A 57,671-nucleotide genomic window follows, 5' to 3' on the forward strand; every position below is an offset into this window, starting at 1 on the left:
GCCAGCGCGGAAATAATCGAGATGCACTTCGCGGATCAGCTCCGGGTTTTCGACCAGCACCTTGGCGGACCACAGGCTATCGGCAAGATAACACCCGCGCGCTTCCAGCTCCGTCGCCATCGCGCCGTCCAGCACAATAAAAGGCTGTGCTTCAAGGAGGGCGATAAGCGGATTATTCTGCGACATGTTCAGGCTCCTGGGTTTTCGGGGTTTGAGTCAGGTAATAGGCACCATAACACAGAGCGACGAACGGCAGCCCGCAGTACAGGGCGATACGCTGAGTCGGGTCAAACGCCAGCCCAACGCACGCCACCACGCACAGCACAAAGCCCAGCACCGGAACCAGAGGATACCAGGGCGCGCGATACTGCAAATCTGCCAGCGGTTTTCCGGCCTGAAGGTGACGACGGCGGAACATAAAGTGCGACGCGCAGATGCTTATCCACACCGCCACCACCGCAAATCCGGAAATAGCGGAGAGCGCGACAAACACCGTGTCTGGCGCGATGACGCTGGAGAACAGCGCCAGTACGCCGCCGAGCATACTCACGGAGATCGCCATCAGCGGGACGCCATTTTTATTGACCTTCGCAAAGCAGCGCGGCAGCGTTTTCTCATTGGAAAGCGACCACAGCATGCGCCCGGATGCATACAAACCCGAGTTGGCCGCCGAGAGGATCGCCGTCAGGATCACGAAGTTAAAAATATCAGCCGCATAGGGAATGCCGACTTTTTCGAACACCAGCACGAACGGGCTTTTTTCGACGCCCGCCTGCTGCATCGGGATCAGCGCCGCCAGCACAAACACGGTGCCGATAAAGAAAATAATCAGACGGGCAATGGTGGTGCGGATCGCCACCGGAATCACCTTGTGCGGATTCTGCGTTTCACCCGCCGCGATGCCGATAAGCTCGGTCCCGGAGAAGGCAAAATTGACGGCCACCATCGTCATCAGGATCGGCAAACCGCCGTGCGGGAACCAACCTTCAGCGGTGATATTCGCCAGCCCCGGCGCGGGTGAGCCATCCTGCATCGGGATAAAACCAAAGATCGCCGCCCCGCCGAGGATGATAAAGGCGATGATGGTGATGACTTTCACCAGCGAGAACCAAAATTCCCCTTCCGCGAAGAAACGCGTGGAGATAACGTTTAGAGCAAAGATGACGGCGCAGAACACCACGCACCAGACCCATACCGGAACCTGCGGGAACCAGTACTGCATACAGAATCCGGCAGCGGTAAAGCTTGAGCCAAGCGCGACCGTCCAGGTGAGCCAGTACAACCACGCGACCGTATATCCGGTCGCCGGACCGAGATAGCGTGCGGCATAGACGTGAAACGCCCCGGTCTCCGGCATCGCCACGGAGAGTTCACCCAGGCACTGCATCACCAGCCACACCACCAGCGCACCGATGAGATACGCCAGCAGCGTCCCGGCGGCACCGGTGGTGGAAATGATATAACCGGTATTGAAAAACAACCCTGTCCCAATCACGCCACCCAGCGAAAGCATAATCAGGTGACGAGTTTTCATGGTGCGCTTTAGCTGCCCATTTTCTTGTTCTGTTTGCATATTACCTTCTAAACGTATGGACATCTAAACATCCAAAGAAGGTTCGTTATACCGTGATTGTTAACAAAAAGCTAGCCGTGAACCAGCCGCAGCCGGGCGCGGCGCGCGCTGAGACGAGGGTGATGTGTGAGAATGACGTAGAGAATCGGTCGCCAGGCCATAAGCACCTCCACAAGCAGATACCTACAGCATGGCGCGAGGTACTGACCTCTTCGGTCAGTCGAAAGTGGTATCTGCTTATGATGAACTCATGCGCGCGTTGCCGGGCCTGCGGATTGACCGGGTTTGGTAGGCCGGGTAAGGCGCAGCCGCCACCCGGCTTCTTTCACGGCAGCAATGTGATCCACCCAACAAAATTGGTAAATCTGCCAAAGGGTTCTATAGTCGACTCTGTTTCTTAGCCACCAGGACTCGCTAATGCGCTTTAACGGACTGACTAAAGGTTTCTTCATTCTTATTCTCGCCATTGTCTCAGTGGCTTTCTTTGACATCCTCGCGCCCTACTTCTCCGCCGTGCTATGGGCGTCAATCCTGGCCGTGATTTTCCATCCGGTGAAAAACAAACTGCGTGGCTGGGTCGGGGAACGCAACGGCGTCGCATCGCTGCTGACGCTGCTGATTATCTGCCTGATCGTGTTTACGCCTCTGATCGTGATCCTCTCTTCACTCGCCATCGAGCTGAACGTGGTTTACACCAAGCTCCAGCACACTAATCCGCAGTTCCCGGAAGTGGTCGCGAGCCTGTTTGCGCATTTACCGGACTGGGCGCGGAATTTCCTCGTCGAGCACAACTGGGATAACGCAGCCCAGATCCAGCAAAAACTGTCTGACGTCGCCCTGAAAGGTGGACAATACCTGGCGGGTAGCGCTTTCTTGATTGGCAAAGGGACGTTTGGTTTTGCGGTCAGCTTTGGCGTGATGATCTATCTGCTGTTTTTCCTGCTCAAAGACGGGCCGTATCTGGTGCGCCAGATCCTCGATTCGCTGCCGCTGTCGGACTTTGTTAAGCAGCACCTGTTCGCTAAATTTGCCGCCGTCTCGCGCGCCACGGTCAAAGGTACTGCGGTGGTCGCCGTCGTACAGGGACTGCTGGGCGGGATCGCCTTTTACATTGCGGGCATCGATGGCAGCGTTCTGTGGGGCGCACTGATGGCATTTCTGTCGCTCATCCCCGCCGTCGGCTCGGCCATTATCTGGGTGCCTGCCGCCATCTTCATGTTTGCCACGCAGCAGCTGTGGCAAGGGTTCTTTATCGTCGGCTTCTTCGTGATTATTGTTGGGCTGGTGGATAACATCCTGCGTCCGCTGCTGGTTGGGAAAGACACCAAAATGCCGGATTACCTGATTTTGATCTCCACGCTGGGCGGTATGGAAATTTATGGCATCAACGGATTTGTCATTGGGCCACTGGTCGCCGCGCTGTTCATCGCCTGCTGGAATTTGCTCTCCGGTCGCGATCACGCGGGGAACGTAGACGAAATCGACGAGGCTTTCATCGAAGAAGGGAAAAATCCTTCCGATTTGTGATTCTCTGACCACAAACCACAAACAGGCGGCCCTTGGCCGCCATTTTTTTGTCACGCAAAATCATGCGTTTCCTATAATTTCAAAAGTGCTATCCCACACATGGCTGAAAAGGATCCAACAGGTGCGAATTGCCACCATAACGAACTGGGCCTACGGTGCCACGGTGTGCCTGACTCTCGCGTCCGGCGTGGTCATGCTGTTGGCATCGAATGCCGATAATGCCGAGCGTCAGGCGGTTGAACAGCGCCAGGTTTTTGATCAACTGACCGAGGAAGTTGAAACCGATGCATGGTCACTTTCGGATTTGGCGCGTCTGTACGTCGTCAATAAAGACCCCGACGCGCTGAAGGAATATCGTCAAAAAGAACAGGTGATGCAGAGCATTGAACATCGTCTAAACAGGTTAAAGGATTCAGGTGCGACAGACGACGAACTGGCGCTGTTGCATGAGGGATTAAAGATTGTTGATGAGCTGCAGGACGAGCAGCAAACCGCATTAGCCAGCCTGGCGCGCGGCGAAACGGCACCAGCAATCGCACTGCTTTATGGCAAACCGTACGAACAGGAACTGGACCGCGCACAGGATCAGATAGACCATTTCCATCTGATGCTGGACAGACGCGCCAATAATGCGATTGAGCAAGCGACCAAGGCGTCGCGAACATTGCGCACGCTGTCGGAAGTAATGGTCGGGCTGACCGCCCTGCTGTTTTTGTTCGTGATGGGCTTTATTTTAAAACGCCGCGTGCTGCGCCCGGTAGTGCGTCTCAGCGATGTCGTGCATCGACTGGCATCGCAGGATTACGCCGTGGAAACACCCAACTTTAACCAGATCGATGAGATCGGCGATATGGCGCAGGCGATCCGCATTTTCCGCGAGAACGGCCTGGTGCGACAGCAGCTGGAGAAAGAGCGCGACGCCGACTGGGCGATCCGCGAGTTGCTGGCGCGCATGACCCAACGTCTGCAGGGCTGTGAGAATTTCGCCGATGTGATTAACGTCGCCCAGCTTTTTGCCCCCAATATTGCGCCGGGCATTGGCGGGCAGCTGTATATTCTCGATCGCGATCCGTGGCAGATGCGCTGCGTTGCTCAGTGGCTAACGCCAGATACAAAACAAGCCCCGTTTCATCCGGATGAATGCTGGGCGGTGCGTCGCGGTCAGAGCCATCCGCCGGTCAACGGTGAACCGGATATCGCCTGCTATCACCTGCCGGAATCTGCGGCGAATCAGTCGCTTTGCGTGCCGCTGATCGCACAGGGGGAAGCCATCGGTTTGCTCTCTTTCCAGAACATCACCCCGGAAACGGCGCCGTCTCGCGCCTATCTGGAACTGATGGCTGAAGCACTGGGTCTGGCGCTGGCTAACCAACGCCTGCGCGACGCCCTGCTGGAAAAAGCGTTGTACGACCCCTTAACCGGCCTGCGCAATCGCCATCATCTTGAAGACAAAATGCAAACCCTGATGAGCCAGGCGTTGCGCAATGATGAGCCGGTAAGCTGCCTGATGATCGATATCGACCACTTCAAGAGCATTAACGATCGATTTGGTCACGAAGCGGGCGATCAGGTGATTAAAAGCGTGGCGGCCATCGTTCAGCGTGCCGTTCACGACAACGGTATCGCTTTCCGCTACGGCGGCGAAGAGTTTCTGGCACTGCTGACGGACATCGATGAAGAAGGCGCTCACGCCTGCGCCACCGAGATTTATGAGGGTGTACGCGCCTTATCCCTGCGCTACGGGCTGGCGGAGATTGGCCCGGTCGATGTGTCGATCGGCATCGCCAGCTATCCGCAGCACGCCCAGAGCGATAACCTGCTGCGCGCGGCAGACGTGGCGCTATATCGCGCCAAAGAGCTGGGACGCTCGCGGATTGTGAGTTTCGGGATGCTGGAGGCGGGGTAACGACACGCCCGAATAAACATGATTCGGGCGTGAGAAGGGTATTCAGTCTTTTTGCAGCGGCACCAGAATCTCATCGAAAAGCGGCACGGCTTCTTTCAATTTGGCTAACACCTCCTTTAGCGGATCGAACAACGTGTGCTCGGGAGGAAACTTGCCATACTCTAGCCAGCACTCTGAGAGTTGCCCACCATCCAGATATAACGGGATAAAGAAATTACCTTTCCCATGATCTTCAAATCCCATTGCGGCTAACTTTTCAAGCACTGGACGTGTTTTTTCATTCACATAGTGCTTCAAATTGCGCACGCCGCCGTAAATACTGTTATCCAGGGCCAGACGAAAACCAAAAGCAGTTTTTTCGGTCGCATTATGCGTTAATACCGCCAGAAAATAGTCCTCAACCCGGCTGTCAGTCTGATAATTTTCAAACCAACATTTGCATTTGTCTTCAGATACATACCAGCTTGATGGCGAAATCCAGAGATAATCTTTATCTTCAATATTGGAATTCCCATGCCAGTCATTCGCCAGAACACACTGTTTTACGCATTGATCAAAAGCTTTTATGAAGGCAGGTTCAATCTGATTTTCAAAAACAACGGCCGCCTGGTTAAACATCTTCAGTTGCGAAAGAAGCAGCGCACCCGCCTGCCGTTCCTCATCATTGTAATAGGTCATTTTTTTCCTTATTTATAACTTACGCATGTGATCGATAAAACTGATTGCCGAACAGGCCGCCATCAGACGTGCGTTTGAAAGGGGCTTTGATGATGTGATTTCCTGATAGGTATCTGCAACGGCATTATCAAATGCCAGAGCAAGCTGTCGCCACGAAATCGCCGGGATATGTTCAGGTAAAACGTTGGGTCCAGCCGTTTGCGACGCCCCTCCATGAGTGGTTAAAAACACCACAGCCCAGGGACGAATACCGGCCCTGGCGACAGCTTCATCACAATAGCGTTGCATTTGATTTTCCTGTTCCCCGGCCCTTATTTTGACCTCGATTAACAAGAAAAACGTATCGCTATCCATTTCTATATCGACACGATTGCGACTATCGCCAGTAGGGTTTGTCTCAACCTGAACCCGGCAATAACGCTTGAATTCTGCGGGGAATTTACCTTCACTTCGTTTGTGAAGTATTTTCAATAACGCGTTAAGTGGGCCTGGACCAAAACCATGACTCCCCGCCGGGTCCAGTAGCCATGCCAGCAGCGTCGAGTTACGTACTTCATTGTGGCCTATCCCCCCAGCGTGCCACGGATCAAAGCGAAACGAATAATGACGTATAGCGAGAAGGGGTTTGTTCAGCGCGGTGAAAAAATGTTGCAAAGCATCAGGCTCTGGAAATAAGACGGGATTTGAGCGGTCATCTGAAATGTTCAGGCCCTTTGGCCATTGCTGGAAAAATAACGCTAATTTTTCCGCTAATCCAGATTGGGTTTGTTCCATTTAATATATCATCCGTAACAATGGGTATATATAGTTGTATCGGCAATATGTCTTCAAAACTTAATTAAATTTCGTTTTGCTCTCGCCATTGTTTTACCATTTCATCCGTTACCTCATTCTTATAACAGACTGGAGCATACCCTCCGGCCTTGCTCCATGCACTACGTCGGCCACATGAGCTACCATTTCTTGCTCGATTAAAAGGGCACGCGCAGACGCTGGGATAAGAGGCAATAGATTCTGCAATAACATTTTCTTTAACCTTCGCATCCGACACACCATTGTTTTTTGCCATCGCGCTGCTCGTCATAAAAACGCAGCACGCAGCCAAAATCGCCATCAAATATGGTCTAATTTTCATTTAAATTTCTCATTAAAAGGAAGAAAGCAAGTACACATTAGGACGAGAATAAATGAAAAGTTATGATGTAAAACAATAAAACATATTTGCTGATGAATCTCAGGCTCGTTGGCACAGCCAGACCGAATGACCGCCGCACTCTGGATCTTCAAACATCACATCGATGACCGCGAAACCAATTTCCGCCAGCCGTTGCCGGTACTCATCGGGTGACAGGCTGGCGTGATACAGCGGCTCGCCCTCAAATTCCCCCATCGCGATACCGTTGTCCGTCCCGCTGGTGAACATCAATACCCTGCCAGGATGGCTGTGACGCGCAAAAATCGGGAACATCTGGCGCTGATCGTCTTGTGTCAGGTGGAAAAAACTGTCCCAGGCGATCAGCCCGTCGAAGGTTTCTTCCAGCGCCATCTGGCGCATATCCAGATTCACCCAACGCTGTTCTGGAAACGCCTGAAGCGCCCTTTCCAGCATCGCAGACGCACCATCGACGCCCGTCAGCTGATAGCCGTGGCGGATAAAATGTTCCGCGATAGGTACTCCGTTACCGCAGCCGATATCCAGAATCGAGCCGTTTGATCCGATCAGCCGGGTAAATTTGTCCAGCCAGCCTTTTTCCATCAAATGACGGGCGCGCAGCCGCGCAAAGGCGCAGGCATGAGTCTCGTAGATATTCAGGATATTTTTCGCGGCGGCATCAGACATGTCTAGCCTCGTTTGGATGGGGTTTGTGCAACGTTTATACCTTACCCAACGGGCTGAAAACAAAAAAACCGGCGCAGGTGCGCCGGTTTGTGCGTGCGAATAGCGTGCTTATCAGGCGTTAGTCACCGGTTTCGACTCAGTTTTAGTCTGAGCGTTTTCTAGCATCCGACGCACCGGAACGATCAGCACCGCCAGAACAGCGGCACAAATCAGCAGTGCAATTGAGCAACGCGCGAAGAGATCCGGCAGCATATCCAGTTGGTCAGCTTTCACGTGACCACCGATCAGGCCCGCCGCCAGGTTACCCAGCGCGCTGGCGCAGAACCACAGCCCCATCATCTGGCCGCGCATTCTCTCTGGTGCCAGCAGGGTCATGGTCGCCAGACCGATCGGGCTAAGACACAGCTCACCCAGCGTCAGCATCAGAATACTGCCCACCAGCCACATCGGGGAAACGCCTGCTCCGCCGCTGCTCAGGACATTTTGCGCCGCCAGCATCATCAGGCCAAAGCCCGCCGCCGCGCACAGAATGCCGATAACAAACTTGGTCATGCTGCTCGGACGCAGGCCTTTTTGCGCCATCATCGGCCATGCCCAGCTAAACACCGGTGCCAGCAGAATGATGAACAGCGCATTGATTGACTGGAACCACACGGCTGGAATTTCAAAATCACCGATCATGCGGTTGGTGTAGTCGTTCGCAAACAGGTTAAACGAGGTCGGTTTTTGCTCAAACGCGGACCAGAAGAAAGCGGCAGACACCAGGAGGATAAAGCACACCAGCAGACGCGCGCGCTCTTTGCGATTCAGACCGGCAAAGACAAACAGGTAAATGAAGTACAGTGCCACCGAGATTGCAATTACGTAGACCAGCATACTGGCCACCGCGACGGGGTTGATAACAATGATGCCCTGCGCAATCAAGGTAATGACCACCGCCACACCGACGGCCAACGCCAGCAGCCAGCCGCCGACGCCATTTTTCTTCGCCACCGGGCTGTTCCAGGTGGAATCCAGACCGACTTCGCTGTCGTAGCGTTTCATCGACGGGACGGCAAACAGGCGGAAGATAACCAGCGCGACCAACATCCCGATACCACCGATGCCAAAGCCCCAGTGCCAGCCGTGAGTTTTAATCAGCCAGCCGGAGATCAGCGGCGCGATAAACGACCCCATGTTGATGCCCATGTAGAACAGGGAGAAGCCGCCGTCACGACGCGCATCGCCTTTCTTGTAGAGCGTGCCGACCATCACCGAGATACAGGTTTTGAACAAACCGGAACCGAGAACGATAAACATCAGGCCGATAAAGAACAGGTTGTTACCCATAAAGGCCGAGAGCGCGATCGACAGATGGCCGAGCGCAATCAGAATCGAGCCGTACCACACCGCGCGCTGCTGGCCGAGCCAGTTATCCGCCAGCCAGCCGCCCGGCAGTGCCGCCAGGTACATGCTGCCCGCAAAAATACCGACGATAGCCGATGCGTTCTCGCGTGCCAGCCCCATGCCGCCGTCATAAACGGTCGCAGCCATAAACAGAATCAGTAACGGACGAATACCGTAGAACGAGAAGCGCTCCCACATTTCCGTAAAGAACAGCGAGCCAAGAGGATAAGGATGACCGAAGAAAGTTCGACTTTCTTTTTGATTAACAGAGGATTGCATAATTCTCCCGAAGAGGTGTGTCGTGTTGCAAATCACCACCAGATTGTTTGCCAGCCCAAGATGTGCAAGGCCAGTCTTTTACATCCAGCGAAATATTATTTAACCATTTGATAACCGGACGGTGGTTTTGTCTAGTGCCCGGAGTAGGACTTTAAGATGAAAATTCGATAGATGTCTAGTTTTGTAGATTTTTTGTTTGATAAAAGTCGGTAATTATTGACATCAATGCCAAGACCACAGCCCCTTCTGAGAACGAAATAGCGACGCAAAAACGCCTCTGCTTTACTTCACTGTTGAATTATTTTTTTCAATATTATGAACATTCAAATAACTGCTTAATGGGTCTACGATTAGACCCACAAAAAACTTGAGTGAAAGACACTCAATATATAAGAATGCAAAATAAGAACCCACACAGAAGCAAGGAGAGCTTTAAGACAGCACCAGGGAAATTAATTCTCCTTAAACCAGGAAAATGACAATAGAGGAATCAAAGCGGGACGGTATCACGCCAATCTGCGGGACGGATTTCACCAAAAAACTCTGGGGGTAAAAGTTTGTATCTTTTATCAAAAATAATGAAAGCGCTGATCGTGATTGTTCTTGTGAGTTCTTTTATTTGGGCATTAATACCTGAATCAGAAGCTTCTCTTCATTATTCTCATCGTGGTCGCGCATGCACTTCAGGTGCGTTGTGTTTATTATAATGGGGGTGTTATTGCTGTACCCTCAATCTGGTTTATGATGATAAAAATAATTATTGATGAATGCGACAGTTTTTACCGACACGGCATGAATGCGTTGCTTGGTAAGGTATTTCTGGAACAATTTGATGAATGTATTTCAGTCACCAGCGAAATGGCACCACACAGCATCGCGATGGCGGATGTGATTGTCCTCGGGCTTTCGCCCGGAGAAATCAGTATCTGCCACCCTTTCTTACATGCACGTAAGAAAAACAGCCTGATCCTCGGGGTTTACGAAGGCAACCACAAACCGCAGTTTGATGATCTTCCACTGTGTTTTAAAAATATTATTTTTATCAATCGCACTGAACCTGTAAGCAGAATTAAAAAGAAAATATTCCACGGCTGGGAAAGCAGTCGCACGCAGTCAATCTTGCCTCATCACTGGAAGTGTCATGACTGCAAACATAAAACGCTTTCGCCACAGCAGATAAATGTCGCAACGCATTATTACCGGGGTGACAGAGCAGAGCAAATTGCCGGAATTATGCACATTAGTGTGAAAACTGTTTTTACGCATAAAAGAATGATCATGGGTAAGTTTGACGTTCATTCAGATTACGAGTTATTCACTTTACTAAAAGTCATGAAGGCGCTGAATCACAACACCCCTGACTTTCTCGAAGCAGAAAGAGAGTTGAAGCGGGCATAAACCACAAAGGATGTGTATGAAATTGTCGCCACCATTACTCTGGTCCTTCATTGGAATAAGCCTGATATGTGCTCCGATGTATATTCAAGCTGCTGGGCTTGTCTCTGCCGATAATATACTTCGAAGCGATCTGACATGGCTTAATAACCGTAATATTATCAATATCAATCTGTCCACCTGGCCGCTTAGCCAGGAAGAAATTGAGCATGCGCTTCACACCGCTAAAAGCCAGGATAATCCAGCAGCCCAACGGGTGATCATCAGGGTATTTTCTCGTCTGGGTGACATTAAAGCGCCTCTCAGACTTAACACCTGGACGCAATCAGCAAAGCCGACATTACCGACAGGTTTTAACGCTTCAGAAACCAGTGCCAACGGTGTCCGAGCGGCGCTAGAGTTCAGCGGAGAATCCTGGGATATCAATTTACAGGGACAACGCGAGCACGATCGGTATATCGATGATATGACACGTGGAAATCTGAACGGGGCCTTTGCCGGGATGAACGTTTTCAATCAGTGGATCGCCTTCGGGGAAATACCGCAATGGTGGGGGCCGGGCAATGACGGAAGCCTTATTCGCTCTGATGCAGCGCGTCCGGTCGTTGGGTTTATAATGCAGCGCGCTGAACAGTCTCCGTTTGAATCCCCGTGGCTCTCCTGGGCCGGACGCTGGCAATATCAGCTTTCCGCAGGGCAGTTACGTCAGTATCACAGTCCTGAAGAACCGAAGCTGATCGGCGGGCGACTCACCTTTACTCCCGTAGATTCTCTGGAAACTGGATTTTCCAGAATCATGATGTGGGGAGGCAAAGGTCGTCCAAATGATATGGCCTCGTTTCGCGATGCTTTCCTGGGGCGAGATAATACGGGAAGTCAGGCTCGCGACCCCGGCAATCAAATGGCGGGGGCGGATATTAACTGGAAGCTATTCACTCTCACCGGGCTTCCGCTCTCAGTGTATGGGCAGGTCATCGGAGACGATCAGGCCGGTGTTTTACCCTCACATAATACGTTCTTAGCCGGTCTGCAGGGGAATTATCTTTGGGGCAACCGGCAGGTAAACGGGTATCTCGAAGCTGCGGATACGCGTTCAGGAATGAAAAAAACCGGCAATATTTATTATCACTATTGTTACCACGAGGGCTATTACCAGCAAGGCGCTTCTCTGGGAGAGGCGATGGGCGGCGACGGGACGCGTTTTTCCGCAAAGGTTGAGCTGGTACTGGAAAATGAACAGCGTTTTAGCACCCGGCTAGTGTGGGCAAGAGTCAACCGAGAATCGCAGGCCATCAATAGCAGGTATCCTCACGCAGATACGTTAAAAGGCGCAGAGCTGGGCTGGTCTGCGCCGGTCTCGAAAAGGGTAACGCTCGCGCTGGGAGCCTGGTATGTGGACAGCAGCACTCAGCAAAATGATGTGGGAATAGCCGCGAAGCTGGATTTTTTCTGGGCTGATGGCGTTTAAATGCTCAGAACAAAATAATTCACTCATCTTAAGTCTTTTTTAATCTTTCCTTTGGTCGCACTTATCAAACTGGTGTTTTATGCCAGAAAAAGTGCGATCACCCCGATTTCGCTGCCTTCTACACAAGTGATAATAACTTTCATTATCATCCTTTAATAATTGTGCTGTAATCCGCCTCGTTATGCTTTCTGGTGCTAATGACTCACTTTTATGAAGGATTAACTTATGAAATTTGGCGTATCGTCTTTATGCTCCCTCGCGATGATGACTTCCTCGATGCTGCTTGCGCCGCAGGCAATGGCAGCCGACAACAACGAAGGCATCGTGGTGTATAACGCGCAGCATGAGAACCTGGTTCAGGCATGGGTGGATGGCTTCACCAAAGAAACCGGCATCAAAGTGACGCTGCGTAACGGCGGCGACAGCGAGTTGGGTAACCAGCTGGTGCAGGAAGGCAGCGCGTCCCCTGCCGACGTGTTCCTGACCGAAAACTCTCCGGCGATGGTGCTGGTTGATAACGCCAAATTATTTGCACCGCTGGATGCCGCGACGCTGGCTCAGGTGGCCCCTGCTTACCGTCCAGAGCATGGCCGCTGGACAGGCATTGCAGCCCGCAGCACCGTGTTCGTTTACAACCCGGCGAAACTGACCGAAGCACAGCTGCCGCACTCGCTGATGGATCTCGCAAAACCTGAGTGGAAAGGCCGTTGGGCGGCGTCTCCATCAGGGGCGGATTTCCAGGCTATCGTCAGTGCCGTCTTGGCCCTGAAAGGTGAAAAAGCGACGCTTGAGTGGCTGAAAGCGATGAAAACCAACTTTGTGGCTTACAAAGGCAACAGCACGGTGATGAAAGCCGTGAACGCCGGTCAGATTGATGGTGGCGTGATCTATCACTATTACCGCTTTGTCGACCAGGCGAAGACCGGCGAAAACAGCAAAAATACCCAGCTCCACTACTTTAAACATCAGGACCCAGGCGCATTCGTCAGCATCTCCGGCGGCGGTGTGCTGGCTTCCAGTAAGCACCCGCAGCAGGCTCAGGCCTTTATGAAGTGGGTCACTGGCAAAGCGGGCCAGGAATCTCTGCGCACCAACGACGCGTTTGATTATGCGGTGGGTGTGAACGCGGCATCCAACCCGAAACTGGTACCACTTAAAGCTCTGGATGCGCCAAAAGTTGAAGCGTCATCGCTTAACAGCAAAAAAGTTATCGACCTGATGACTCAGGCTGGCCTGCTTTAATCGTAACAAACGTGGTGAGTGCTGAATGTCCGTAGTGAATGTTACTGATAAATCCATCGCGGCGCGTCCGGTGTCACAGCACCGCCCCGCGCCCGTGATGGTGATAATGGCGGTGGTGTTTTCGCTGCTGTCGCTGATCCCGCCGGCCTTTATTGTGTACATCGGTTTTGATACCGGCTGGGATACCGTTAAAGCACTCATCTTTCGCCCGCGTGTTGCTGAGTTGCTCAGCAACACGCTGTTATTAGTCCTGGTGACCGTGCCACTGTGCGTGTTTGTGGGGGTGCTGCTCGCCTGGCTGACAGAACGAACCACCCTCGCGGGCCGCAGGATTTGGTCGATGCTGGCGGTTGCCCCACTCGCCATTCCGGCGTTCGTGCAAAGCTATGCCTGGGTGAGCGCCGTGCCCTCGATTCACGGTTTGAGCGCGGGCGTTTTCCTGTCTGTGCTTGCCTATTACCCTTTTATTTATCTGCCCGTCGCCGCCGTGCTGCGCCGTCTGGACCCGACGCTCGAAGATGTGGCGGCCTCGTTAGGCACGCCGCCGCTGCGCGTCTTTTTCCGTATTGTCCTGCCGCAGCTGCGCCTGCCAGTATGGGGCGGTGCATTGCTGGTCGCACTGCACCTTCTGGCGGAGTACGGCCTGTATGCCATGATTCGCTTCGACACCTTCACTACCGCCATTTACGATCAGTTCCAGTCGACGTTCAGCGGTCCGGCGGCCAATATGCTGGCGGGCGTGCTGGCGCTGTGCTGTCTGGCTATTTTGACGCTGGAAGGTGCGACGCGCGGTAAAGCACGCTACGCGCGAGTCGGGGCCGGAGCGCCCCGCGAACAAAAACGCGGGCAACTTCATTACGCCTCTCAGTGTCTCGGGCAAGTTTTCGCCTTCGCGGTGATCCTGCTGGCCTTTGTGGTGCCCCTCGCGGTGCTCTGTCGCTGGCTGTGGCTGGGCGGTATTGAGAACTGGAACCAGGCCAATCTGTGGCTATCGCTCCAGCAAACCCTGGTGCTCGCCGCCAGCGGTGCAATACTCACGCTGCTTGCCGGTGTGCCGATTGCGTGGCTCTCGGTGCGTCATCCTCGCCCGCTGTTCCGCATGCTGGAGGGCTGTAATTATTTCACCAGCTCGCTGCCCGGCATTGTGGTGGCGCTGGCGCTGGTCACCGTGACCATTCACTACGCGCGCCCCATCTACCAGACCGAAATCACGCTGTTCCTGGCGTACCTGTTGATGTTCGCTCCACGCGCACTGATCAACCTGCGCGCGGGCATCGCTCAGGCACCCGTAGAGCTTGAAAACGTGGCCAGAAGCTTAGGTAAAACGCCCGCCACCGCGTTGTGGAGCGTTACGCTGCGCCTTGCCGCACCCGGTGCCGCCGCAGGAGGCGCGTTGGTTTTCCTTGGCATCTGTAATGAGTTAACCGCCACGCTGCTGCTTTCACCGCTCGGCACCCGCACGCTGTCGACCGGGTTCTGGGCGTTGACCAGTGAAATTGATTATGTCGCCGCAGCGCCTTATGCCCTGCTGATGATCCTTATCTCACTGCCGCTCACCGGCATTCTCTACGTGCAGTCACAAAAACTCGCAGGGTTGTAAGATGATTGAGTTATCGAACATTTCGAAGAAATTCGGCCAGACCACCGTGCTGGACGACCTGAACCTGAAAGTCGAAGCCGGAAGCAGAACGGCGATTGTCGGGCCGTCCGGCTCCGGTAAAACCACCCTGCTGCGCATTCTTGCCGGATTTGAAACCCCGGATGCCGGGCAGATCACACTGAGCAATCAGGTGCTATTCGACCAGCACACCTTTGTCCCCGCCCATGAGCGAGGCATTGGTTTTGTGCCGCAAGAAGGTGCGCTGTTTCCGCACATGAAAGTCGGCGACAACATCGCTTACGGTCTGAAAGGCTCGAAAGAAGAAAATCGCCTGCGCGTGGCGGAATTGATGGAACTGGTGTCTCTCGATAATCGTCTTGCCTCACACTGGTCGCATGAAATTTCCGGCGGTCAGCAGCAGCGTGTGGCACTGGCCCGCGCGCTGGCGCAAAAACCGGCGTTGATGCTGCTGGATGAACCCTTCTCGGCGCTGGATACCGGCCTGCGTGCCGCCACGCGCAAAGCCACGGCGGATTTACTGGAACAGGCCGGTGTCGCCACGATTCTGGTGACGCACGATCAGCAGGAAGCGCTGTCGTTTGCCAGCCAGATTGCGGTCATCCGTAACGGGCGTTTTACCCAGGTCGGCACGCCAGTGGAGGTTTACTCCCGGCCTGTAGATGAAGAGACCGCGCTGTTTCTCGGTGACGCATTGATTTTCGCGGCGCAAGTGCAGGATGGCATGGCGCGGTGTTGCCTGGGCGATGTCTCCGTCGGCAATCCGCACCTCACGGGCAACAGACGCATTATGCTGCGCCCGGAACAACTGAGGATTATGGCTGACCATCCGCAGCCAACAGCGATAGTCAGCGAAGTGGATTTCACCGGCCATCTTTCGACGCTGACCTTAACGTCCCCGGACTGGCCAATGGCGTTGCAGGTCAAAACCTTGAGCCAGCAGCACTGGCAGAAAGGTGCGGCAGTCAAGGTAACGATCAACGGCCAGGCCTGCGTGTTAGCCGCCTGATACATTTGTTACAGCCGCCCGCTTTTCGGCATGCAGGGCGGCTGTTACTCTTGAATTCCGGAGCGTCGTGCTCGTCAGCAAAATGTCAGGCAACTCAAATGAAAACTATCACTCTCAGTGACATGCGTCAGCAGAGCGACGCGGCAGCCAGTGCCCCACGTTTACGCGCTCATCGTAATCTTCACCCTGAATTAAGCGACCTGGTACAACGCCTGGCCATTGCGATGGAACCGGGCACCTATGTCCGACCTCACCGCCATCCGCACACCTTTGAACTGCTGTTTGCGCTGAGTGGCCGTTTCCTGGTACTCAACTTTGATGACGAGGGCAATGTCACGCATCGCGTGGTGCTGGGCGAAGAGTGCAAGGTCGTTGAAATGGCGGCGGGCACCTGGCACTCGGTGCTGTCGTTAGATCACGGCGGCGTGATTTTTGAAGTCAAACACGGCGGCTATCAGCCGGTAGCGGAGGACGATTTTGCCCGCTGGTCCCCGGCAGAGGGGGAACCGGCCACCGCCGAACTGCTGCGCTGGTCAGCGGAGGCGCAAATCGGCGACACCGGTTTTAAAGCCTAATCATCGCGCTGCGCGAAGCTCCTGCCCCGCTTCGCGCGCCTTTCCCCATCGGAAGTCTTAGCCAGGTTCACAACTCTGCAACATCCTGATTCCGGCACTTCTGCCCGCATGCTAGGCTGCGATCATGTCCATCAGCCTCCTTCGTTGCAGGCCACATGAAACCCAGATTCCCTTTTCAGGTGAAGCTTTTTCTGTCGCTGGTGCTCTTTTCCTGCCTGCTGCTGGCGATTTTGGGCGGGATTTTGTATCACGTCATCGACAAACAGTTGCATCATGATTTAGGCCAGCGTGCACGGGTGCAGGCCAGTGAAATTGCCCTGATGCCGGGGCTGGCAGAGAAAGTCGAAGCCCGGGATATCGACGGCATTGCTCGCATAATCCAGCCGCTACGCGATCAAAGCGATGCCAGCTATTTCGTGATCGGCGATGTAAACGAGCAGCATCTGTATCACTCCGAATCGCCGGAGCGCCTGAACCTGCCGATGATTGGCGGTGATAACGCCGAGGTGCTGCGCGGCAAAACCATTATCTCGATGCGCCAGGGCGGCATTGGCGTATCGCTGCGCAGCAAAGCGCCCATTTTCGATGCGCGTCATCAGGTGATTGGCATTGTTTCCGTCGGCTATCTCACTTCTTACATCGCCAATATCAACGCGCGTCTGCTGTGGCAGGCGGCATTGTATGGCGTTGCCCTGCTGTTGCTTTTGTTTCTCTTTTCGTGGATTTTCACCCGCAACGTTAAAAAACAGATGTTCTGGCTGGAGCCAAAAGACATTGCCCTGCTGGTACGGCAACAAAAAGCGCTGCTGGAAGCGATGTATGAAGGCGTTTTTGCTGTGAACGGCGAGCGACAGCTGATTCTGATTAACCGGGCCGCGCGGGAGCTGCTCGATTTGACGCAGACGGAAGAGAAGCTGATTGGCAAACCGCTGGACCAGGTAGTGCATCTTCCTCCGGCCTTTTTCGCCGACAGCGGTGTGGCACAACATGACCAGATTACGGTACTCAATCAGAAGCAGATGATCGTTAACCGCGTGGCGATTACGCTGGACCCAGGCGAAGCCAACGGCTGGGTGTTTAGCTTCCGCGATAAAAATGACATCAACACCCTGAGTAGCCAGTTAAGCCAGGTCCGGCGCTACGCCGACAACCTGCGCATCATGCGCCACGAACAGCTGAACTGGACCGCCACGCTGGTCGGCCTGCTGCAAATGCAGCGCTATGACGATGCGATTCACTACATTCAGGCCCAGTCGGAGGGCGCGCAGAAGGTGCTGGATTTTGTCTCCTCGCGCTTTACCTCGCCGGCGCTGTGCGGGCTGCTGCTGGGGAAATATGTCAGCGCGCGGGAAAAAGGGATCGAGCTGCAGTTTGATCCCGTCTGCCAGCTGATGCGCATTCCTCCGGGGATCACCGAAACAGCGCTGATGTCGGTGCTAGGTAATCTGCTGGATAACGCCGTGGACGCCACGCTGAAAACGCCCCTGCCCCGCGCACCGGTTGAACTCTATATTTCCGACCGCAATCGAGATCTGCTGATTGAAGTCGCCGATCAGGGCAGCGGCGTGGACGATGCGCTGAAACCCCATCTTTTTGAACAGGGCGTGACCAGCAAACCGCAGACAAACGATGAACTGGCGGGGGCCGAGCACGGAATTGGCCTCTATCTGGTGGCTGGCTATGTGCAAGGGGCCGGTGGCAGCATTGAAGTGACGGATAACACGCCGCAGGGCACGCTGTTTTCGGTGTTCATTCCTTTTGAAACAGGAGGAGTCCATGACGCACAGCCAGCCGCTTGATGTGGTGATTGTGGAAGATGAGCCGCATCTTGCCGAACTGCATCGCGAGTATATCGAACAGAATTTCCACCTGCGCGTCGTCGGGATCGCGAGCACGCTTGAGCAGGCTCGCGCCCTGTTGCAACGCCACCAGCCGCGGTTGATCCTGCTCGATAATTATCTCCCGGACGGTCAGGGCGTGGATCTGATTGACAGCCCGTTACTGAAAAGCTTCGAATGTTCGGTGATCTTTATCACTGCCGCCAGCGATATGCAGACCTGCAGCCACGCCATGCGCAGCGGCGCGTTTGACTACCTCATCAAACCGGTCTTTTTCCAGCGCCTGCGGGCGTCGCTGGAACGTTTTATGCTGCTGGTCCACACCCTGCGTCAGCAAAAAGTGGTCGATCAGCACGCGCTGGACAAGCTGTTTAATCTCCCTGCCGCCGACACCTCCGCCGTGCCGTCGACCAAAGGCATCGAACCCAATACCCTTGAGCGGGTGAAACAGGTTTTCAGCGACGATCCCGACACCAACTGGTCCGTGGAACAGGTGGTGGAAAAAACCGGCATCAGCAAAACAACCTGCCGTCGTTATCTGGAATACTGCGTGGAAGCAAAGTTGATAAGCGCGGAACTGCAGTATGGCAGCATCGGGCATCCGCGAAGGTTGTACCGAAAAGTCCCGTAACAACCGCCCGGTGGCGCTGCGCTTACCGGGCCTACAGGGTCATCACGCTTTTGTCGGCCGGGAGGTTTTGGGATGGGCGGTTTAAAACACCCGCCCGGCGGCGCTTCGCTTGCACGGGCCTACAGGGTCATCACGCTTTTGTAGGCTGGGAGGTTTTGGAATGGGCGGTTTAAAACACCCGCCCGGCGGCGCTTCGCTTGCACGGGCCTACAGGGTCATCACGCTTTTGTAGGCCGGGAGGTTTTGGGATGGGCGGTTTAAAACAACCGCCCGGCGGCGCTTCGCTTGCACGGGCCTACAGGGTCATCACGCTTTTGTAGGCCGGGTAAGGCGCAGCCGCTACCCGGCAATTCGCGGGCACCGTTCAGCCATTCCTGCAATCGTTACATTCCCCTGCACTTTTCGCTGAAGCGCCACCGCATTTAATAACTTTGCCCGTAATCACATCGCCTGTATTTATATCCAGCAAGGTAGAATAGGCACGCGCGCAATAAACAAGGTTCGAACCAGGGAATAAAAAGAAAGGGTATTTAAGAAAGCGCAGCGCAAAGGTGCTGGAACACCTTCACGCCGCTAACCACAAACAACTGACTAAGGAGTTATTTATGGCTGAGCAGAAGTGTATGCCAGATCCTATCGTGGCCCAAACAGATCTTCCGGGATCAGCGGCGAATGATCGTTTTCCCGAGGTGACTCGCAAAACCAGCGCCCGCCGTCTGCACGGAAAAGCGCCCGATGCCGCCGCGATCCACCCCAGAGCAGACACCCCGGAAACCAGCGCCGCCTGCTGCGAGCTGCATTCGCGGATCCGCCAGAGCTATATTCCCCTTCAGGGCGAGTGGCTGAAGAGAGCCGGGTTTTTCGACGGAATGCCGGTCAAAATCCGCGTCATGCCGGACTGCATCGTCATCACCCCGCAAAACACCCACGAACTGTGGGGCTGCCTGGAAGGGCTGAGCATCATTGATATTAACCAGCGCAAAGTCGCCACCTGGCTCAAAACCTTCCCCTATCCCCTGAACGATACCGGCAATATCCCGGCGATCCGCCGTAAACCGGAGGATGGATTGATTCGCGGGGGAAGTTGACTGGATAGCTCCCGGCCTGAGGGCCGGGAGAATTTGGTATGGGGGAATGGCTGTTTTGAGCGAAAAGAAGAAGTTCCAAATTTCTCATAACAACTGTTGAGAACAACTCCAATTATCAAGCTTACTGGTACCTCTGCCAGGCGTACTTAGAGGTCTATGTCTAAACCACCCGCTATGCAGGTGGTTGATTTACCTAATTCGGCCTTGCTTGAATCGAAGACTCTATAGCTGCTCGGAATTCCGGAGCATCACTTCTTAATCGATAATCATCAAGTGTATTGAATATTTCTAGCAGTTCTTTACGATAATGCGGCGGTGCCGAATTACCTACGCCTCTAGTTGTGAAAATTAATAATGAGTCAGCGACGTCTTTTAATTTTTTATTCCTTTTCAATCTAATGTAACAAGATACAATTATAGCAAGAATATCTTTCCTAGATTTCAAAGTGAGTTTTGCATTAGGCAGAACCAACTCCAGCATAGCACCAAGTAATTTAGTAGCTTCTTTTGAAATATAATGAATATCGAAATTTTCTGTTTCTTTATTTTCTTGAAGGATGTCCTCTTCATCTATCCATTCGCATTGTTCTGCCCAATTTGTGGCGACGCTAAATAAATGACAGAGAAGGAAGTGAAAAGGTGTTTCCCATTCACCACTATATTCATTCGACTGCCTATTCATATTCTTTATAATTTTCTTTGCAAAATATGTATAGTAATGCAGCCATAAATGATCCTGAAGACCCTGATGAATACCTTCATGAACCATGATTTCAAACAGCGTGACCCCAGAGTAAATAGGACATTTATACTTCGAAACATCGGAATAGGAACCTAAAGATTTATTTAGTGTAGCAATGATTTTTTCATCTTCATCTAACCTCCAGTAGAGATAGTCACCGATGTCACGGTATATTGCTAAATCAGCCGCAAACTTGGCATTGGAAAAGAAAAAATGTAATATACGGTTGTTTTTCGGAATCAACAAACGATGTCCTCGACTAACGTTAAGATTATTTTTAAGCTCAACATATAGACGACTGTTAGGTGAACCGAGTAATGAACTGATAAAATTAGAAGTAAAGTCAGAACGAACTATTGGCTCGATCTTGATTAACTCAAGGCAGAGGGATGGGTGCGCAAGTGCAAAATGATTGGTAAGTTCAGGTGATGAGACAATATTTAACAATGCTTCATGTGCATATTCGGCAGCTGTCTCGCGATTAGAGATGCGGAGATTGTTAGCTATCTTATCAAAAAGTCGATTCTTCACCGGACTATCAATTATTGATATCAATTTTTCTAGTTGAGGTGCCAACAATTGTGCCAGATCATCGTATCGTTTAGTAAGGTGCAAATTTTCCACTAACTCTAGAAAGATTCCTGTTCTTCCAACTGAGAGTTTAGGTTTTTTTAAGCGAAATAAAATGTAAATAGCAACTGCGAGTTATATCAGGTATACGGCACTTGAACTATCTAATCCCCATTTCCAGGGGCCAAAACTAAAATATAAGTCTAGTGCTTTTAAAGCTGGTGCAAACACTAAATAATTACTTAGTAAGAATGCAAACCCAACAATTGCCCAATCCCTCCACGCCAGGCAGAACCTTAAACGTAGTCGAGCGTTTGGCGTAATAAGGGCCCATACGGCAGCAATAACGCCCAGTATGGTAAGTAGACTTGAAGTATCAATTTTGGTTGGCGGTGTCATAATTTCTCTTGTAATCATGGTTTGATGTACATCTGAATGGCTTCACATGATAAGGCTCTTTGTATGATAAATCAGAACATTATGCACGATTAACAATACCCTCAAAATGGCATATTTTAATCGAAAATGGCATTAAATGGACACTACTTGTCCACACAAGGTTTTTTCAGTCAGCTTTTCCCGACTAACGTTTGGGTGTCCTATTGAAATTACGCTCCTTACAAAAGCAACACTGCAGCTGTATGTTTGTCATAGGGATTGTGCTAATCAAATTACTGAAGCTTAAGGTCCGCTCCTGGCACAGTGCGGACCTTCATTAACTCATGCCAGAGCAGCCAGAATGGACGTTCAGGAAATTCTGTTCAGACTAACACGCCACAAAATGTTGCATGTGCCAAAATGTTATGTGAATTGCTGGCGTTTCGTCTGCTGCAACTGCGCGGCCAGTCGAAAAACTGCTGGCATAACCCGCCCTCGATGCGCCGGTGCGGTCGCAGAACTGCTGGCAAATCGCCGCCGTTACGTAATCCTCTCGCCACTTTGGACGTTCAAGTGTTTCTGTCCAGCACGACTGGTTTGGAGGGATCTAACTTGATAGAATCCTAGTGCAGTCATATCACCTTATAATAATTTATTAATTGGTTTATGGGAATATTAATCCCATACAAGGAATATAAATGACGGAAAGAATTGCAATAACAGATGAAGAATTAAATAGACCAGAAATGATTGAGTTGGTAACTTCCGTCCCTGCCAGCCTACTTGATATTAACTCTCCTGGTATATCTCCCGAAGTTAGAAAAAAAATACTTAAAGACAAATACAAACAGAGAGTAATTGCAGATGGTTTAGAGACCGGGCAAATAACATTAACAGAAAGGGGGTATGTATTCAGTTCATATCAAACACCAAGCTCTTTTGCTGGGCTTGTGTTCGAGGCTTACCTTGTAGAGCAATTTAACAGTAATGAAAAGGCTGGCCTGCGAGCATTTCAGTGGTGCACAGAAAGGTCAGAAGGGTGGTCAAAAAAACCTTTCCTGGATTGCAAGGCTGTCGGAACAGGACTGTTATCTACAAAAAGACAGCTGATTGGTCATTTTTCGCCGCATAGTAATGCCGATATTATATTCATTCGTAAAAACCCCAATGTAGATGTTATGGAGCCAGTATTAATTCATGAACAAAATAACGCAGCATCCATACAGGTTAAAAGCATAAAATTCAATTTCAAAGAGGAGGTAGTCGATAAAGTTCTGTCAGGGAAATACAGACGGGTCATAACTATGTTGAGCGATCATGATAAAAGACCGTCATGGAGCATTTGCCATAATATTTTACTAAAAATGTGGCGCTCCGAAAATATCACCCAAGCAGAATATGCTGATGCGATTAGTAGAATTCAGGGGCCTGAATATTTTGAGCTAAATCAGCAAGACTCAGATGACTACCATGAATATATTATGGAGTGGCACCGTGGGCAGGTAAAACCTACAGACCATATTACTGAAGCAGTCTCTCAGGAGATAATTGGTTATAAATACGAGAACGGCCTGCTGGTTCCTGTTTAAGCCACGACTGACTGGACGTTCATGTAATTCTGTCTATTAAACCAGTTTTCAGCGTTCTGGAACCAAAGTCGGCTATATTGCTACCAATCCGAACCGGTTCCAGCCCAAATCACGCCACATAGGTGATTCCCTGAGCCACCTGGACATAACCGTTATTCTGTCCAATTCGGGTGTGTTGCTCCACTGCTAATACACAATCGGTAATGCTCGGTAACTAAACGGCAGCTATGAGCGAGAAGCGGAAGTCAGTTGTATCAAACGTCTCCTATATTCCTAGGAACACCTCGTTTAATTTTACTATTAATTGATAAATAGTGATATTATATTTAATGGATGCAACCTAAGTACACTTCCCCAAAGGTTTTTAGTGCCAACTGACTAAATTCAGTTGTTAAGTTTTTCGACAATACCAACCCTTTGTTAATAGTTTTAAATGTGGCAAATTCAGGCATCTCATCCCCAAGAGGTTCATTTTCCCTGAGCATAGATTGTCGAAGAGTTGCAAAAAGCTCAAATCCAAGAGGGGCTTCTATTGGTGACTCATAGCCGTAGTCGTAGCCGTAAGTTAAGATTTTTGCTTTTCCAGTTATTGTTTCTCTATACCTAACACCACCAAAAGATGCTACTAGATCAGCAAGTTGTATCCCACAAACTTCATGAGATGAGCATGTTATAACTTTTACTTCATCAGAACATAGACTGAGAACTTCTGTAGAGTTTATGATACCTTCATCGAAAAAGATATTTCCTTTCCCATCTGGAAAGTTCTTAATCAATAAGCTTAATAAAAAAGACACATCCGCATAAGAACGATGGCGATATTCACTTGGCATAATAAATACGCCCCATCGACTATTTGAGTTCAAGTAGGAAATAAGATTACCCCTCAAATTTCTTAAAGACTCAGATTTATCCATTCTTGCGCATGAGTGATGTTCATCAACTGAATGCTCTGAAAGAATTTTGCATATATCAGACTGAGGATCTTGATTACAAACTACATAAGCCAAGATCATAAACCCAAACTCCTCGTGTACTGACTCATCAATATAAATGTTCAAAGCCTTAACCTTCCAATGATATATGGTTTTCATACTAGATTATAGGCATAGTTTATTGAATTACAAAGCCATTTTTAAGTTAAAAACTTTCCAAATATTTAAATTTATCATTTTGCGTGTGACATAATTTTAACATGCTGAATATTAATTAATCAATGCGCCCGCTTTTGGCATTAAGTAGAAGGTCCGCCGTGAGCGAAGAGCGGTCCTTTTACCACATCAAAAGTAGAGTAGCTATTCTAGGTTGATTTTTGTCAGCGTTAAGCTCTGAACGCCTGCTTATAGATAATCAGATAGGATCATCTTTAATTTTATTCACTCATACATTGATTAACAATTCTAAGGTTGTATTTACACAACCTCAGAATAATAACACCTATCCAACTAAAGGTTTTTTTATGAGTTGATAGCAATCTTTTTCCGTTGACATTTTATAAAAATTAATAGCTGGGTATTTCTTAGACATTTCTTGGGCAGCATTTTCAACCAGTGGATCTACATTATGCCCTAGACAGATCTCCTTAATGAATTTTTTGTCAAATTCTTTTACGCCATGTGATTTTGTAATGATCCTTCTTTCATTTTCGTAATGCCAACAACTGTCCTTATAAAAAAATACTTTTTGAAAAAGAGCATGTATATCCTCAAGAGCGTAGTTGAATACAGGAGCACTCCCCATATACCTTATATAATCAAAATCATGGAAGTCTTGAACGGTTTTAATGAACTCATCATCAAAGCCTATACAAAACCCTTTATGGGATGCAGAATAATGCGACCACATTAGGATACTGTCCGAAACGGGAGAAAGACAGATAACACCAAATTGTTCCATTGCGGAATTTCTAAGATTCTCCCCCATTTCTCTTGTTACAGCAGGAACCGTTAACAACCACTGATCATATGAGAACTTGACATTTCCAAGTTTATTATAGGAATTTTCAAGCTGCTTTTGGGTTCCGTAAACCTTGATGGAAACTTTAAATTCGGAGGGATCATTAAATTTCCCTGGTTCAGTGGAAGAAATAGTACCGTCTTCCACAAAGCGTTTTAGATTTTTTAAAACATTTTCCGCATCGTCATTGCCGATATATTTATAGAGCATGTGAAATCCTTTTGAATCGAGGCATATGTTCTGTTAAACATAATTAATAACCTTCTACAAATCTATGCTTGATTTAGTTGACACATTTTATGATGTTAGCTGTAATAATCGGCTCAATAATTCACAATAACTCGGCTTACTTTGGAGCCTTTGGAGCCTTTTGTGCCCATACACCTATGAACTGCGTCAGTCAAACCAATACAAGCAAAGACTTCAATTAACTAAGATAACTTCAACACATCATCAACTTCAATACTATGCTGGCTATTTATCATGACCCGACCAGAGCCGGATTGACCTACGGCCTAATAACTAGCAGTTCAAAACCTAAGCAACGTCTGCTAGTGGCACAAAGCCGACAAACACACGCTCCCCAAGGATAGAGAAGATAACTCCCCCTCTCCACTGAACCAGAACATCCGCCATTCCCCTTAAGGCATCCGCTGCACTGTGTAAAACACCCGCCCGGTGGCGCTAAGCTTACCGGGCCTACAGGGTCTTCACGCTTTTGTAGGCCGGGTAAGGCGCAGCCGCCACCCGGCAAAAAACCAATCACCCGTGGTTTCTATGGTGTTAATTGCTAAAAAAAGGCCAGCAATCACACTTCGGAAACAGAGCCTGTTGCCCCCTATTGTCTGAAAATCACCATCGGCTATGTTGAGTTTTGACTACTAAAATGTAACTGAAAGGTTAATTACAATGTCGAACACAACACTCCGTATTTCTCTGCTTACCGCTACTGTGCTTTTCTCCGTTTCTGCAATGTCTGCTCTGCCGCAAGGCTATCCGGCGGACTACCAAAAGGTCGTCGACGCCGCGACCAAAGAAGGCAAAGTGGTTATCTATTCCACCACTGACACCAAAGCTGCCGGGCCGCTGATTCAGGGCTTTGAAGCGGCGTATCCGGGCATCAAAGTTGAATACAACGACATGAACAGTACCGAACTGTACAACCGTTTTATCAGCGAACAGGCTGCTGGCGGCGGTAGCGGCGATGTGGTCTGGAGCTCTTCAATGGACACCGGTCTGAAGCTCGCCACCGACTATGCCCTGGAGTACAAATCCCCGGAACAAGGCCAGCTGCCAAAATGGGCGGTGTGGAGCGATAAAGCCTACGGCACCACTTACGAGCCGGTGGTGTTTATCTATAACAAGCGCATGATCCCGGCGAACGAAGTGCCGGATTCTCATGCCGCGTTAGCAAAACTGATCGCCAGCCAGGCCGATAAATTCAAAAGCAAAGTCACCACCTACGATATCAAGAAATCGGGCCTCGGCTTTATGCTCTCGGTGCAGGATTCCAAAGCCGATCCGAACTATTTTAAAACCCTGGCTGACGTCGCCAAAGGCGGTTTAGCCGTGCAATCTTCCACCGGCACGATGATGGAACGCGTCTCCTCCGGCGAAAACTTGATTGGCTTTAACATCCTCGGTTCTTACGCCGAAGCGCGTGCCAAAACGGACCCATCGCTCGGCATCTCCTATCCGAAGGATTACACCCTGGTGTTGTCTCGCGTGTCGTTCATCAGCCAGCAGGCGCAAAACAGCAACGCCGCGAAGCTGTGGCTGGACTACGTGCTGTCCGAAAAAGGCCAGAGCATTCTGGCGAACCAGGCCGACATCCCCTCCATCCGTAACGATATCGAAGGCAAAAACGACATCGACGGCATGACCAAAATGCTCGGCAACGCGCTGAAGCCGATTCCGGTGGATGAAAGCCTGCTGGAATACCTGCAGCCGAAAAAACGCCTCGATTACATCAAACAGTGGCGCGAAGCTGCCGGCAAATAACCTCAGGCCAGCCGCTCTGCGTCTGATTGCCCGGTGACGGCTCACGCCTTACCGGGCCTACAAAAAGTACGCCGGATAAGCGCAGCACATCCGGCAACCAATGCCGTTCCTCAGGGTCAACAGCCAGGGAAACCCTATGCAAGCCTTACAAAGAAAATGGCAAAGCCTGCCCCGCGGCGTGGTGGTGTTGATCACCGCGCTGGTGATTTACGTTCCTTTGTCGTTCATCGTGATACAAAGCTTCTTATCCGCACCGTTCTTTTCCCCTTCGAAAGAGTGGAGTCTGGAGTCATTTGGCTTTATTTTCACCGACCCTGATTTTTATAAGGCGCTGAAAAGTGGCTTTATCCTCGCCTTCGGCCTGGTGGCGATCGCCATTCCACTCGGGGGCGTACTGGCCTTTCTGATGGTGCGCACCGACCTGCCTGGCCGTCGCCTGATCGAACCGCTGATCCTCGTGCCGATCTTTGTTTCGCCGATGGTACTCGGCTTTGGCTACGTGGTGGCCGCGGGTCCGGTGGGGTTCTTCTCCCTGTGGGCGCAGTCGATTATCGGGTTCGTGCCGTGGAACATCTACGACATGTCGAGCATCGTGGTGATTGCCGGGCTGACGCACGTTCCACACGCCTATCTGTATATCTCCTCGGCGCTGCGCAGCGTCGGGTCTGATGTGGAAGAAGCCGCGCGTATCGCCGGTGCGTCGCCGTTGCAGGTAATGACCGCCGTCAGCCTGCCGATGGTGCGCCCTTCTATTCTTTACGCCGTCGTGCTGCTGTTTTTCCTCGGGCTGGAAGTGTTCGGCCTGATGCTGGTGCTCGGCGATCCGGAAGGCAACATGGTGCTGGCGACTTACCTGTACCAGCTAACCAATAAACTCGGCACGCCGTCTTACCATCTGATGGCCGCCGTCGCCGTGGTGCTGATCTGTATCACCATTCCGCTGGTGATGCTCCAGCGCCGTCTGATGCGCACCGCCAACCGTTTTGTCACCATGAAAGGCAAAGCCTCTCAGGCACGTGCGTTGCCGCTGGGCAAGTGGCGCTGGGTCGCCGGTGCCGTCGTCGCCTTCTGGCTGACGGTCACGATTGGCGTTCCGCTGCTGGGCGTGGTGCTGCGCGCATTTATCTCCAACTGGGGCGTGGGCGTGTCTGTCTGGGATGAGCTGTCGCTCAACACTTTCCGCACCATCTGGCAGCAGCCAAACCTGCTGCGCGCGATCGTCAACTCGATGGCGATTGGTGTGTTCGGCGGCGCGCTGGCGGTGGTTTGCTATCTGTTTATCGGCATCGCCATGCACCGTAAACCGGACAACACCACCCGCTTCCTCGATTACAGCGTGCTGGTGCCACGCGCGGTGCCGGGCCTGCTCGCCGGGCTGGCGTTCCTGTGGGTTTTCCTGTTCCTGCCAATGTGGCTGGATAACGCCCTGAAATCTGGCTGGCTTTCGGGTATGCCGTGGTCGCAGTGGCTGCGCGATAACCTGATTGTTTGGCTGCGATCGCTTCGCAGCACCATCTTCAGCGTCTGGCTGGCCTACACCGTGGTGTGGATGGCGTACGGCCTGCGGCTGATCTCTTCCACGCTGTTACAGGTGGCACCGGAACTGGAAGAAGCAGCGCGCAGCACCGGGGCCACGCGCGGGCAGATCACCCGCCACGTAACGATCCCACTTTCTCGTTACGGTTTGATTGGTTCCTGGTTGTTGATGTTCCTGATTTTCGAGCGTGAATATTCTACCGGCGTGTACCTGCTTTCGCCGGGCACGGAGACCATCGGGTCGATGCTGGTTTCCCTGTGGGCTGCAGGCGCGATCGATATCGTGGCCGCGCTCTCCTTTATCAACATCCTGCTGGTGGTCGTCGGCCTGGGGATTGCCCTTCGTTTTGGAGTCAAATTACATGATTGAGTTAACGGTCGAGAATCTGCATTTAACCTACGGCGACAATCCGGTGTTGAAGGGCGTGTCGATGAACCTGAAGCGCGGCGAAGTGGTGTCACTGCTGGGGCCCTCGGGCAGTGGCAAAACCACGCTGCTGCGCGCCGTCGCCGGGCTGGAAAAACCGACTCAGGGCGCAATCGTCATCGGCAACAACAAAGTGTACGACGGAACGCCGCGCAGCGAAGTCCCTGCCGAAGAGCGTAATCTCGGGCTGGTGTTTCAGTCCTACGCCCTGTGGCCGCATAAAACTGTGTTTGAAAACGTGGCCTATCCGCTGAAACTGCGCAAAGTGCCTGCCAAAGAGATCACCCAGCGGGTGCAGGATGTGCTGGATCAGCTCGGGCTGGGGCATCTGGGCAAGCGTCATCCGCATCAGCTTTCCGGTGGTCAGCAACAGCGCGTGGCGATTGGTCGTGCGCTGGTGTATAACCCGCCGGTTATCCTGCTGGATGAGCCGCTGTCGAACCTCGACGCCAAGCTGCGTGAAGAAGCCCGCGTGTTCCTGCGTGAATTGATCATCAAACTGGGGCTGTCGGCGCTGATGGTGACGCACGATCAGAATGAGGCGATGGCGATTTCTGACCGCATCCTGTTGCTCAATAACGGCAAAATTGAGCAACAGGGCACGCCGCAGGAAATGTATGGTTCGCCGAAGACGCTGTTCACCGCAGAATTTATGGGGAGCAACAACCGTCTGCACGGCAAAATCACCGAAGTCCGCGACGGCAAAGCGCGCATCGAAGGCAGCGGCTGGTCGCTGTGGGGCAAAGCCGCAGAAGGCGTGCAAAGCGGTCAGGAAGGCACGGCGGTGATCCGCGTCGAACGCGTGGCGTTAGTCGAAGGACCAGGGGAAAACCAGTTCGAACTGCCGCTACTGACCAGCATGTATCTCGGCGATCGCTGGGAATACCTGTTCAGGACAATCGGCGATGATTTCGTGATCCGAGCTTATGGCACTGAGGTGCGTGACCCGCAGCATTGCCACCTGGCATTACCGGAAAATCACGTCTGGATTTTCCCGAAAGGGTGATGGCGAAAGGGAGCGATTATGTCGCTCCCTTTTTACAGAAATTTGATTTTGGGTTGTAGTGGTCATCGGGTTTGTTTCAGATAAACCATGTCACGTAACTGTATGCCGCCCTCAAAGATAGGATGATCATAATTATCGATAAAGAAATCCTTCACCTTATGGGAGTCAACAAACCCACAGCGCTTATAGAAATCAAGGGTAAAAGGCACATCACCCGTGCCGACATACAGAGTGTTAAAAGACGTTAGGTAGGTTTTTTTGAGGAATGCGATCATGGCCTTACCATATCCCTTTCTTTGGGATGCAGGATCGGTGGCGATATTTTTCAGTTCACACTCGTGGCTATTTAACGCCACAACAACCGCAATGCATTTCACGCCATTATCATCCAGCTTGAACATTCGCCCTGCGTCGAGATAGCGATCAATCATATCCTCTTGCTCATCACCCAGAAGAAGGAGTTCAAGGAAGTCTTTTTTGTTATGCAACACTTCTGTGATGATCATGGTGGTTCCCTTGTCAGCTTTATCCTCGAAGGAATTATTGCATTATCCAGTGGGGTTAAAGAGATTTTCGTTCTGGAAATGGGAGGTAGGGGCTGGATGAAGCGGGTTCTAAGGGCTTTGAGTTGGTTTTGATAGACTTGGGAAGAGTTTGAAATGGTGCCGATAAGAGGAGTCGAACCTCCGACCTTCGCATTACGAATGCGCTGCTCTACCAACTGAGCTATATCGGCCCTGAAAGGCCGGTTACGAGCGTAACCACGGGGCAAAATGTTAAAACTAACAGGGTGATGCGTCAATGGCCTTGCGAATCAAATGCCTATTTTTGCATCACCCTCGTTTATTTACGCACGAATCGTATCATCGCCGAAGCCGATCCACTTGTAGGTGGTCAGCGCTTCCAGCCCCATCGGGCCACGGGCGTGTAACTTTTGCGTGCTGACAGCGACTTCTGCACCCAGTCCGAACTGGCCGCCGTCGGTGAAGCGCGTTGAAGCGTTCACATACACTGCGGAAGAATCCACTTCATTGATGAAGCGATCGGCGTTGCGTAGAGTGCGGGTCAGGATCGCATCGGAATGCTGCGTGCCGTGGGCGCGAATGTGGGCAATCGCAGCGTCCAGATCAGCGACCACTTTCACATTCAGATCCAGCGACAGATACTCATCGTCATACTGCTGCGCTTTTACCGCTTCCACTTTCGCAGGGCCATCTTTCAGGAGTGCCAAAGCCTTGTCATCCGCATGCAGCGTCACGCCGCTCTCGGCCATCTGTTTGCTCAGAGCGGGTAAGAAAGTCTCGGCAATGCCCTGATGCACCAGCAGCGTTTCAACGGTGTTACAGGTGCTTGGACGCTGAGTTTTGGCGTTGACGATAATCTTCAGCGCAGGTGCGATTTCAGCGCTGTCATCCACAACGATATGACACACGCCAATCCCGCCGGTGATCACCGGAATGGTCGATTGCTCGCGGCACAGCTTGTGCAGACCCGCGCCACCGCGTGGGATCAGCATGTCGATGTATTTATCCATACGCAGCATTTCGTTGACCAGCGCACGATCCGGGCTTTCGATAGCCTGAACCGCACCCGCTGGCAGGCCGCACTCTTCCAGCGCCTGCTGAATGACTTTCACCGTCGCCGCGTTGGTACGCCACGTCTCTTTACCACCGCGCAATATGGCTGCGTTCCCGGTTTTCAGGCACAGAGAGGCAACGTCAACGGTCACGTTCGGGCGCGCTTCATAAATCACGCCGATAACACCAAGCGGGACCCGGCGACGTTCGATACGCAGGCCGCTGTCGAGCAGACCGCCGTCGATCACCTGTCCGACCGGATCGGCAAGATTGCAGACCTGACGCACATCGTCGGCGATGCTTTTCAGGCGCGCAGGGTTCAGCGCCAGGCGATCGAGCATCGCCTCGCTCAAACCATTTTGACGCGCGTCAGCTAAATCCTGTTCGTTAGCGAGCAAGATTTGCTGTGATTGCGCTTCCAGATAGTCAGCGATTTTTTCCAGAACGCGGTTTTTTTCACGACTGGAAAGGAGCGCCAGTTTGTAAGAGGCGGCTTTGGCAGCAGCACCCATTTGTTCCAGCATGATTGGCTCCTTAGCGAATGATCATATCGTCACGATGCACAGCAACCGGGCCATATTCATAGCCCAGAATAGCGTCGATTTGCTGTGAGTGATGCCCGGCAATGCGTCTAAGCGCGTCGCTGTTGTAGCGGCTGACGCCGTGGGCAATATCGCGACCTTCAAGATTACAGATACGAATCACTTCACCACGGGAGAAGTTACCTGTCACGCTTTTAATTCCTTTCGGAAGTAATGAACTTCCTCTTTCCAGAATCGCCGACGTCGCACCTTCATCAACGGTGATTTCACCCGCTGGCGGAGCGCCGAAAATCCAGCGTTTACGGTTTTCTAGCGGAGAGGCTTCAGCATGGAAACGCGTGCCGACGGAAATGCCTTCCATGACATCACCAATCACACCGGGACGGCTGCCAGCAGCAATAATGGTATCGATACCCGCACGACACGCCACATCAGCAGCCTGCAGTTTGGTGCCCATACCACCGGTTCCCAGCCCGGAAACGCTGTCTCCAGCAATCGCGCGCAGGGCGTCGTCAATGCCGTAGACATCTTTAATCAGCTGCGCCTGCGGGTTATTGCGCGGGTCGGCGGTAAACAGCCCTTGCTGATCGGTGAGCAGCAGCAGTTTATCCGCACCAGCCAGAATCGCGGCCAGCGCGGAGAGATTATCGTTGTCGCCAACTTTGATTTCAGCCGTCGCCACCGCATCGTTCTCGTTAATGACCGGAACGATGTTGTTATCCAGCAGCGCACGCAGAGTGTCGCGCGCATTCAGGAAGCGTTCCCTGTCTTCCATGTCCGCGCGGGTCAGCAGCATCTGGCCCACGTGAATACCGTAGATAGAGAACAGCTGTTCCCACAGTTGAATCAGTCGACTTTGCCCTACCGCCGCCAGCAGCTGTTTAGAAGCGATGGTCGCGGGGAGTTCGGGATAGCCCAGATGTTCGCGCCCGGCAGCAATGGCGCCAGACGTGACAATCACAATACGGTGACCTGCGGCATGAAGTTGTGCGCACTGGCGGACAAGTTCAACAATGTGGGCGCGATTAAGGCGGCGCGATCCGCCTGTTAAAACACTGGTACCGAGTTTTACCACCAGCGTCTGGCTGTCACTCATGATTCTCTGCCATTCAACAATAAGGGAAAATGATGTCAATCAGACGTTTTAACAGGACTCAGCGCCGTTGCCAACTGCTGGCGCATAAAGCACGCCACTTTGTTGCGCGGGATCAGGAAGCGTAGCGGCAGATTTTTACAGATTTATGACTGAAAAAATAAAACATACTTTTTTAGACATATTCTTACTTTGTCATAAAACGTTCACCCGCAGACGATAAAACCCTTCCTGTTTTTCACGGGGTAATAAGTCGAGTCTTATTGCTCAGCGAATATTAGCGCGTTTTATAAAACATCAGGATTGAAAATGAAAAAGAGCACTCTGGCATTAGTGGTAATGAGCGTTGTGGCCTCCGCATCTGTACATGCAGCAGAAGTTTATAATAAAGACGGAAATAAACTCGACGTGTACGGCAAAGTAAAAGCAATGCACTACCTGAGTGATGACGATACCAAAGATGGCGACCAGACTTATGTTCGTTTCGGCTTCAAAGGCGAAACGCAAATTAACGATCAGTTGACCGGTTTTGGTCGCTGGGAAGCTGAATTCTCCGGTAACAAAGCTGAGAGCGATTCCACGCAGAAAACCCGTCTGGCCTTTGCCGGCCTGAAACTAAAAAATATTGGCTCCTTCGACTACGGTCGTAACCTCGGTGCGCTGTATGACGTGGAAGCGTGGACCGATATGTTCCCGGAATTTGGCGGCGACTCTTCCGCTCAGACCGATAACTTCATGACCAAACGCTCAAGCGGCCTCGCCACTTACCGCAACACTGACTTCTTCGGCGCGGTTGATGGCCTGGACATGACGTTGCAGTATCAGGGTAAAAACGAAGGTCGTGATGCCAAGAAACAGAACGGTGACGGCTTCGGTACATCTTTGACCTATGATTTCGGTGGCAGCGATTTCGCCGTCAGTGGCGCATACACCAACTCTGATCGTACCAACGCGCAGAACCTGCTGGCTCGCGGTGAAGGTGATAAAGCTGAAGCCTGGGCAACCGGCCTGAAATACGACGCTAATGATGTATACCTGGCGGCGATGTATTCTGAAACGCGCAATATGACACCAATTTCGGGTGGCTTTGCGAATAAAGCACAGAACTTCGAAGTGGTCGCGCAATATCAGTTCGATTTCGGTTTACGTCCATCCCTGGGTTATGTCCAGTCTAAAGGTAAGGATATTGAAGGGATTGGCGATGAAGACCTGGTGAAATATATTGACGTGGGCGCAACCTACTATTTCAACAAAAACATGTCTGCGTTTGTTGATTATAAAATCAACCAGATTGATGACGACAATAAACTGGGTGTGAGCAGCGACGATATCGTTGCCGTGGGTATGACCTACCAGTTCTAATAGCGATGTATTAAAAAAACCCGGCACGAAAATGACCGGGTTTTTTATTGTCTGCTGCTTTGGCGGGAAAAGCGTTATGCGGAGAGCTTAACCTGCTGGTTGGTGAAATCATCGGCAGGCTCAAGCTTTAAATTCAAGGTCGCCAGCAGTTCACGCGCCCTGTCGTGAAAACCGCGCAGCGTGAGCTCGAGGCGATCGATAACTTCCTGATCTTTGATAGTCGTCGCTTCCCAGTGCCCGTCTTTGTTAAACAGGCCAAAGTGATAGCTATAGGTAAAACGCTTCTCTTCAGCGTCCATTTCCATCCACCAGCCCCAGAACTCCCGTTTTTCGGGTGCAGGCTTCACGTTGACGCAAACAGCCAGGCAGTCGAAAAAAAAGCGATTCTCTTCACACTGCTCTTCTCGAATATACGGGCCAAGAGCCATGAACTTCTTAATCAGTCTACTTTTCGGGTGTCCACTCGGTAACGTCATTGCGATCTCCTTTTGTGAAGCCACTGTTTTACCAAACCATCAAAATTTAGCAATCTCTTAACACAATCTCTGGGTGATCCAGCGTGTAATCTCGTTGAGTGCTTTGTCAAAATTCTGATACACCGGGCTAAAGGGTATCTCAAGCAGTTTGCCATCCACAGATGACGATGTGATTAAACGTGACTCTTCTTCCGGGCTAAACGGATCGTTTTTCCAGAATCCGGAAAGCATTGGTGTCGGACAACGACGTCCTAGCAGGCCCTGGGTTTTTAACGAATAGCGATTCAACTCCACACGCAGCGCTTCGTCTGATGCATCATGCATGCCAAGACGGCTCGCCAGGACGTCGAGATACATCTCTGGCACGCTTGCTTGTCGGGTTGGGTCACTTAATAACGCGTGGACAACCGGCCCGAGACACGCCACCGCTTTCAGGCGCGACGATTCAAGATAAGCCAGGCGTACCGCGACATTCGCGCCAAAGCGGAAGCCAAAGGCAGCGACTTTGGTGTGATCAACCCAGGGAATATTCTCCAGCGCTTTTAACGCATGCTGGTGCAATAAGCTGGAATCCTGCGTCAGTTTCCACTTTGAGGAAAAACCAATAGACGGCATATCCAGCGTCAGCATCGCGACCCCTTTTGGTGCGAAGTAGCGCTCAAACAGGCTGAAATAATCAATTTGCAGGGAATCCAGGCCGCCGCACATCATCACCGTCGGGAACGGGCCTTCGCCTGGCGGCATGTGCAGAAATCCCGTGACCGGCGCCCCGCCGGGAATGGTGAACTCAATTTCGCGCACATTGCACGGCAAACGCTGAGCGGCTTCTTCGTAAGCGCGGTTCGCCAGCGCCTGCGCCTGTTCTGCCAGGTCGTCGCCTTTCAAATGCGGGTAAGCAGCGATGCTGTATAGATTAGCTGCATGAAGCCAGTGCTTCCCGCTGAGGGTTTGATCTTGCTCCTGAGAGGCTTTTTGCTGCCAGAGCATCGCCTGGGAGGCCCACTCGTAAATCCAGTTGCCGCCGCGATAACCGACCACCGTGTCGTACAGATCGCTGTCGGTACGATCGGCCTCACTCATGACGATACGCGCCTGCACGTCGAGGATTTCGCGGGCGTCAATGCCGCGCCAGATCCACATCAGACGGTTAATCATGCGATACCAGTGCGGTACGTTTTTGCCGTCCAGGGCGGACTGCACAGAAGGCTGAGTGCCAGGGTTGAAGCGACGAACAAGGGTCGACGTTTCCGGGTGTTTGAAACGAGGTTTGAACAGGGTTTCGCTAAGATTCGCCTGGGTCATTGCGCGCTGCCTCCATGATTACGTCACATTAAACCCATTGTAACGCGCTGGAGGCTAAAAAAAACAACGCCCGGCATCACCGGGCGTTAAAAATAATTTCGGACTGTAATTATCGGCTGGAGATTGGCGGGATAAATGCCACGCCCATATCCCACGGCTGTTCAATCCAGGTATCCTGCAGGATGTCGATCACGTAGTCGTTCACCAGTGGACGGCCAGCCGGTTTAGCGAAGATAGTCACGAAATGCGCTTTTGGGTACATTTCGCGGATCGCAACAGCAGTGCCGCCGGTATCGACCAGATCGTCAATCACGATAAAGCCTTCGCCGTCGCCTTCAGCGCGTTTCAGCACGGTCAGCTCACGCTGGTTATCGTGGTCATAGCTGGAGATGCAGACGGTATCGACATGGCGAATACCCAGTTCACGCGCCAGCAGTGCGCCCGGAACCAGACCGCCACGGCTCACGGCAATAATGCCTTTCCACTGTTCAGAAGGCATCAGGCGTGCAGCCAGTTTACGTGCATGAATCTGCAACATGTCCCAGGTGACGACGTATTTTTCGCTCATGTGAAGTGTCCCAGCCTGTTTATATACGGCTTAAAAAGTGTTCGAGGGGGAAATAGGTTGCGCGAGATTATAGAGATCTGACGCACTAAAAACCAGTGTTTAGCGGCGCGGGGCGGAGTTTTTACTTGCTTTATGCTAGCAGCAGACGGAGAAAGTGGTATTCTCAACCTCATCTCGCAAGCCCGACTTGTGCTGACTATCACTCTGCTAACCCTGTGACCTGCAAGCTTGTTTGCAGCGCCACGACAAGGAGACTTATCGTGTCTGAACTGTCTCAATTATCGCCACAGCCACTGTGGGATATTTTTGCCAAAATCTGTTCCATTCCTCACCCTTCCTATCACGAAGAACAGCTTGCCGAACATATTATGGGCTGGGCGAAGGAAAAAGGCCTGCACGCGGAGCGTGACCAGGTAGGCAATATTCTGATTCGTAAAGCGGCCACCGCCGGTATGGAAAACCGCAAACCGGTTGTGCTTCAGGCGCACCTGGACATGGTGCCGCAGAAAAATAACGACACCGAACACGACTTCACTAAAGATCCTATTCAGCCCTACATTGATGGCGAGTGGATCAAAGCACGCGGCACCACGCTGGGTGCAGATAACGGTATTGGTATGGCGTCTGCGCTGGCGGTGCTGGCTGACGACAGCGTTGAGCATGGTCCACTGGAAGTGTTGCTGACCATGACCGAAGAAGCCGGTATGGACGGTGCGTTTGGTCTGCAGGCTAACTGGCTGCAGGCGGATATCCTGATCAACACCGACTCTGAGGAAGAGGGTGAGATCTACATGGGTTGCGCCGGTGGTATTGATTTCATCTCTACCCTGCCGCTGACCCGTGAAGCAATTCCTGCTGGCTTCCAGACCTTCAAGCTGACGCTGAAAGGTCTGAAAGGCGGTCACTCCGGTGGTGATATTCATTTAGGTCTGGGCAACGCCAACAAACTGCTGGCACGCTTCCTGGCGGGACACGCCGCTGAGCTGGATCTGCGCCTGGTTGATTTCAACGGCGGTACGCTGCGCAACGCGATCCCGCGTGAAGCCTTCGCGACCGTAGCTGTTGCGGCGAATAAAGCCGACGAGCTGAAAAACCTGGCGAATGTCTACCTGGATATCCTGAAAAACGAACTGTCGGCGAAAGAGAAAAATCTGACCGTGGTTCTGGAATCCGTCTCCACTGATAAAGCCGCGCTGACCGCGCAGTCTCGTGACAGCTTTGTGCAGTTGCTGAACGCCACGCCAAACGGCGTGATCCGCAACTCTGACGTGGCGAAAGGCGTGGTAGAAACCTCCCTGAACGTCGGCGTCGTGACCATGACTGATGACAGCGCAGAAATCATCTGCCTGATTCGCTCGCTTATCGACAGCGGTAAAGAGTATGTGGTGAGCATGCTGGAATCTCTGGGCAAACTGTCTGGCGCGAAAACCTCCGCCAAAGGCAGCTACCCAGGCTGGCAGCCAGATGCGACCTCTCCAGTGATGGCGCTGGTGCGTGAAACCTATCAGCGTCTGTTCAACAGCACGCCGAACATTCAGGTGATTCACGCAGGTCTGGAGTGCGGTCTGTTCAAGAAACCGTACCCAGATATGGACATGGTTTCCATCGGGCCGACCATTACTGGCCCGCATTCTCCGGACGAGCAGGTGCACATCGAAAGCGTGGGCCACTACTGGACGCTGCTGACTGAACTGCTGAAATCGATTCCGGCTAAGTAAGTTGCTGTATGTGCCCGGCGGCACTGCGTTTGCCGGGCCTACAGGGGAAGTGTGCGGGCTGTTGCCCTCACCTCGGCCCTCTCCCACGGGAGAGGGTGCAAACACTAAAAACGGCAACCTGGTTGCCGTTTTGCATTTACCTTCTGGCCACCGGGCTTTTTTATAGCCCCAGCACCAGCTGCCGTTCCAGTTGCGGATCAAGCAGCGTAACGTGCAGCCCCACCAGCCTCACTCCCCTTCCCCCTCGACGCTCCTGCCAGGCTTTTTTCGCCGTTTCAATCAGATCGTCTTTGTTCAGGCGCGGCCAGACGTGTTCCTGAGTCGTCTGCTGGAAATCGTTGAACTTGAGTTTCACGCCCTGGCGGGCAATCAGCAGATCGGGTTTGACCTTCGCCAGCCGTCGTTCCAGCTCGGGATAGAGCTGCTCGACAATAATGGTTTCGCAGTCGCTCCAGTCGTGGATATCTTCTGCAAGAGTGCGCTCAACGCCCACAGATTTACGCAGGCGCTCGCTGTTGATACTGCGCTCATCAATCCCTTGGCTACGCTCCCACAGGACCCTGCCAAACTTGCCAAAGCGCTTGAGCAGCATCGCCAGATCGCTGTTCTGTACGTCTTCGCAGGTTCGCAGGCCGAGCGTCTCCAGTTTAGCGGCAGAGACTTTGCCAACGCCGGGGATTTTACCCAGCGGCAGCGTTTTCAAAAAAGCCGGAACGTCATCAGGTGTAATGACGTACTGCCCGTCGGGCTTATTCAAATCAGAGGCAATTTTGGCGAGGAACTTCACCGGTGCAATTCCTGCGGAAGCCGTCAGATTCAGCTCGTTAAAAATGGTCTGGCGGATTTCCTGCGCCATCAGGGTAGCAGAGCCGTGACAATGCAGGCTGTCCGTGACGTCGAGATAGGCTTCGTCGAGAGAAAGCGGTTCAATCAGCGAGGTATAGCGGGAAAAGATTTCCCGAATACGTACCGAGGCTTCTTTATAGGCATCAAAACGCCCCGGCAACAGAATGAGATGAGGGCAAAGCTTAAGCGCCATCGCCGTGGGCATGGCGCTACGCACGCCAAATTTGCGCGCCGGATAGTTGGCGGTGCTGATTACCCCGCGCTGAACGCGGCTGCCGCCGATGGCAATCGGGACATCCCTCAGCGCCGGATTATCACGCATCTCCACGGCAGCAAAAAAGCAGTCCATATCAACATGGATTATTTTGCGCATACTCAGCCCTCACATTTACTGGATAAGTATACAGTTAAAATATCAAAATTGAAAAGCGCCGTGATGACCTGGCGTTCACCCCTTTTCGCACATTTCCTGGTTTAAAAGAGAGCCTGATAAGTTATAAATACAAACTAATTTGTAAACTCAAAGCTTGATGCTTGCGAAAAAATGCAGCGATGCTAATGTGAGCGCTCCTAATCCAGATAATTCTGATTTCGGGTCTCTTTTGCCGTCCTGGCAAGTTGGTTTGGCTTTATCAAGGAACTTGTAGTATGCGTAAAATCGCATTGTTCATTGCGATGCTTCTGATCCCGTGTGTCTCGTTTGCTGGTCTGCTTAGCAGCGACAGTTCGACCACCCCGATCAGCAAAGAATATAAACAGCAGTTAATGGGATCACCGGTTTATATTCAGATCTTCAAGGAAGAACGCACGCTCGATCTATTTGTCAAAATGGGCGAGACATATCAGCTGCTTGATAGCTACAAAATTTGTAACTATTCCGGCGGGTTAGGCCCGAAACAACGTCAAGGTGATTTCAAAAGTCCTGAAGGGTTCTATACCATTCAGCGTAATCAGCTTAAACCCGACAGCCGCTTCTATAAAGCCATCAACATCGGTTTTCCGAATGCTTACGATCGCGCGCATGGTTACGAAGGTAAATACCTGATGATTCACGGTGCCTGCGTTTCCATTGGCTGTTACGCCATGACGGACAGCGGTATTGATGAGATTTTCCAGTTTGTGACGGGCGCATTAGTGTTCGGGCAGGCCGGTGTGCAGGTGAACATTTATCCGTTCCGCATGACCGATGCCAATATGCAGCGCCATAAGTATTCGACCTACGCGGATTTCTGGAAACAGCTGAAACCGGGTTACGACTACTTCCAGCAAACGCATAAGCCACCGACCGTGTCGGTCGCGGATGGTCGCTACATCGTCAGCAAACCGCTGAGTCATGAAGTCGTCCACCCGCAACTGGCGTCAAACTACGCGGTTCCCGAGGCAAAATAACGCCCACTCGCCTGGCATAATCTTTTGCCAGGTTTCATTGCCCGTCAGCGGCTGAGTGGCGATAACCGTGACCACATCATCAGGTGTGGTTTCGGTTTGAAAATCAATTTCCACATCCTGATCGAGCAGCTTGGCCACACCAAACGGCGCGCGGCGCGTGATCCAGAAAAGGTTTGTCGAGCAGAACGCCATCACGTAACGCCCATCCGACAGCAGCATATTAAACACGCCCTTCTCACGCAGCTCACAGGCCAGTGTGCCGATGTATTTAAACACCGCTTCCATATTTCCTGGCGTGCGCGGATAACGCTCTGTCAGCTTGTGCAGCAACCAACAAAACGCTTTCTCACTGTCAGTTTCACCTACTGGCCGAAAATTTCCCGTTTGCAGTGATTTATAGCCTGTCAGCTGTCCGTTATGGGCGTAGGTCCAGTTGCGGCCCCACAGCTCACGGGTAAACGGATGGGTATTTTCCAGCGCCACTTCCCCTCGGTTTGCCTGACGAATATGGGCAATGACCGAGCGGGATTTAATCGGGTAATCCTGTACTAACCTGGCGATAGGAGAGTTGAAGCTGGGTTGCGGATCTTTGAACGTGCGACAGCCTTTTCCTTCGTAGAAGGTAATGCCCCAGCCGTCTTTATGCGGCCCGGTTCCTCCACCGCGCTGTACCAGCCCGGTGAAACTAAAGCAGATATCGGTTGGCACATTGGCGCTCATCCCGAGCAATTCGCACATACATCACCTCCACAACAGCGGGGGCATGAGTGCCCCCAGCGAAGACTTACTTGACCATCTCTTTTTCGATCAGCTGGATCAGGATATGAATCACTTTAATGTGAATTTCCTGGATTCGATCAGCATAACCGAAATGTGGCACACGGATTTCGATATCCGCCGTACCCGCCATTTTACCGCCATCTTTACCGGTCAGGGTGATGACTTTCATCCCTTTCTCGCGCGCAGCTTCAATGGCTTTAATCACGTTACCGGAATTACCTGAGGTGGAAATACCCAGCAGGACATCACCTTCACGGCCTACCGCTTCAACGTAGCGCGAGAAAATATGATCGTAACCGAAGTCGTTACCCACGCAGGAGATGTGGCTAACGTCAGAAATCGCAATTGCCGGGTAGCCCGGACGGTTTTCACGGTAGCGACCGGTCAGCTCTTCCGCGAAGTGCATAGCGTCGCAATGGGAGCCGCCGTTACCGCAGGAAAGCACTTTACCGCCGGCTTTGAAACTGTCTGCCAGCAGGACCGCCGCACGCTGGATCGCGTGAATATTGGCTTCATCTTTCAGAAAGTTGGCCAGCGTCTCCGCGGCTTCGTTCAGTTCGTTACGAATAAGATCCTGGTACATGAGGATAATCCTTCAGTATTGATGAATAACAAACGGAGTGTACCGGATAGCGTTGAGAGCGAGAAGCTAAAGCCATGCAAATCCTCCGGCGTTTTGATTATTCGTGCCTGCGAAAACCTGAACAATGTGAACCAGGTTGTAATTATTTTGTGAATGCATTGCTAAAAGAAATAACATCCACTACAACCATATCATCACAAGTGGTCAGACCTCCTACAAGCAAGGGAGCTTTTCGTTATGATGATTTTGAGCATTATCGCAACCGTTGTTCTGCTCGGTGTGTTGTTCTATCACCGCGTCAGTTTAGTTCTGAGTAGCCTGATTTTACTGGCCTGGACTGCCGCGCTCGGCCTGGCGGGTCTGTGGAATATCTGGCTTGTCCTGCCGCTGGCCATTATCCTCCTGCCGTTCAACGTTCCGGCGATGCGTAAGTCGATGATTTCTGCCCCGGTATTTCGCGGTTTCCGCAAAGTAATGCCGCCGATGTCACGCACGGAAAAAGAAGCAATCGACGCGGGCACTACCTGGTGGGAAGGCGATCTGTTCCAGGGCAACCCGGACTGGAAAAAACTGCACAACTACCCGCAGCCGCGCCTCACTGCTGAAGAACAAGCCTTTATTGATGGTCCGGTAGAAGAAGCGTGCCGCATGGCGAACGACTTCGAGATCACCCATGAAATGGCCGATCTGCCGCCAGAACTGTGGGCGTACCTGAAAGAGCATCGCTTCTTCGCGATGATCATCAAAAAAGAGTACGGCGGCCTGGAGTTCTCCGCTTACGCTCAGGCTCGCGTGCTGCAAAAACTGGCCGGTGTCTCAGGTATTCTGGCGATCACCGTCGGCGTGCCAAACTCATTAGGCCCTGGCGAACTGCTGCAACATTACGGCACCGAAGAGCAAAAAGATCACTATCTGCCGCGCCTGGCGCGTGGTCAGGAAATTCCGTGCTTCGCGCTAACCAGCCCGGAAGCGGGTTCTGACGCCGGAGCAATCCCGGATACTGGCGTCGTGTGCATGGGCGAGTGGCAGGGCCAGCAGGTGCTGGGTATGCGCCTCACCTGGAACAAGCGCTACATTACGCTGGCGCCAATCGCCACCGTGCTGGGTCTGGCGTTCAAACTCTCTGACCCGGATAAACTGCTGGGCGACGAGGAAGATCTGGGCATCACCTGTGCGCTGATCCCAACCTCTACCCCTGGCGTTGAAATTGGTCGTCGTCACTTCCCGCTGAACGTGCCATTCCAGAACGGTCCGACCCGTGGCCAGGATATCTTTGTGCCGATTGATTACATCATCGGCGGCCCGAAAATGGCCGGTCAGGGCTGGCGTATGCTGGTGGAATGTCTGTCGGTCGGTCGCGGCATTACCCTGCCGTCTAACTCTACCGGTGGCCTGAAATCTGTCGCGATGGGGATTGGCGCTTACGCCCATATCCGCCGTCAGTTCAAAATCTCCATCGGTAAGATGGAAGGGATCGAAGAGCCACTGGCGCGTATCGCAGGCAACGCCTATGTGATGGACGCTGCAGCATCGCTGATCACTTACGGCATCATGCTCGGTGAAAAACCGGCCGTGCTGTCGGCTATCGTGAAGTACCACTGTACCCACCGCGCACAGCAGTCAATTATTGATGCGATGGATATTGCTGGCGGTAAAGGCATTATGCTCGGCGAAGGCAACTTCCTGGCGCGCGGCTATCAGGGCGCACCGATTGCCATCACCGTGGAAGGCGCAAACATTCTGACCCGTAGCATGATGATCTTCGGTCAGGGCGCAATTCGCTGCCATCCGTATGTGCTGGAAGAGATGGCTGCGGCACAAAACAACGATGTGGATGCGTTCGATAAACTGCTGTTCAAACATATCGGCCACGTCGGCAGCAACAAAATGCGCAGCTTCTGGCTGGGCCTGACGCGCGGTCTTACCAGCTCCACGCCGACGGGTGATGCAACTAAACGTTATTACCAGCATCTGAACCGCCTGAGTGCAAACCTGGCGCTGCTGTCAGATGTGTCGATGGCCGTTCTGGGCGGCAGCCTGAAGCGTCGCGAGCGTATCTCCGCGCGTCTGGGTGATGTCCTGAGCCAGGTGTTCCTCGCCTCTGCGGTTCTGAAACGTTACGACGATGAAGGCCGTCATGAAGCGGATCTGCCGCTGGTCCACTGGGGCGTGCAGGATGCTCTGTACCAGGCAGAACAGGCGATTGACGATCTGCTGGCGAACTTCCCGAACCGCTTTGTCGCTGGTGCGCTGCGCGTGGTTATCTTCCCAACCGGTCGTCATCATCTGGCTCCGTCTGACATCCTCGACCACAAAGTGGCGAAGATCCTGCAGGTGCCAAGTGCGACCCGCTCGCGTATCGGTCGTGGTCAGTACCTGAAACCAACTGCGCATAACCCGGTCGGTCTGCTGGAAGAGGCGCTGCTGGACGTGATGGCCGCCGATCCGATTCACCAGAAAATCTGTAAACAGCTGGGCAAAAACCTGCCGTTTACCCGCCTGGATGAACTGGCAAAACAAGCGCTGGCCGGTGGCATCATCGATCAGAACGAAGCCGCAGTGCTGGTGAAAGCTGAAGAGAGCCGTCTGCGCAGTATCAACGTGGATGATTTCGAGCACGATGAACTGGCGACCAAGCCGGTAAAGCTGCCGGAGAAGGTCCGCAAACCTGAAGCGGCGTAAACGAAACGCTTCCACAAACCCCGCCGCGAGCGGGGTTTTTTATTGCCACATTTTCTCTTTTTCCCGTGCTACAGTGTCAAAAAGCTGTCTTTCGAGGAGTCATGATTGTGCCTGGTTTGAAGATTACCCTTTTGCAACAGCCGCTGGTGTGGATGGACGGTCCCGCCAATCTGCGCCACTTTGATCGCCAGCTCGAAGAGATCGCCGGGCGCGATGTGATAGTCCTGCCGGAAATGTTCACTACCGGTTTCGCGATGGAGGCGGCAAAGCAGTCATTAGCGCAGGATGAGGTGGTCGCCTGGATGCACAGCAAGGCGCAGCAAACCAACGCCCTCGTCGCCGGTAGCGCCGCATTGCAAACTGAACGCGGGCCGGTGAACCGCTTCCTGCTCGTTGAGCCGGACGGTACGCTGCACTTCTACGACAAACGCCACTTGTTCCGCATGGCTGATGAGCATCATCACTACGAAGCCGGGAACGAGCGCGTGGTGTTCGAGTGGCGCGGCTGGCGCATTCTGCCGCTGGTCTGTTACGACCTGCGCTTCCCGGTGTGGTCACGCAACCGCAACGATTATGATCTGGCGCTGTACGTCGCCAACTGGCCTGCCCCGCGCTCGCTGCACTGGCAGGCGCTGCTAATGGCCCGCGCCATTGAGAACCAGGCGTATGTGGTCGGCTGTAACCGGGTGGGAACGGATGGCAACGGGCATCACTATCGCGGCGACAGCCGGGTGGTGAATCCGCAGGGCGAAATCATTGCGACGGCGGAGCCACATCAGGCGACGCGCATTGATGCAGAGCTGTCACTGACGGCGCTGAAAGAGTACCGCGAGAAGTTTCCGGCGTGGCAGGATGCGGATCCGTTTAGCATTGGATGAAAAAAAGCCGGGTGGCGGCTACGCCTTACCCGGCCTACATCTGTTTTCGCATGTGTTTTCGTAGGCCCGGTAAGCGCAGCGCCACCGGGCTCCAGACCGCACGGTTTAACTCACTAACGCCTGCCCGTCTTTGCGGCTTTCGGTCGCGGCAACGTAATGCCCTTCCGGCATGCGATAGATCACCTGCGCACCGCCGAAGTTGTAATCCTGCAACGGATCTTCCACCACAATCTGATGCCCACGCTCGCGCAGTGCCGCAATCGTGTTGCGATCAAACGTCGATTCGACGATCACTTCCCGGCCCTGCACCACACGCCAGCGCGGCGCATCGATCGCCGCCTGCGGGTTTTGCCCGTGCAGCATAATGCGCAGCGCCATTTGCATGTGCCCCTGCGCCTGCATTGGCCCGCCCATCACGCCGAACGACATCAGCGGTTTGCCCTGCCCGTCCATCGCAAAACCTGGAATAATGGTGTGGAACGGACGTTTACTGCCCGCCAGCGCGTTCGGGTGTTTCGGGTCAAGTACAAAACCGCAGCCACGGTTTTGCAGGCTGATCCCGGTATCCGGGACCACCACGCCTGAACCAAAGCCCATAAAGTTGGACTGAATAAACGAGATCATCATCCCACTGGAATCCGCGGCAGAGAGGTAAACCGTGCCGCTTTGCGTTGGGGCGCCGTAGGTGAAATCAGAGGCGTTATCCTGGTCGATCAGCGCCGCTCGCGATTTGAGGTAATGATCGCTGAGCAACTCTTTCGCCGCGAACTCCATGTGCTCTTCATCGGCGACATAGCGATCGAGATCCGCCAGCGCCAGCTTCATCGCCTCAATTGACAGATGCAGAGACTGCACGGAATCCGGATGATGCTTTTCGATCCCACACTGTTCCAGAATGCCAAGTGCGATGAGCGTGGCAATACCCTGCCCGTTTGGCGGCAATTCCTGCACCGAACCACCCGCAAAATCACGCGATAACAACTCCACCCAATCCACGCGATGGTTCGCCAGATCCTCTGCCGTCAGATGCGCGCCGTGCTCTTTGGCAAAGGCGGCAATTTTCTGCGCAAGTTCACCGCGATAGAAGGCTTCGCCGTTGGTTTTGGCGATCAGCTCCAGCGAATTAGCCTGCGCCGGGTTACGGAAGATTTCCCCGATGCGCGGTGCACGTCCTTCTGGCGCAAAGCAGGCGCTAAAGCCCGGCTGATCTTTCAGTTTGTTATATCCGCGCTGCCACAAATGGCCGATCAGCGGCGATACCGGGAAACCGTTGCGCGCATATTCAATTGCCGGTTGTGCGAGAGTCGTCAGCGGCAGCGTGCCGAAGCGCTCGGCCAGTGCCACCCAGCCGGAGACAGCCCCCGGTACGGTGACCGCGTCCCAGCCCAGCTCAGGTACGGCGGTTTTACCTGCATAAAGATCCGCATGCCAGCTGGCAGGCGAACGGCCTGACGCGTTCAGACCGTGCAACTTTTCACCGTCCCAAATAATCGCGAAGGCGTCACTACCAATGCCACAGCCCGTCGGCTCGACCACCGTCAGGGCCATCGCCGTGGCGATCGCGGCATCAACAGCGTTGCCGCCCTGTTGCAACATCCGCATCCCAGCCTGCGCCGCCAGCGGCTGCGAGGTGGCGACCGCGTTATGCCCCATCATTGGCGGGCGTCGTGAATCGTAACCGGTCGTAAAATCAAGCGCTTTGGTCATCATGACTCCTTAGTCGTGGCGCGGATCGAGCGCATCGCGCAGCCCGTCACCGAGTAAATTAAAGCCCTGTACCGCGAGGAAAATAGCGACACCGGGGAAAACAGACATCCAGGGCGCCTGTTCCAGAAAACCTTTTGCCGTGTTAAGCATCGAGCCCCAGGAAGGGTTCGGCGGCTGCTGGCCAAGACCGAGAAACGACAGGCTGGCCTCGGCGATAATGGCGGAGGCAATCGCCAGCGTGGCTTGTACCAGAATCGGTGACATCACGTTAGGCAGAACATACTTCACGATGATCCAGCGATCCGGCAGACCAATCGCCTTCGCCCCGTCGATGTACTCTTCGTTGCGAATGGCGATCACCTGCCCGCGCGTCAGGCGTGCGAAGATTGGCATCGCCGACAGCCCGATGGCGATCATCGCGTTGGTCAGGCTTGGGCCTAAAAACGCCCCCAGCGCGATCGCCATGATCAGGAACGGGCAGGCCAGCAGCGCCTCGATAAAGCGCGAGATCACCCCATCCCAGATCCCCTGGAAGTAACCGGCCACCAGCCCGAGCGGGACACCGATAACGACGGCGATCACCACCGACATACACCCGGCCATCAGGGAGGTTCGTGCTCCCCAGACGATACGCGAGAGAATGTCGCGCCCCAGTTCGTCGGTGCCAAACCAGTAGAGTTCCGACGGCGGTTTTCGCACCGCCAGGAAGTTGGCTTTCACCGGGTCAAAGGGAGCCAGCCACGGCGCAATAAGGGCGATCAGCACAAAGATGCCGACAATTACCGCGCCAATCACTGCACTTTTATTGGCGAGAAATTTCTTCAGGACCCGGTTTTGCGCGCGCGGCAGCGCCGGTACCACGGTTTGCGTCGTCAGTTCAGCCATGATTAACCTCGCATTTTCGGGTTGATGAGGACGTAGAGCACGTCCGCCAGCAGGTTCAACATCAGGAAACCAATCGCCACGATCAACACCACGCCCTGCACCACTGCGTAATCACGGTTAAAGACGGAATCGACGATCATTTTGCCAAAGCCTGGAATAGTGAAGACCTGTTCAGTCAGCACCGCGCCGCCCAGTAGTTCACCAAACAGCAACGTCGTGAGCGTAATCACCGGCACCAGCGCGTTGCGAAACGCGTGCTTAAGGATCACCGCTTTTGGCAGCAGCCCTTTTGCCCGCGCGGTGCGGATGTAATCGGCTTTCAGCACCGCGATCATCGAGGCGCGCGTGTGGCGCATCAGCGTTGCCGCCAGCCCGGTGCCGAGCACCGACGCAGGCAGCAGCAGCGTACGCAGGTTTTGCAGCGGATCTTCGCTGAACGGCACGTAGCCCGAGGCGGGCAGCCACTGTAAATTCACCGAGAAGACCAGAATCAACAGGATCCCCAGCCAGAAGTGCGGTATCGAGATCCCGGAGATCGCCACAAAGTTAGCGCTGTGATCCACCCAGCTGTTTTTATTCACCGCCGCGAGGATCCCCATGCTGATGCCAAACACCAGCGCGATGATCATCGCCAGCAGCGACAGCTCCATCGTCACCGGCAGTTTGCTGGCGATAAGCGACGTGACGGGCTCATGAGTACGTAAAGAGACACCCAGATCGCCCTGCAGCGCGCGCGTCAGCCAGTCAAAATATTGCACCGGCAGCGGCGCATCGAGGTTCAGTTCTGCGCGCAGTTGAGCAATCACCGCCGGATCGCGCTCTTCCCCCGCCATCGCAATCAGCGGGTCGCCGGGCAGCAGTTTTTGCAGCCCGAAGACCATCATGCTCACCAGCAGTAAGGTCGGGATTGCCAGCAGCAGGCGTTTGCAAATCAGTTCCAGCATGGTTTCTCCTCACGCCCTCAGTTACTTAGCAAGCGACAAGCCCGCCAGACGCACGATGCCGTCCGGATACGGTTTGAAGCCCTGCACGCTTTTGTTCAGGCCAAAAATACGTGGCTCGAAATAGAGGTAAGCAATCGGCATATCGGTTTGCAGCTGCTTCACAACTTTGTCGTACAGCGGCTGGCGTGCGGCGGGATCGGTGCTCAGACGCGCCTGGGTCAGCCACTCGTCGACCTGCGCATTGCTGTAACGACCATCGTTGAGGTTGCCTTTACTGTTGATGAAACCAAAGATGCTGCCATCCGGATCCGGACGACCGGACCAGCCGGAGAAACTCAGCTGATAATCACCGCTCTGCTGGCGATCGAGCAGCGTGGCAAATTCGGTCATTTGCAGATTAAGGTTAATGCCTGCTTCTGCGGTCATTGCCTGCAGAACCTGGCCCACCTGCTGTGAAGTTGGGTTATTTGGCACCAACAGATTGACGTTCAGCGGCCCGTTAATGCCCGCTTCTTTCAATAACGCTTTGGCTTTTTCTACGTCGCGAGCCGGAACCGGCACGTTAACGTGGTATGGACTGACAGGGGAAAACGCCTGGTTTGCCGGAGTGTACAAGCCTTCGAACACCACCTGATTCAGCGCATCGCGGTCGATGGCCAGGGAGAACGCTTCACGCACGCGCGCATCTTTGAACGGATCGTTAGCCGGGACTTTACCGTTATTGATATTAAAGGTGATGCCCTGATAACCGAGGCCGGTGACTTTCGCCAGCGCCAGTTTGCTGTCCGCTTCGACGGTTTTCACGTCGCTGGCAGCGATGCCTTCCGTCAGATCCAGGTCACCCGCGCGTAGGTTAGCCAGGCGCACCGAGGCATCCGGGATTGGCAGGTAAATGATTTTGTCGAAGTGGTAGGCGTCTTTGTTCCAGTAGTTGTCGAAACGGCTCAGAACGATGCGGTCCTGTGAGACGCGACTGTCAAATTTGTACGGGCCAGAGCAGACCGGATGAGCGGCGAAATCCGGTTTTTTGGCCGCTTCCGGGGCCATCATCGCCCCCGCGCGGTCGGTCAGTTGCATCAGCAGCGCCGCGTCCGGGGTTTTCAGGTGGATGGCGATTTGCGTCGGGCTTTTAACCTCCACCGATTCGACGGATGAAATTTCACTTTTACGCAGCGAGCCTTTCAGCGTCAGGGCGCGTTCGAGGTTGTATTTCGCCGCTTCGGCATCAAATTTTTCGCCATCGTGGAAGGTGACACCTTCACGCAGATTCATGGTCAGGGTTTTGTTGTCTTCGCTCCATGACCAGTCTTTTGCCAGACCCGGCACCACCTTCAGATTTTCATCCACGTCCACCAGCCTGTCACACAGGGAGGCAAAAACGAAGCGGCCATAGTAGGTACGCGCCAGATGAGGGTCGAGCATATCCGGGTCTGCACCCAGACCGATTCGCAGAACGCTTTCCGAGTGTGCGGGTAGCGCAGCGCCCAACAACATAACACTTCCCAGTACGGTCAAAAGAGAATTACGCATTGTCATTATCATGAGTTCCTTGCAGGAAGAGACGAGAGTGATGCCGCATGTTCAAACAGCGCGCGGCGGCGCAAAAAGGCGGCGGATGGCGGTGCTATCTGGATAACACTGCGATCGCGGTTAATGTCCTGCCAGCGATGGCAAGAGACCTGGCGTCCACCGTCCAGAACCTGAGTAATAGGTTCGACCTGGCGGCATTCATCGGTGACGTACGGACAGCGGGTGTGGAAACGACACCCGGACGGCGGATTCGCCGGATTCGGTAAATCGCCCTGCAACAGCGGTGTTTCGCGCTGCATGCCCGGCTGCATTTGCGGCGCAGAGGCAATCAACGCCTGAGTATAAGGGTGCAGCGGTGCGTCAAAAATTTCATCGACGGTCGCCAGCTCGACAATCTGGCCGAGATACATCACCGCTACGCGGTCGCTCATGTGACGAATCACCGCCAGACCGTGAGCGACGATCACCATTGTCAGTCCGAGCTGGTGCTTCAGACTTTCGAGTAAATTCACCACCTGCGCCTGGACGGACACGTCCAGCGCGGAAACAGGTTCATCGCCCAGAAGCAGTTTTGGCCCAGAGGCTAACGCACGCGCAATACCGATACGCTGACGCTGTCCACCGGAAAATTCGTGCGGATAGCGCCCGGCCCAGGCCGCAGGCAGCCCGACGGTTTTTAGCAGTTCCGCTACGCGATACTGCCGGTCTGGCTTTTTCATATTCTGGTGAAGCCACAAAGGCTCACCGACGATCTGTTCCACCGTCATGCGCGGATTGAGCGAAGCAAACGGGTCCTGGAAGATGATTTGCAGCTCGCGGCGAAGCTGGTTAAGGCGCGAACCGGACGCATGGGTGATCTCTTCACCCTGATAAAAAACGCGCCCTTCGCTGGCCGCCAGCAGGCGGAGCAGTAAACGCCCAAGGGTGGATTTACCAGAGCCGGACTCGCCGACAATCGCCAGCGTTTCGCCAGGCATTACGGCGAGTGACACCCGGTCTACCGCTGTCACAAAACGCGCCGGGGTAAACAGCTTTTTCGGGCCTGGAAAAAGTTTGCTCAAATCACGGGCTTCAAGAATCGGGGTGGTCATGCGATTTCTCCCAACGCAATGTGTTGCTCAAGTGGCACGCGGAAACAAGCCACCTGATGGGCGGTTCCCAGCGTATTGAGCGGTGGTTTTTCGTCGTGACAACGGGTCTGGGCAAACGGGCAGCGGGTGGCAAAACGACAGCCCTTCGGCATGGATTCAGGCAGCGGCACGCTACCAGGAATCGTGGAAAGCTGGCCTTTTCGTGCGCCGAGTGACGGGATAGACCCCATCAGGCCGATGGTGTAGGGATGCTGCGGATCGGCAAAAATCGTCTCGACGCTGCCCTGCTCCACTACCTGTCCGGCGTACATCACCGCCACCTGCTGCGCGACTTCGGCAACCACGCCCAGATCGTGAGTGATCATCAGCACGGCGGTGCCGGTTTCAGCTTTTAAGGTATTCAGCAACGTCAGAATTTGCGCCTGAATGGTGACATCCAGCGCCGTTGTCGGTTCATCGGCAATCAGAAGACGCGGGTGGTTGATGAGCGCCATCGCAATCATCACGCGCTGGCGCATCCCGCCGGAAAGTTGGTGTGGGTACGCTTTAAGACGCATTTCCGGGGCCGGGATCTGGACTTTTTCCAGAATTTGCAGCGCCACCTTCATCGCTTCAGTTTTGGACATTTTCTGGTGGCGAATCACCGCTTCGCTAAGCTGATCGCCCAGCGTGAAAGCCGGGTTAAGGGAGGTCATCGGCTCCTGAAAAATCATCGCCAGTTCGCTACCGCGAAGATCGGCGTATTCACGCGGGGAGAGTTTACGCAGATCGTGGCGGCGGAAGTGCATCTCCCCACTGACAATTTGCGCACTTGCGGGCAGTAGCCCCATCAGCGCCAGCGAAGTGATACTTTTTCCGCAACCAGATTCACCCACCAGCGCCAGCGTTTCACCGGATTTGACGGTGAGTGAAATACCGTCGAGCACGCTTACTGGCGACCCGGCGAATTTCACATTGAGATTGTGCAGGCGAAGGACTGGCGCTGCCTCCTTAAAAGGGATCGTCGTCATAACAGGGAATCATCCTCAAGGTTGATGGCCTGGATCAGGGCAGTTTGCAGGGTTTGCAGGTGTTCGCGCATGGCGGCGGCTGCTTCATTAGGCTGGCGATGGATAATCGCGGTCATGATTTTGTGGTGATGATCGTTGTAGCTGTCGACACGCTCCGGCGTTCGCGCCAGCTCACGCAGATGCTGCCAGCCAGGCTCGCGCCGGACGGCATCAATGGCATCAAACAAGCCCAGCATCAGGCGGTTGCCCGCGGCTTCGGCAATAGCGCGATGAAAGGCGCTGTCCCACAGTTCATTCAGATCGCGGTCATCCGGGCTGACCTTATCGATGCGTTCCAGCATGCGCTGCATCAGCGCGAGGTTTTCCCTGGTGGCACGCAGTGCCGCAAGACGGGCTAAGCCGGGTTCGAGCTGCAGACGCGCTTCCATCACTTCCAGCAGATTGGTTTGCTGTACCAGCCCCTGAAGCGCCAGAGGTTCAACCGGCGCGGCAGGGCCAATAAAAGTGCCTTTGCCCTGCTTGCGCCAGATGCGTCCCTCTTCTTCCAGCACGTCCAGCGCACGGCGAACTTCGCGTCGCCCTACGCCGAGTGTTTCCGACAGCTCACGTTCAGTGGGCAGCGGAATGCCTGGTGTTGACTCGTGCTGGTTGATTAGACCGCGCAACTGCTCAAGCGCGGTGCTGGAATTAGCCAGAAACCGTGACGGTTTTTCCATATTGGTTCGCCTGCTCTCATCATTGCTTTATTGTTATTAACAATAAGTTATTGATATAGATAAATACTTATTGCCCTAATGATTAAGCAATTTGCGAACCAATAAATGATTGGTTCAGGAACTTTCTGGAAAATCGTAAGTAAGCTAATGATTATCTGGAGATTATTTTTACAAGATTGTTACAAGAAGAAATGTTTATAGCGGAGTGAAAAGCAGGATTTGCACATTATAAGTGCAATAGTCGCACCAAAATCGAACAATTGTTAATTAATTGCACTGCGATTATTAACTTTTTGTTAACTAACTTTGAGATGAGATAAGAAAAGGAAAGCGCTGAAATGACGAAAGCCTGAATCATTTCTGATTCAGGCTTTCTAATGTGGCGGAACGGACGGGACTCGAACCCGCGACCCCCTGCGTGACAGGCAGGTATTCTAACCGACTGAACTACCGCTCCGCATTGTTCCCTTGGGAACGAGGCGAATATTACGGTTTGGTTCTGATCCCGTCAACGCTTTTTCTCAACTTTTGAATCGGTTGCTGCAAAATTCGCCCACACGGTGATTTTAACAGCATTACTGTGTCCGTTACGCTCGCCAGAGGCAGCTGCCGCCTTTCTTTTGCACGAGATCGAGACGTGATTCATGGGCCGCGACCTCTTCATCACTGGCTAAAATCACCCGCAGGCGACTCGCCTGGCGCACCACGCGCTGAATTCCAGTATCGCCCGCCTGACGTGAATCGTTTTCGTTGCTAAAGGCCATCGATGTTTGCCCACCCGTCATGGTCAGATAAACATCCGCCAGAATCTGGGCATCGAGCAATGCGCCGTGCAGCGTACGCTTGGTGTTGTCTATTTCATAGCGCGAGCACAATGCATCGAGGCTGTTGCGCTTGCCGGGGAACATTTTCCTCGCCAGCGCCAGACTGTCGGTGACTTTGCAGAAGGTATTGGTTTTTGGAATACCGCGATTCAGCTTGCTGAATTCATAGTCCATAAAGCCGATATCGAACGATGCGTTGTGGATGACCAGCTCCGCCCCGCTGATGTATTCGATAAACTCATCAGCGACATCTGCGAACGTCGGTTTATCCAGTAGGAACTCATCGGCAATTCCGTGAACGCCAAACGCTTCCGGGTCCACCAGCCGATCGGGTTTCAGGTAAACGTGGAAATTGTTGCCGGTGAGACGACGGTTGATCACTTCGACTGCGCCGATCTCAATGATCTTGTGCCCTTCGTAGTGCGCGCCAATCTGGTTCATACCGGTGGTTTCGGTATCGAGGACGATCTGTCGTGTAATTGCAGTGCTCATATCGGTCATTTATGTCAGACTCGTCGTTTTACTGATCGTTTCAAATACAGGAAGTCTACCAGAGATGACTAAGCAGGTAGAAATTTTCACCGATGGATCTTGCCTCGGAAATCCAGGGCCGGGCGGCTATGGCGCCATTTTGCGTTACCGTCAGCACGAGAAAACCTTTAATGAAGGCTATCGTCTGACCACCAACAACCGCATGGAGCTGATGGCTGCCATCGTTGCGCTGGAAGCATTAAAAGAAGATTGCGATATCGTGATCAGCACCGACAGCCAGTATGTGCGTCAGGGGATTACTCAGTGGATCCACAACTGGAAAAAGCGTGGCTGGAAAACCGCGGATAAGAAACCGGTTAAGAATGTCGATCTCTGGAAACGTCTGGACGCCGCGCTGAGTCATCACACAATCAAGTGGGAATGGGTGAAAGGCCATGCCGGGCATCCGGAAAACGAACGTTGCGACGAGCTTGCGCGTGAAGCAGCGATGAATCCTATTCATGACGACGTGGGTTATCAGCCGGAATCCTGATCAGGGTTTTCGGTACTGCCGCGTTGCTCCGACGGTCTGACGGATTTGTGCTTTTGATTTGCTCTGCTTCATCGGATTCAGCGTAAGAGGAACCGTTCGCTTACGCGCCACGATGAGCTGCATACATCCCAGTGCTGGCAGATGCGTTGTCAGCATTTTTCCGCCCTTCCCCGCCCAGGGTAACACCTGGAAGCCACTGTAATACATCACTTCAAAATTCAGCAATGACAGCCAGTCGAGCTGACGGGTGAAGGTAAACATGCGGCTATTATAAGGTGGCGTGCGGCGTAAAACCGGCACCAGCTTGCGCAGCCCCATCAGGCTCATCGGATTGAAACCGCTCAGCACCAGCCAGCCATCATCAATCAGCACCCGATCGGCTTCACGCAGCAAACGGTGCGGATCCGTACACCAGGGCAAGGTGTGGGCCATCAAACAGGCGTCGACAGATTTCTCAGCGAATGGCAAATGGAGCGGATCGGCTTTAACCTGAAGAGGATGACCGTTAAGTGACACATTTACCTGATGGGAGATGGCACAGCTTTCAGAGTTGATTTCCGCGCTCAGATTGCCAATCTTCAGCAGATGAAAACCATACATTTTGGCAAACCAAGGATTGAGCTGACGCTCCAGCGCTTCGCGATAGTGTTCACCCCATCGCAACTGAGACCAGTGTTCTGGCGCTGAGACAATCTGAGGTATCCTTGCCGGCTTCATCAACACACCCGTTACGTTATGAGAGGTAATTTATGAATCTTATCAGTATTCCCGCGTTTCAGGACAACTACATCTGGGTTTTAGTCGACGACGAGCAGCACTGCATTATTGTCGACCCAGGTGACGCGGCACCAGTATTGAAAGCAATAGAGGAAAACGGCTGGCAGCCAGAAGCCATTTTACTGACTCACCATCATAACGATCACGTTGGTGGCGTTCCTGCCCTGCGGGCTAAATTTCCGCATCTGGTGGTATACGGACCGCAGGAGACACACGATAAAGGTACGACACGCGTAGTCAAAGATGGCGAAAAAGTCATCATACGAGGATGCGAATTGTCTGTATTTGCCACACCAGGTCACACTTCCGGACACATTTCTTTCTTCAGTTTCCCTTATCTTTTTTGCGGGGATACGATGTTCTCTGGTGGCTGTGGAAGATTGTTTGAAGGCACACCAACGCAGATGTATCAATCGTTCCAGAAGATTAACGCCCTTCCTGACGAAACCCTCATTTGTTGCGCACATGAGTATACATTAGCAAATATGAAGTTTTCATTGAGTATCCTTCCTGAGGATCCTGCGATTCAGGATTATTACCACAAAGTGAATGAGTTACGGGTAAAAAAACAAAATACACTGCCCGTAATTCTGAAAAATGAGCGCAAAATAAATTTATTTCTAAGAACCGATGATACTGATTTAATTAATAAAATTAACCAAGAAACAAATTTGCAACAACCTGAAGAGCGTTTTGCATGGTTACGGTCAAAGAAAGATAACTTCTGAGAATTGCGGGTTGCCTTTTCAAAATTTCGCCGTTATTATCGCTCGTCTTTTAAGCAACTATTGACACACACATGAAGGCAAAAGCGATACTACTCGCCTCTGTCCTGCTTGTTGGGTGCCAGTCTTCTCAGAATACTGGTAACGTTCAGCAGCACGCACAGAGCCTTTCTGCAGCTGGTCAAGGGGAAGCAGGGAAGTTTACAAGTCAGGCGCGATGGATGGACGATGGGACGTCATTCGCGCAGGATCAGGACTTGTGGGCCTCTATTAGCGACGAGCTGAAGATGGGAATTCCGGAAAACAACCGGATTCGCGACCAAAAACAGAAGTATTTAAGTAATAAGAGCTATCTCCACGATGTAACTTTACGGGCAGAGCCGT

50 protein-coding genes, 2 tRNA genes and 1 pseudogene (2 of these 53 cut by a window edge) are annotated in these 57,671 nt (G+C 52.9%); 23 read left to right on the forward strand and 30 right to left on the reverse strand.

Features of this window, described 5'->3' with window-relative positions; genetic code table 11:
- Together mmuM and mmuP are read right to left on the reverse strand one after the other, a co-directional pair.
- A protein-coding gene (gene mmuM / locus C3708_RS18635) for a homocysteine S-methyltransferase (protein ID WP_103949955.1) crosses the window boundary here: on the reverse strand, window positions 1–186 show its start. 747 nt of this gene lie to the left of the window's left edge; the window shows 186 of its 933 coding nt (coding positions 1–186); the start codon lies at window positions 184–186; its stop codon lies beyond the left edge, outside the window.
- Window positions 173–1,573 carry an S-methylmethionine permease gene (gene mmuP / locus C3708_RS18640; protein ID WP_095280915.1) on the reverse strand — a complete coding sequence of 467 codons (1,401 nt, stop codon included), beginning with the start codon at window positions 1,571–1,573 and terminating at the stop codon, window positions 173–175. The genes mmuM and mmuP overlap by 14 nt, the downstream gene beginning before the upstream one ends.
- A gap of 417 nt (window positions 1,574–1,990) precedes the next feature.
- Here mmuP and C3708_RS18645 point away from each other — a divergent pair, with 417 nt between their 5' ends.
- Entirely contained in the window at window positions 1,991–3,100 is a 1,110-nt protein-coding gene (locus C3708_RS18645) for an AI-2E family transporter (RefSeq protein WP_103949956.1), read from the forward strand.
- Window positions 3,101–3,221: 121 nt separating this feature from the next.
- The gene (locus C3708_RS18650; protein WP_095280913.1) at window positions 3,222–5,006 is read left to right on the forward strand and encodes a diguanylate cyclase; all 1,785 of its coding nucleotides are present in this window, start codon (window positions 3,222–3,224) and stop codon (window positions 5,004–5,006) included.
- 42 nt (window positions 5,007–5,048) lie between these two features.
- On the opposite strand, the gene C3708_RS18655 is transcribed toward C3708_RS18650, so the two are convergent.
- From C3708_RS18655 to C3708_RS18675, 5 genes are all read right to left on the reverse strand, one after another.
- On the reverse strand, window positions 5,049–5,684 hold the full coding sequence (locus C3708_RS18655; RefSeq protein WP_095280912.1) for a hypothetical protein: 636 nt from the start codon (window positions 5,682–5,684) through the stop codon (window positions 5,049–5,051).
- Window positions 5,685–5,696: 12 nt separating this feature from the next.
- The gene (locus tag C3708_RS18660) at window positions 5,697–6,458 is read right to left on the reverse strand and encodes a PD-(D/E)XK nuclease family protein (RefSeq protein ID WP_103949957.1); all 762 of its coding nucleotides are present in this window, start codon (window positions 6,456–6,458) and stop codon (window positions 5,697–5,699) included.
- Between the two features lie 64 nt (window positions 6,459–6,522).
- A complete protein-coding gene (locus tag C3708_RS18665) occupies window positions 6,523–6,819 on the reverse strand; it encodes a hypothetical protein (protein WP_095280910.1) in 297 nt (98 codons plus the stop codon).
- 99 nt (window positions 6,820–6,918) lie between these two features.
- Entirely contained in the window at window positions 6,919–7,524 is a 606-nt protein-coding gene (locus C3708_RS18670; protein WP_103949958.1) for a class I SAM-dependent methyltransferase, read from the reverse strand.
- Window positions 7,525–7,635: 111 nt separating this feature from the next.
- The gene (locus C3708_RS18675; protein WP_095280908.1) at window positions 7,636–9,189 is read right to left on the reverse strand and encodes a peptide MFS transporter; all 1,554 of its coding nucleotides are present in this window, start codon (window positions 9,187–9,189) and stop codon (window positions 7,636–7,638) included.
- Window positions 9,190–9,930: 741 nt separating this feature from the next.
- On the opposite strand from C3708_RS18675, the gene C3708_RS18680 reads away from it, so the two are divergent.
- The 9 genes from C3708_RS18680 to C3708_RS18720 all read left to right on the forward strand — a co-directional run bounded on the left by C3708_RS18680 (window position 9,931) and on the right by C3708_RS18720 (window position 20,053).
- Window positions 9,931–10,587 (forward strand): LuxR family transcriptional regulator, encoded by a 657-nt coding sequence (locus C3708_RS18680; protein ID WP_103949959.1) that lies wholly within the window; start codon window positions 9,931–9,933, stop codon window positions 10,585–10,587.
- 16 nt (window positions 10,588–10,603) lie between these two features.
- Window positions 10,604–12,052: a capsule assembly Wzi family protein gene (locus C3708_RS18685; RefSeq protein WP_103949960.1), complete on the forward strand. Its 1,449-nt coding sequence runs from the start codon at window positions 10,604–10,606 to the stop codon at window positions 12,050–12,052.
- A gap of 225 nt (window positions 12,053–12,277) precedes the next feature.
- On the forward strand, window positions 12,278–13,294 hold the full coding sequence (locus C3708_RS18690) for an iron ABC transporter substrate-binding protein (RefSeq protein WP_103949961.1): 1,017 nt from the start codon (window positions 12,278–12,280) through the stop codon (window positions 13,292–13,294).
- 97 nt (window positions 13,295–13,391) lie between these two features.
- Entirely contained in the window at window positions 13,392–14,894 is a 1,503-nt protein-coding gene (locus C3708_RS18695; protein WP_103949982.1) for an iron ABC transporter permease, read from the forward strand.
- A gap of 1 nt (window position 14,895) precedes the next feature.
- The gene (locus tag C3708_RS18700) at window positions 14,896–15,921 is read left to right on the forward strand and encodes an ABC transporter ATP-binding protein (RefSeq protein WP_103949962.1); all 1,026 of its coding nucleotides are present in this window, start codon (window positions 14,896–14,898) and stop codon (window positions 15,919–15,921) included.
- A gap of 98 nt (window positions 15,922–16,019) precedes the next feature.
- Window positions 16,020–16,496, forward strand: a complete 477-nt coding sequence (locus tag C3708_RS18705) for a WbuC family cupin fold metalloprotein (protein ID WP_103949963.1) — start codon at window positions 16,020–16,022, stop codon at window positions 16,494–16,496.
- A 155-nt stretch (window positions 16,497–16,651) separates the two neighbouring features.
- Window positions 16,652–18,295: a sensor histidine kinase gene (locus C3708_RS18710; protein ID WP_103949964.1), complete on the forward strand. Its 1,644-nt coding sequence runs from the start codon at window positions 16,652–16,654 to the stop codon at window positions 18,293–18,295.
- On the forward strand, window positions 18,273–18,965 hold the full coding sequence (locus tag C3708_RS18715) for a response regulator (protein ID WP_103949965.1): 693 nt from the start codon (window positions 18,273–18,275) through the stop codon (window positions 18,963–18,965). The genes C3708_RS18710 and C3708_RS18715 overlap by 23 nt, the downstream gene beginning before the upstream one ends.
- Window positions 18,966–19,570: 605 nt before the next feature.
- Window positions 19,571–20,053 (forward strand): SymE family type I addiction module toxin, encoded by a 483-nt coding sequence (locus C3708_RS18720; RefSeq protein ID WP_103949966.1) that lies wholly within the window; start codon window positions 19,571–19,573, stop codon window positions 20,051–20,053.
- Between the two features lie 193 nt (window positions 20,054–20,246).
- Here the strand turns inward: C3708_RS18720 and C3708_RS18725 are convergent.
- Window positions 20,247–21,764, reverse strand: a pseudogene (locus C3708_RS18725) (hypothetical protein).
- Between the two features lie 677 nt (window positions 21,765–22,441).
- Between C3708_RS18725 and C3708_RS18735 the strand changes: the two are divergent.
- A complete protein-coding gene (locus tag C3708_RS18735) occupies window positions 22,442–23,332 on the forward strand; it encodes a hypothetical protein (RefSeq protein WP_103949967.1) in 891 nt (296 codons plus the stop codon).
- A gap of 326 nt (window positions 23,333–23,658) precedes the next feature.
- Here C3708_RS18735 and C3708_RS18740 read toward each other — a convergent pair whose 3' ends face one another.
- On the reverse strand, window positions 23,659–24,426 hold the full coding sequence (locus C3708_RS18740; protein ID WP_103949968.1) for a DUF3800 domain-containing protein: 768 nt from the start codon (window positions 24,424–24,426) through the stop codon (window positions 23,659–23,661).
- A gap of 343 nt (window positions 24,427–24,769) precedes the next feature.
- Window positions 24,770–25,498 carry a DUF2971 domain-containing protein gene (locus C3708_RS18745; protein ID WP_103949969.1) on the reverse strand — a complete coding sequence of 243 codons (729 nt, stop codon included), beginning with the start codon at window positions 25,496–25,498 and terminating at the stop codon, window positions 24,770–24,772.
- A gap of 699 nt (window positions 25,499–26,197) precedes the next feature.
- Here C3708_RS18745 and C3708_RS18750 point away from each other — a divergent pair.
- The 3 genes from C3708_RS18750 (at window position 26,198) to C3708_RS18760 (ending at window position 30,258) form a co-directional block, all read left to right on the forward strand.
- Window positions 26,198–27,289 (forward strand): ABC transporter substrate-binding protein, encoded by a 1,092-nt coding sequence (locus C3708_RS18750; RefSeq protein ID WP_103949970.1) that lies wholly within the window; start codon window positions 26,198–26,200, stop codon window positions 27,287–27,289.
- A 136-nt stretch (window positions 27,290–27,425) separates the two neighbouring features.
- A complete protein-coding gene (locus tag C3708_RS18755; protein ID WP_095280898.1) occupies window positions 27,426–29,195 on the forward strand; it encodes an iron ABC transporter permease in 1,770 nt (589 codons plus the stop codon).
- Complete coding sequence (locus tag C3708_RS18760; RefSeq protein ID WP_095280897.1) at window positions 29,188–30,258, forward strand: ABC transporter ATP-binding protein; 1,071 nt, start codon at window positions 29,188–29,190, stop codon at window positions 30,256–30,258. The genes C3708_RS18755 and C3708_RS18760 overlap by 8 nt, the downstream gene beginning before the upstream one ends.
- 62 nt (window positions 30,259–30,320) lie before the next feature.
- On the opposite strand, the gene C3708_RS18765 is transcribed toward C3708_RS18760, so the two are convergent.
- The 4 genes from C3708_RS18765 to proB all read right to left on the reverse strand — a co-directional run bounded on the left by C3708_RS18765 (window position 30,321) and on the right by proB (window position 33,473).
- Entirely contained in the window at window positions 30,321–30,764 is a 444-nt protein-coding gene (locus tag C3708_RS18765; RefSeq protein ID WP_103947677.1) for an N-acetyltransferase, read from the reverse strand.
- Window positions 30,765–30,918: 154 nt separating this feature from the next.
- A tRNA-Thr gene (locus C3708_RS18770) sits at window positions 30,919–30,994 on the reverse strand.
- A gap of 111 nt (window positions 30,995–31,105) precedes the next feature.
- Window positions 31,106–32,359 (reverse strand): glutamate-5-semialdehyde dehydrogenase, encoded by a 1,254-nt coding sequence (gene proA, locus C3708_RS18775; protein ID WP_095280895.1) that lies wholly within the window; start codon window positions 32,357–32,359, stop codon window positions 31,106–31,108.
- 10 nt (window positions 32,360–32,369) lie between these two features.
- Window positions 32,370–33,473, reverse strand: coding sequence for a glutamate 5-kinase (gene proB, locus C3708_RS18780; protein WP_103947679.1), 1,104 nt, complete (start codon window positions 33,471–33,473; stop codon window positions 32,370–32,372).
- Between the two features lie 306 nt (window positions 33,474–33,779).
- On the opposite strand from proB, the gene phoE reads away from it, so the two are divergent.
- Entirely contained in the window at window positions 33,780–34,832 is a 1,053-nt protein-coding gene (gene phoE / locus C3708_RS18785; RefSeq protein ID WP_095280893.1) for a phosphoporin PhoE, read from the forward strand.
- Window positions 34,833–34,906: 74 nt separating this feature from the next.
- On the opposite strand, the gene crl is transcribed toward phoE, so the two are convergent.
- From crl to gpt, 3 genes are all read right to left on the reverse strand, one after another.
- The gene (crl, locus tag C3708_RS18790; RefSeq protein ID WP_095280892.1) at window positions 34,907–35,308 is read right to left on the reverse strand and encodes a sigma factor-binding protein Crl; all 402 of its coding nucleotides are present in this window, start codon (window positions 35,306–35,308) and stop codon (window positions 34,907–34,909) included.
- Between the two features lie 57 nt (window positions 35,309–35,365).
- Entirely contained in the window at window positions 35,366–36,610 is a 1,245-nt protein-coding gene (gene frsA, locus C3708_RS18795) for an esterase FrsA (RefSeq protein ID WP_095280891.1), read from the reverse strand.
- 109 nt (window positions 36,611–36,719) lie between these two features.
- Complete coding sequence (gene gpt, locus C3708_RS18800; RefSeq protein ID WP_103949971.1) at window positions 36,720–37,178, reverse strand: xanthine phosphoribosyltransferase; 459 nt, start codon at window positions 37,176–37,178, stop codon at window positions 36,720–36,722.
- Window positions 37,179–37,438: 260 nt separating this feature from the next.
- Between gpt and pepD the strand changes: the two genes are divergently transcribed.
- Window positions 37,439–38,896: a cytosol nonspecific dipeptidase gene (pepD, locus tag C3708_RS18805; protein WP_095280889.1), complete on the forward strand. Its 1,458-nt coding sequence runs from the start codon at window positions 37,439–37,441 to the stop codon at window positions 38,894–38,896.
- 160 nt (window positions 38,897–39,056) lie between these two features.
- Here the strand turns inward: pepD and dinB are convergent, their stop codons facing one another.
- Entirely contained in the window at window positions 39,057–40,115 is a 1,059-nt protein-coding gene (gene dinB / locus C3708_RS18810) for a DNA polymerase IV (RefSeq protein WP_095280888.1), read from the reverse strand.
- 275 nt (window positions 40,116–40,390) lie between these two features.
- Here dinB and dpaA point away from each other — a divergent pair, with 275 nt between their 5' ends.
- Window positions 40,391–41,131: a peptidoglycan meso-diaminopimelic acid protein amidase gene (dpaA, locus tag C3708_RS18815; RefSeq protein ID WP_095280887.1), complete on the forward strand. Its 741-nt coding sequence runs from the start codon at window positions 40,391–40,393 to the stop codon at window positions 41,129–41,131.
- On the opposite strand, the gene C3708_RS18820 is transcribed toward dpaA, so the two are convergent.
- On the reverse strand, window positions 41,102–41,869 hold the full coding sequence (locus tag C3708_RS18820) for a class II glutamine amidotransferase (protein ID WP_103949972.1): 768 nt from the start codon (window positions 41,867–41,869) through the stop codon (window positions 41,102–41,104). The genes dpaA and C3708_RS18820 overlap by 30 nt on opposite strands.
- A 46-nt stretch (window positions 41,870–41,915) precedes the next feature.
- Entirely contained in the window at window positions 41,916–42,494 is a 579-nt protein-coding gene (gene lpcA, locus C3708_RS18825) for a D-sedoheptulose 7-phosphate isomerase (protein ID WP_095280885.1), read from the reverse strand.
- 237 nt (window positions 42,495–42,731) lie between these two features.
- Here lpcA and fadE point away from each other — a divergent pair, with 237 nt between their 5' ends.
- Entirely contained in the window at window positions 42,732–45,176 is a 2,445-nt protein-coding gene (fadE, locus tag C3708_RS18830) for an acyl-CoA dehydrogenase FadE (protein ID WP_103949973.1), read from the forward strand.
- 107 nt (window positions 45,177–45,283) lie between these two features.
- The gene (locus tag C3708_RS18835) at window positions 45,284–46,054 is read left to right on the forward strand and encodes an amidohydrolase (protein WP_103949984.1); all 771 of its coding nucleotides are present in this window, start codon (window positions 45,284–45,286) and stop codon (window positions 46,052–46,054) included.
- Window positions 46,055–46,159: 105 nt separating this feature from the next.
- On the opposite strand, the gene C3708_RS18840 is transcribed toward C3708_RS18835, so the two are convergent.
- The 9 genes from C3708_RS18840 to dnaQ form a co-directional block, all read right to left on the reverse strand.
- Window positions 46,160–47,761: a gamma-glutamyltransferase family protein gene (locus C3708_RS18840; protein WP_103947681.1), complete on the reverse strand. Its 1,602-nt coding sequence runs from the start codon at window positions 47,759–47,761 to the stop codon at window positions 46,160–46,162.
- A 9-nt stretch (window positions 47,762–47,770) separates the two neighbouring features.
- Entirely contained in the window at window positions 47,771–48,646 is an 876-nt protein-coding gene (locus C3708_RS18845; protein WP_095280882.1) for an ABC transporter permease, read from the reverse strand.
- 2 nt (window positions 48,647–48,648) lie between these two features.
- Entirely contained in the window at window positions 48,649–49,590 is a 942-nt protein-coding gene (locus C3708_RS18850) for an ABC transporter permease (RefSeq protein ID WP_095280881.1), read from the reverse strand.
- A gap of 21 nt (window positions 49,591–49,611) precedes the next feature.
- A complete protein-coding gene (locus C3708_RS18855) occupies window positions 49,612–51,126 on the reverse strand; it encodes an ABC transporter substrate-binding protein (protein WP_174348708.1) in 1,515 nt (504 codons plus the stop codon).
- 2 nt (window positions 51,127–51,128) lie between these two features.
- Window positions 51,129–52,211 carry an ABC transporter ATP-binding protein gene (locus tag C3708_RS18860; RefSeq protein ID WP_095280880.1) on the reverse strand — a complete coding sequence of 361 codons (1,083 nt, stop codon included), beginning with the start codon at window positions 52,209–52,211 and terminating at the stop codon, window positions 51,129–51,131.
- Entirely contained in the window at window positions 52,208–53,221 is a 1,014-nt protein-coding gene (locus tag C3708_RS18865; protein WP_103949974.1) for an ABC transporter ATP-binding protein, read from the reverse strand. Before C3708_RS18865 ends, C3708_RS18860 begins: the two co-directional genes overlap by 4 nt.
- On the reverse strand, window positions 53,218–53,937 hold the full coding sequence (locus C3708_RS18870; RefSeq protein ID WP_095280878.1) for a FadR/GntR family transcriptional regulator: 720 nt from the start codon (window positions 53,935–53,937) through the stop codon (window positions 53,218–53,220). The genes C3708_RS18865 and C3708_RS18870 overlap by 4 nt, the downstream gene beginning before the upstream one ends.
- Window positions 53,938–54,317: 380 nt before the next feature.
- Window positions 54,318–54,394 (reverse strand) — tRNA-Asp (locus C3708_RS18875).
- Between the two features lie 130 nt (window positions 54,395–54,524).
- Window positions 54,525–55,253 (reverse strand): DNA polymerase III subunit epsilon, encoded by a 729-nt coding sequence (gene dnaQ / locus C3708_RS18880; protein WP_199184169.1) that lies wholly within the window; start codon window positions 55,251–55,253, stop codon window positions 54,525–54,527.
- Here dnaQ and rnhA point away from each other — a divergent pair.
- Window positions 55,207–55,785 carry a ribonuclease HI gene (rnhA, locus tag C3708_RS18885; RefSeq protein WP_165790642.1) on the forward strand — a complete coding sequence of 193 codons (579 nt, stop codon included), beginning with the start codon at window positions 55,207–55,209 and terminating at the stop codon, window positions 55,783–55,785. The genes dnaQ and rnhA overlap by 47 nt on opposite strands.
- Here rnhA and C3708_RS18890 read toward each other — a convergent pair whose 3' ends face one another.
- The gene (locus C3708_RS18890) at window positions 55,786–56,502 is read right to left on the reverse strand and encodes a class I SAM-dependent methyltransferase (RefSeq protein WP_103947683.1); all 717 of its coding nucleotides are present in this window, start codon (window positions 56,500–56,502) and stop codon (window positions 55,786–55,788) included.
- 32 nt (window positions 56,503–56,534) lie between these two features.
- On the opposite strand from C3708_RS18890, the gene gloB reads away from it, so the two are divergent.
- Complete coding sequence (gene gloB / locus C3708_RS18895) at window positions 56,535–57,290, forward strand: hydroxyacylglutathione hydrolase (protein ID WP_103949975.1); 756 nt, start codon at window positions 56,535–56,537, stop codon at window positions 57,288–57,290.
- Window positions 57,291–57,361: 71 nt separating this feature from the next.
- Window positions 57,362–57,671: the start of a murein transglycosylase D gene (mltD, locus tag C3708_RS18900; protein ID WP_095280873.1), read on the forward strand. The gene runs 1,058 nt beyond the window's last position; 310 of the gene's 1,368 nt are visible here — the first part of the coding sequence; the start codon lies at window positions 57,362–57,364; its stop codon lies beyond the right edge, outside the window.

Origin of the sequence: Lelliottia sp. 7254-16 (assembly GCF_002922995.1) — a bacterium.
GTDB classification, from domain to species: Bacteria; Pseudomonadota; Gammaproteobacteria; order Enterobacterales; family Enterobacteriaceae; genus Enterobacter; species Enterobacter jeotgali.

Bases quoted from the DNA above. Each gene is read 5' to 3' on its own strand.
- C3708_RS18865 (WP_103949974.1), bottom strand. From the start codon at position 53,221: ATGACGACGATCCCTTTTAAGGAGGCAGCGCCAGTCCTTCGCCTGCAC.
- lpcA (WP_095280885.1), bottom strand. From the start codon at position 42,494: ATGTACCAGGATCTTATTCGTAACGAACTGAACGAAGCCGCGGAGACG.
- C3708_RS18685 (WP_103949960.1), top strand. From the start codon at position 10,604: ATGAAATTGTCGCCACCATTACTCTGGTCCTTCATTGGAATAAGCCTG.
- C3708_RS18840 (WP_103947681.1), bottom strand. From the start codon at position 47,761: ATGACCAAAGCGCTTGATTTTACGACCGGTTACGATTCACGACGCCCG.
- C3708_RS18860 (WP_095280880.1), bottom strand. From the start codon at position 52,211: ATGACCACCCCGATTCTTGAAGCCCGTGATTTGAGCAAACTTTTTCCA.
- dpaA (WP_095280887.1), top strand. From the start codon at position 40,391: ATGCGTAAAATCGCATTGTTCATTGCGATGCTTCTGATCCCGTGTGTC.
- C3708_RS18855 (WP_174348708.1), bottom strand. From the start codon at position 51,126: ATGACAATGCGTAATTCTCTTTTGACCGTACTGGGAAGTGTTATGTTG.
- C3708_RS18715 (WP_103949965.1), top strand. From the start codon at position 18,273: ATGACGCACAGCCAGCCGCTTGATGTGGTGATTGTGGAAGATGAGCCG.
- C3708_RS18755 (WP_095280898.1), top strand. From the start codon at position 27,426: ATGCAAGCCTTACAAAGAAAATGGCAAAGCCTGCCCCGCGGCGTGGTG.
- proB (WP_103947679.1), bottom strand. From the start codon at position 33,473: ATGAGTGACAGCCAGACGCTGGTGGTAAAACTCGGTACCAGTGTTTTA.
- gloB (WP_103949975.1), top strand. From the start codon at position 56,535: ATGAATCTTATCAGTATTCCCGCGTTTCAGGACAACTACATCTGGGTT.
- C3708_RS18710 (WP_103949964.1), top strand. From the start codon at position 16,652: ATGAAACCCAGATTCCCTTTTCAGGTGAAGCTTTTTCTGTCGCTGGTG.
- mmuP (WP_095280915.1), bottom strand. From the start codon at position 1,573: ATGCAAACAGAACAAGAAAATGGGCAGCTAAAGCGCACCATGAAAACT.
- C3708_RS18870 (WP_095280878.1), bottom strand. From the start codon at position 53,937: ATGGAAAAACCGTCACGGTTTCTGGCTAATTCCAGCACCGCGCTTGAG.
- C3708_RS18740 (WP_103949968.1), bottom strand. From the start codon at position 24,426: ATGAAAACCATATATCATTGGAAGGTTAAGGCTTTGAACATTTATATT.
- C3708_RS18655 (WP_095280912.1), bottom strand. From the start codon at position 5,684: ATGACCTATTACAATGATGAGGAACGGCAGGCGGGTGCGCTGCTTCTT.
- C3708_RS18850 (WP_095280881.1), bottom strand. From the start codon at position 49,590: ATGCTGGAACTGATTTGCAAACGCCTGCTGCTGGCAATCCCGACCTTA.
- C3708_RS18700 (WP_103949962.1), top strand. From the start codon at position 14,896: ATGATTGAGTTATCGAACATTTCGAAGAAATTCGGCCAGACCACCGTG.
- C3708_RS18750 (WP_103949970.1), top strand. From the start codon at position 26,198: ATGTCGAACACAACACTCCGTATTTCTCTGCTTACCGCTACTGTGCTT.
- C3708_RS18690 (WP_103949961.1), top strand. From the start codon at position 12,278: ATGAAATTTGGCGTATCGTCTTTATGCTCCCTCGCGATGATGACTTCC.
- dnaQ (WP_199184169.1), bottom strand. From the start codon at position 55,253: ATGAGCACTGCAATTACACGACAGATCGTCCTCGATACCGAAACCACC.
- C3708_RS18645 (WP_103949956.1), top strand. From the start codon at position 1,991: ATGCGCTTTAACGGACTGACTAAAGGTTTCTTCATTCTTATTCTCGCC.
- C3708_RS18720 (WP_103949966.1), top strand. From the start codon at position 19,571: ATGGCTGAGCAGAAGTGTATGCCAGATCCTATCGTGGCCCAAACAGAT.
- C3708_RS18670 (WP_103949958.1), bottom strand. From the start codon at position 7,524: ATGTCTGATGCCGCCGCGAAAAATATCCTGAATATCTACGAGACTCAT.
- C3708_RS18760 (WP_095280897.1), top strand. From the start codon at position 29,188: ATGATTGAGTTAACGGTCGAGAATCTGCATTTAACCTACGGCGACAAT.
- C3708_RS18745 (WP_103949969.1), bottom strand. From the start codon at position 25,498: ATGCTCTATAAATATATCGGCAATGACGATGCGGAAAATGTTTTAAAA.
- C3708_RS18735 (WP_103949967.1), top strand. From the start codon at position 22,442: ATGACGGAAAGAATTGCAATAACAGATGAAGAATTAAATAGACCAGAA.
- C3708_RS18890 (WP_103947683.1), bottom strand. From the start codon at position 56,502: ATGAAGCCGGCAAGGATACCTCAGATTGTCTCAGCGCCAGAACACTGG.
- C3708_RS18845 (WP_095280882.1), bottom strand. From the start codon at position 48,646: ATGGCTGAACTGACGACGCAAACCGTGGTACCGGCGCTGCCGCGCGCG.
- gpt (WP_103949971.1), bottom strand. From the start codon at position 37,178: ATGAGCGAAAAATACGTCGTCACCTGGGACATGTTGCAGATTCATGCA.
- proA (WP_095280895.1), bottom strand. From the start codon at position 32,359: ATGCTGGAACAAATGGGTGCTGCTGCCAAAGCCGCCTCTTACAAACTG.
- C3708_RS18820 (WP_103949972.1), bottom strand. From the start codon at position 41,869: ATGTGCGAATTGCTCGGGATGAGCGCCAATGTGCCAACCGATATCTGC.
- C3708_RS18660 (WP_103949957.1), bottom strand. From the start codon at position 6,458: ATGGAACAAACCCAATCTGGATTAGCGGAAAAATTAGCGTTATTTTTC.
- C3708_RS18665 (WP_095280910.1), bottom strand. From the start codon at position 6,819: ATGAAAATTAGACCATATTTGATGGCGATTTTGGCTGCGTGCTGCGTT.
- C3708_RS18705 (WP_103949963.1), top strand. From the start codon at position 16,020: ATGAAAACTATCACTCTCAGTGACATGCGTCAGCAGAGCGACGCGGCA.
- dinB (WP_095280888.1), bottom strand. From the start codon at position 40,115: ATGCGCAAAATAATCCATGTTGATATGGACTGCTTTTTTGCTGCCGTG.
- fadE (WP_103949973.1), top strand. From the start codon at position 42,732: ATGATGATTTTGAGCATTATCGCAACCGTTGTTCTGCTCGGTGTGTTG.
- C3708_RS18695 (WP_103949982.1), top strand. From the start codon at position 13,392: ATGGTGATAATGGCGGTGGTGTTTTCGCTGCTGTCGCTGATCCCGCCG.
- frsA (WP_095280891.1), bottom strand. From the start codon at position 36,610: ATGACCCAGGCGAATCTTAGCGAAACCCTGTTCAAACCTCGTTTCAAA.
- C3708_RS18680 (WP_103949959.1), top strand. From the start codon at position 9,931: ATGATGATAAAAATAATTATTGATGAATGCGACAGTTTTTACCGACAC.
- C3708_RS18765 (WP_103947677.1), bottom strand. From the start codon at position 30,764: ATGATCATCACAGAAGTGTTGCATAACAAAAAAGACTTCCTTGAACTC.
- phoE (WP_095280893.1), top strand. From the start codon at position 33,780: ATGAAAAAGAGCACTCTGGCATTAGTGGTAATGAGCGTTGTGGCCTCC.
- crl (WP_095280892.1), bottom strand. From the start codon at position 35,308: ATGACGTTACCGAGTGGACACCCGAAAAGTAGACTGATTAAGAAGTTC.
- C3708_RS18675 (WP_095280908.1), bottom strand. From the start codon at position 9,189: ATGCAATCCTCTGTTAATCAAAAAGAAAGTCGAACTTTCTTCGGTCAT.